This is a genomic window from Xanthomonas sp. NCPPB 2632 (assembly GCF_041228075.2).
Taxonomy (GTDB): domain Bacteria; phylum Pseudomonadota; class Gammaproteobacteria; order Xanthomonadales; family Rhodanobacteraceae; genus Luteibacter.
This window is the reverse complement of sequence record NZ_CM192979.1, coordinates 2,979,775-3,034,635: the sequence shown is the minus strand read 5'-3', so window position 1 is coordinate 3,034,635 and position 54,861 is coordinate 2,979,775. Positions and strand designations below refer to the sequence as shown.

58 protein-coding genes and 1 tRNA gene (1 of these 59 only partly in view) are annotated in these 54,861 nt (G+C 63.9%); 25 read left to right on the top strand and 34 right to left on the bottom strand.

Features of this window, described 5'->3' with window-relative positions; all coding sequences use genetic code 11:
• Window positions 1–710, top strand: the 3' portion of a protein-coding gene (locus AB8808_RS12855; RefSeq protein WP_369929936.1) for a copper homeostasis protein CutC. The gene continues 7 nt to the left of window position 1, outside the view; 710 of the gene's 717 nt are visible here — the last part of the coding sequence; the start codon falls outside the window, past its left edge; it ends in the stop codon at window positions 708–710.
• 98 nt (window positions 711–808) lie between these two features.
• Here AB8808_RS12855 and pdeM read toward each other — a convergent pair whose 3' ends face one another.
• The 10 genes from pdeM to AB8808_RS12805 all read right to left on the bottom strand — a co-directional run bounded on the left by pdeM (window position 809) and on the right by AB8808_RS12805 (window position 12,295).
• Window positions 809–1,456, bottom strand: a complete 648-nt coding sequence (gene pdeM, locus AB8808_RS12850; RefSeq protein WP_369929934.1) for a ligase-associated DNA damage response endonuclease PdeM — start codon at window positions 1,454–1,456, stop codon at window positions 809–811.
• On the bottom strand, window positions 1,453–3,891 hold the full coding sequence (locus AB8808_RS12845) for a ligase-associated DNA damage response DEXH box helicase (RefSeq protein WP_369929932.1): 2,439 nt from the start codon (window positions 3,889–3,891) through the stop codon (window positions 1,453–1,455). Before AB8808_RS12845 ends, pdeM begins: the two co-directional genes overlap by 4 nt.
• Window positions 3,848–5,443, bottom strand: a complete 1,596-nt coding sequence (locus AB8808_RS12840; RefSeq protein ID WP_369929929.1) for an ATP-dependent DNA ligase — start codon at window positions 5,441–5,443, stop codon at window positions 3,848–3,850. The genes AB8808_RS12845 and AB8808_RS12840 overlap by 44 nt, the downstream gene beginning before the upstream one ends.
• Window positions 5,443–6,465, bottom strand: a complete 1,023-nt coding sequence (locus AB8808_RS12835; RefSeq protein WP_369929927.1) for a ligase-associated DNA damage response exonuclease — start codon at window positions 6,463–6,465, stop codon at window positions 5,443–5,445. The genes AB8808_RS12840 and AB8808_RS12835 overlap by 1 nt, the downstream gene beginning before the upstream one ends.
• A 59-nt stretch (window positions 6,466–6,524) precedes the next feature.
• The gene (locus AB8808_RS12830; RefSeq protein WP_369929925.1) at window positions 6,525–8,288 is read right to left on the bottom strand and encodes an ABC transporter transmembrane domain-containing protein; all 1,764 of its coding nucleotides are present in this window, start codon (window positions 8,286–8,288) and stop codon (window positions 6,525–6,527) included.
• 73 nt (window positions 8,289–8,361) lie between these two features.
• Entirely contained in the window at window positions 8,362–8,958 is a 597-nt protein-coding gene (locus tag AB8808_RS12825; protein WP_369929923.1) for an IMPACT family protein, read from the bottom strand.
• Complete coding sequence (locus tag AB8808_RS12820; RefSeq protein WP_369929921.1) at window positions 8,955–9,101, bottom strand: hypothetical protein; 147 nt, start codon at window positions 9,099–9,101, stop codon at window positions 8,955–8,957. Before AB8808_RS12820 ends, AB8808_RS12825 begins: the two co-directional genes overlap by 4 nt.
• 333 nt (window positions 9,102–9,434) lie before the next feature.
• Window positions 9,435–10,925: a GGDEF domain-containing protein gene (locus tag AB8808_RS12815; RefSeq protein WP_036140874.1), complete on the bottom strand. Its 1,491-nt coding sequence runs from the start codon at window positions 10,923–10,925 to the stop codon at window positions 9,435–9,437.
• A gap of 75 nt (window positions 10,926–11,000) precedes the next feature.
• Window positions 11,001–11,738 (bottom strand): anti-sigma factor, encoded by a 738-nt coding sequence (locus tag AB8808_RS12810; RefSeq protein WP_369929918.1) that lies wholly within the window; start codon window positions 11,736–11,738, stop codon window positions 11,001–11,003.
• Entirely contained in the window at window positions 11,735–12,295 is a 561-nt protein-coding gene (locus tag AB8808_RS12805) for a sigma-70 family RNA polymerase sigma factor (protein WP_036140876.1), read from the bottom strand. The genes AB8808_RS12810 and AB8808_RS12805 overlap by 4 nt, the downstream gene beginning before the upstream one ends.
• Before the next feature lie 151 nt (window positions 12,296–12,446).
• Between AB8808_RS12805 and AB8808_RS12800 the strand changes: the two genes are divergently transcribed.
• Genes AB8808_RS12800 through AB8808_RS12775 form a run of 6 tightly spaced genes read left to right on the top strand, consistent with a single transcriptional unit; the run spans window position 12,447 to window position 18,525 of the window.
• A complete protein-coding gene (locus AB8808_RS12800; protein ID WP_369929915.1) occupies window positions 12,447–13,397 on the top strand; it encodes an acyl-CoA desaturase in 951 nt (316 codons plus the stop codon).
• 2 nt (window positions 13,398–13,399) lie between these two features.
• The gene (locus tag AB8808_RS12795) at window positions 13,400–14,665 is read left to right on the top strand and encodes an NAD(P)/FAD-dependent oxidoreductase (RefSeq protein ID WP_369929914.1); all 1,266 of its coding nucleotides are present in this window, start codon (window positions 13,400–13,402) and stop codon (window positions 14,663–14,665) included.
• Window positions 14,662–15,432, top strand: a complete 771-nt coding sequence (locus AB8808_RS12790) for a DUF1365 domain-containing protein (RefSeq protein ID WP_369929911.1) — start codon at window positions 14,662–14,664, stop codon at window positions 15,430–15,432. The genes AB8808_RS12795 and AB8808_RS12790 overlap by 4 nt, the downstream gene beginning before the upstream one ends.
• Entirely contained in the window at window positions 15,429–16,664 is a 1,236-nt protein-coding gene (locus AB8808_RS12785) for a class I SAM-dependent methyltransferase (protein ID WP_369929909.1), read from the top strand. Before AB8808_RS12790 ends, AB8808_RS12785 begins: the two co-directional genes overlap by 4 nt.
• Complete coding sequence (locus tag AB8808_RS12780) at window positions 16,661–17,449, top strand: DUF1295 domain-containing protein (protein ID WP_369929906.1); 789 nt, start codon at window positions 16,661–16,663, stop codon at window positions 17,447–17,449. Before AB8808_RS12785 ends, AB8808_RS12780 begins: the two co-directional genes overlap by 4 nt.
• Window positions 17,446–18,525, top strand: coding sequence for an SAM-dependent methyltransferase (locus AB8808_RS12775; protein WP_369929904.1), 1,080 nt, complete (start codon window positions 17,446–17,448; stop codon window positions 18,523–18,525). Before AB8808_RS12780 ends, AB8808_RS12775 begins: the two co-directional genes overlap by 4 nt.
• On the opposite strand, the gene AB8808_RS12770 is transcribed toward AB8808_RS12775, so the two are convergent.
• From AB8808_RS12770 to AB8808_RS12760, 3 genes are all read right to left on the bottom strand, one after another.
• A complete protein-coding gene (locus tag AB8808_RS12770) occupies window positions 18,522–19,007 on the bottom strand; it encodes a low molecular weight protein-tyrosine-phosphatase (RefSeq protein ID WP_354512669.1) in 486 nt (161 codons plus the stop codon). The two genes, AB8808_RS12775 and AB8808_RS12770, sit on opposite strands and share 4 nt — an antisense overlap.
• 9 nt (window positions 19,008–19,016) lie before the next feature.
• Window positions 19,017–20,429, bottom strand: coding sequence for a chloride channel protein (locus AB8808_RS12765; protein ID WP_354512671.1), 1,413 nt, complete (start codon window positions 20,427–20,429; stop codon window positions 19,017–19,019).
• 133 nt (window positions 20,430–20,562) lie between these two features.
• A tRNA-Ala gene (locus tag AB8808_RS12760) sits at window positions 20,563–20,638 on the bottom strand.
• Between the two features lie 217 nt (window positions 20,639–20,855).
• Between AB8808_RS12760 and AB8808_RS12755 the strand changes: the two genes are divergently transcribed.
• The 3 genes from AB8808_RS12755 to AB8808_RS12745 all read left to right on the top strand — a co-directional run bounded on the left by AB8808_RS12755 (window position 20,856) and on the right by AB8808_RS12745 (window position 23,395).
• Window positions 20,856–22,133 carry a tyrosine-type recombinase/integrase gene (locus AB8808_RS12755; RefSeq protein WP_369929901.1) on the top strand — a complete coding sequence of 426 codons (1,278 nt, stop codon included), beginning with the start codon at window positions 20,856–20,858 and terminating at the stop codon, window positions 22,131–22,133.
• A gap of 138 nt (window positions 22,134–22,271) precedes the next feature.
• Window positions 22,272–22,673: a BRCT domain-containing protein gene (locus AB8808_RS12750; RefSeq protein ID WP_369929899.1), complete on the top strand. Its 402-nt coding sequence runs from the start codon at window positions 22,272–22,274 to the stop codon at window positions 22,671–22,673.
• 287 nt (window positions 22,674–22,960) lie between these two features.
• Window positions 22,961–23,395, top strand: coding sequence for a hypothetical protein (locus AB8808_RS12745; protein WP_369929897.1), 435 nt, complete (start codon window positions 22,961–22,963; stop codon window positions 23,393–23,395).
• 14 nt (window positions 23,396–23,409) lie between these two features.
• On the opposite strand, the gene AB8808_RS12740 is transcribed toward AB8808_RS12745, so the two are convergent.
• From AB8808_RS12740 to AB8808_RS12730, 3 genes are all read right to left on the bottom strand, one after another.
• Entirely contained in the window at window positions 23,410–23,757 is a 348-nt protein-coding gene (locus AB8808_RS12740; protein WP_369929895.1) for a hypothetical protein, read from the bottom strand.
• A 346-nt stretch (window positions 23,758–24,103) separates the two neighbouring features.
• Window positions 24,104–24,715, bottom strand: a complete 612-nt coding sequence (locus AB8808_RS12735) for a hypothetical protein (protein ID WP_369929893.1) — start codon at window positions 24,713–24,715, stop codon at window positions 24,104–24,106.
• A 703-nt stretch (window positions 24,716–25,418) separates the two neighbouring features.
• Window positions 25,419–26,063 carry a HEPN domain-containing protein gene (locus tag AB8808_RS12730; RefSeq protein ID WP_369929891.1) on the bottom strand — a complete coding sequence of 215 codons (645 nt, stop codon included), beginning with the start codon at window positions 26,061–26,063 and terminating at the stop codon, window positions 25,419–25,421.
• Between the two features lie 488 nt (window positions 26,064–26,551).
• On the opposite strand from AB8808_RS12730, the gene AB8808_RS12725 reads away from it, so the two are divergent.
• From AB8808_RS12725 to AB8808_RS12715, 3 genes are all read left to right on the top strand, one after another.
• Window positions 26,552–27,660 (top strand): IS3 family transposase gene (locus AB8808_RS12725; RefSeq protein WP_369928456.1). Its coding sequence is split into 2 segments (ribosomal slippage): window positions 26,552–26,813 and window positions 26,813–27,660, totalling 1,110 coding nucleotides; the frame shifts between segments, so codons are not numbered across the junction.
• Between the two features lie 170 nt (window positions 27,661–27,830).
• Window positions 27,831–28,100: a hypothetical protein gene (locus tag AB8808_RS12720; RefSeq protein WP_369929889.1), complete on the top strand. Its 270-nt coding sequence runs from the start codon at window positions 27,831–27,833 to the stop codon at window positions 28,098–28,100.
• 89 nt (window positions 28,101–28,189) lie between these two features.
• A complete protein-coding gene (locus tag AB8808_RS12715; protein ID WP_369929887.1) occupies window positions 28,190–28,759 on the top strand; it encodes a suppressor of fused domain protein in 570 nt (189 codons plus the stop codon).
• Between the two features lie 98 nt (window positions 28,760–28,857).
• On the opposite strand, the gene AB8808_RS12710 is transcribed toward AB8808_RS12715, so the two are convergent.
• Window positions 28,858–29,121 (bottom strand): hypothetical protein, encoded by a 264-nt coding sequence (locus tag AB8808_RS12710; RefSeq protein WP_369929885.1) that lies wholly within the window; start codon window positions 29,119–29,121, stop codon window positions 28,858–28,860.
• Window positions 29,122–29,246: 125 nt separating this feature from the next.
• Between AB8808_RS12710 and AB8808_RS12705 the strand changes: the two genes are divergently transcribed.
• Window positions 29,247–29,681, top strand: coding sequence for a hypothetical protein (locus tag AB8808_RS12705; protein WP_369929884.1), 435 nt, complete (start codon window positions 29,247–29,249; stop codon window positions 29,679–29,681).
• 45 nt (window positions 29,682–29,726) lie between these two features.
• Here AB8808_RS12705 and AB8808_RS12700 read toward each other — a convergent pair whose 3' ends face one another.
• The 3 genes from AB8808_RS12700 to AB8808_RS12690 all read right to left on the bottom strand — a co-directional run bounded on the left by AB8808_RS12700 (window position 29,727) and on the right by AB8808_RS12690 (window position 32,135).
• On the bottom strand, window positions 29,727–30,662 hold the full coding sequence (locus AB8808_RS12700) for an MASE1 domain-containing protein (protein ID WP_369929882.1): 936 nt from the start codon (window positions 30,660–30,662) through the stop codon (window positions 29,727–29,729).
• 144 nt (window positions 30,663–30,806) lie between these two features.
• Entirely contained in the window at window positions 30,807–31,379 is a 573-nt protein-coding gene (locus AB8808_RS12695; RefSeq protein WP_369929879.1) for a hypothetical protein, read from the bottom strand.
• Window positions 31,380–31,421: 42 nt separating this feature from the next.
• Window positions 31,422–32,135 (bottom strand): hypothetical protein, encoded by a 714-nt coding sequence (locus AB8808_RS12690; protein ID WP_369929877.1) that lies wholly within the window; start codon window positions 32,133–32,135, stop codon window positions 31,422–31,424.
• Window positions 32,136–32,307: 172 nt separating this feature from the next.
• Here AB8808_RS12690 and AB8808_RS12685 point away from each other — a divergent pair, with 172 nt between their 5' ends.
• A complete protein-coding gene (locus AB8808_RS12685; RefSeq protein WP_036140915.1) occupies window positions 32,308–32,580 on the top strand; it encodes a helix-turn-helix domain-containing protein in 273 nt (90 codons plus the stop codon).
• Between the two features lie 7 nt (window positions 32,581–32,587).
• Here AB8808_RS12685 and AB8808_RS12680 read toward each other — a convergent pair whose 3' ends face one another.
• Window positions 32,588–32,950 carry a hypothetical protein gene (locus tag AB8808_RS12680; protein WP_369929875.1) on the bottom strand — a complete coding sequence of 121 codons (363 nt, stop codon included), beginning with the start codon at window positions 32,948–32,950 and terminating at the stop codon, window positions 32,588–32,590.
• Between the two features lie 116 nt (window positions 32,951–33,066).
• Between AB8808_RS12680 and AB8808_RS12675 the strand changes: the two genes are divergently transcribed.
• From AB8808_RS12675 to AB8808_RS12655, 5 genes are all read left to right on the top strand, one after another.
• Window positions 33,067–34,215, top strand: a complete 1,149-nt coding sequence (locus AB8808_RS12675) for a helix-turn-helix transcriptional regulator (protein WP_369929873.1) — start codon at window positions 33,067–33,069, stop codon at window positions 34,213–34,215.
• A 119-nt stretch (window positions 34,216–34,334) separates the two neighbouring features.
• The gene (locus AB8808_RS12670; protein WP_369929871.1) at window positions 34,335–34,940 is read left to right on the top strand and encodes a hypothetical protein; all 606 of its coding nucleotides are present in this window, start codon (window positions 34,335–34,337) and stop codon (window positions 34,938–34,940) included.
• A gap of 519 nt (window positions 34,941–35,459) precedes the next feature.
• A complete protein-coding gene (locus AB8808_RS12665; RefSeq protein ID WP_369929869.1) occupies window positions 35,460–35,816 on the top strand; it encodes a hypothetical protein in 357 nt (118 codons plus the stop codon).
• A gap of 25 nt (window positions 35,817–35,841) precedes the next feature.
• The gene (locus AB8808_RS12660; protein ID WP_369929867.1) at window positions 35,842–36,318 is read left to right on the top strand and encodes a hypothetical protein; all 477 of its coding nucleotides are present in this window, start codon (window positions 35,842–35,844) and stop codon (window positions 36,316–36,318) included.
• A gap of 286 nt (window positions 36,319–36,604) precedes the next feature.
• Entirely contained in the window at window positions 36,605–37,636 is a 1,032-nt protein-coding gene (locus AB8808_RS12655; protein ID WP_369929865.1) for a patatin-like phospholipase family protein, read from the top strand.
• On the opposite strand, the gene AB8808_RS12650 is transcribed toward AB8808_RS12655, so the two are convergent.
• Window positions 37,590–38,698, bottom strand: a protein-coding gene (locus AB8808_RS12650) for an IS3 family transposase (RefSeq protein WP_369928456.1) whose coding sequence is annotated in 2 segments (ribosomal slippage) — window positions 37,590–38,437 and window positions 38,437–38,698 — 1,110 coding nt in all. Because the reading frame shifts where the segments join, the coding sequence is not laid out codon by codon here. The two genes, AB8808_RS12655 and AB8808_RS12650, sit on opposite strands and share 47 nt — an antisense overlap.
• Before the next feature lie 188 nt (window positions 38,699–38,886).
• Here AB8808_RS12650 and AB8808_RS12645 point away from each other — a divergent pair.
• Window positions 38,887–39,720: a phospholipase D-like domain-containing protein gene (locus AB8808_RS12645; protein WP_369929862.1), complete on the top strand. Its 834-nt coding sequence runs from the start codon at window positions 38,887–38,889 to the stop codon at window positions 39,718–39,720.
• A 61-nt stretch (window positions 39,721–39,781) separates the two neighbouring features.
• On the opposite strand, the gene AB8808_RS12640 is transcribed toward AB8808_RS12645, so the two are convergent.
• The 4 genes from AB8808_RS12640 to AB8808_RS12625 all read right to left on the bottom strand — a co-directional run bounded on the left by AB8808_RS12640 (window position 39,782) and on the right by AB8808_RS12625 (window position 43,961).
• On the bottom strand, window positions 39,782–40,438 hold the full coding sequence (locus AB8808_RS12640) for a hypothetical protein (protein WP_369929860.1): 657 nt from the start codon (window positions 40,436–40,438) through the stop codon (window positions 39,782–39,784).
• A gap of 413 nt (window positions 40,439–40,851) precedes the next feature.
• On the bottom strand, window positions 40,852–41,253 hold the full coding sequence (locus AB8808_RS12635; RefSeq protein ID WP_369929858.1) for a hypothetical protein: 402 nt from the start codon (window positions 41,251–41,253) through the stop codon (window positions 40,852–40,854).
• Window positions 41,240–41,653: a hypothetical protein gene (locus AB8808_RS12630; protein ID WP_369929855.1), complete on the bottom strand. Its 414-nt coding sequence runs from the start codon at window positions 41,651–41,653 to the stop codon at window positions 41,240–41,242. The genes AB8808_RS12635 and AB8808_RS12630 overlap by 14 nt, the downstream gene beginning before the upstream one ends.
• A 115-nt stretch (window positions 41,654–41,768) precedes the next feature.
• On the bottom strand, window positions 41,769–43,961 hold the full coding sequence (locus AB8808_RS12625; protein ID WP_369929853.1) for a TonB-dependent siderophore receptor: 2,193 nt from the start codon (window positions 43,959–43,961) through the stop codon (window positions 41,769–41,771).
• 559 nt (window positions 43,962–44,520) lie between these two features.
• Between AB8808_RS12625 and AB8808_RS12620 the strand changes: the two genes are divergently transcribed.
• Window positions 44,521–44,919: a transcriptional repressor gene (locus AB8808_RS12620; protein WP_506193218.1), complete on the top strand. Its 399-nt coding sequence runs from the start codon at window positions 44,521–44,523 to the stop codon at window positions 44,917–44,919.
• A gap of 24 nt (window positions 44,920–44,943) precedes the next feature.
• Here the strand turns inward: AB8808_RS12620 and AB8808_RS12615 are convergent, their stop codons facing one another.
• From AB8808_RS12615 to AB8808_RS12605, 3 genes are all read right to left on the bottom strand, one after another.
• Window positions 44,944–45,789, bottom strand: coding sequence for an AraC family transcriptional regulator (locus AB8808_RS12615; RefSeq protein ID WP_369929851.1), 846 nt, complete (start codon window positions 45,787–45,789; stop codon window positions 44,944–44,946).
• A gap of 95 nt (window positions 45,790–45,884) precedes the next feature.
• Entirely contained in the window at window positions 45,885–46,538 is a 654-nt protein-coding gene (locus tag AB8808_RS12610) for an ankyrin repeat domain-containing protein (RefSeq protein WP_369929849.1), read from the bottom strand.
• Window positions 46,539–46,606: 68 nt separating this feature from the next.
• On the bottom strand, window positions 46,607–47,083 hold the full coding sequence (locus tag AB8808_RS12605) for a hypothetical protein (RefSeq protein ID WP_354512685.1): 477 nt from the start codon (window positions 47,081–47,083) through the stop codon (window positions 46,607–46,609).
• A gap of 148 nt (window positions 47,084–47,231) precedes the next feature.
• Between AB8808_RS12605 and AB8808_RS12600 the strand changes: the two genes are divergently transcribed.
• Window positions 47,232–47,423, top strand: coding sequence for a hypothetical protein (locus tag AB8808_RS12600; RefSeq protein ID WP_369929847.1), 192 nt, complete (start codon window positions 47,232–47,234; stop codon window positions 47,421–47,423).
• Between the two features lie 151 nt (window positions 47,424–47,574).
• Here AB8808_RS12600 and rnd read toward each other — a convergent pair whose 3' ends face one another.
• Complete coding sequence (rnd, locus tag AB8808_RS12595) at window positions 47,575–48,702, bottom strand: ribonuclease D (RefSeq protein WP_369929845.1); 1,128 nt, start codon at window positions 48,700–48,702, stop codon at window positions 47,575–47,577.
• Window positions 48,703–48,814: 112 nt separating this feature from the next.
• Between rnd and AB8808_RS12590 the strand changes: the two genes are divergently transcribed.
• Both AB8808_RS12590 and AB8808_RS12585 read left to right on the top strand, forming a co-directional pair.
• Window positions 48,815–50,770, top strand: a complete 1,956-nt coding sequence (locus AB8808_RS12590) for a formylglycine-generating enzyme family protein (RefSeq protein WP_285401512.1) — start codon at window positions 48,815–48,817, stop codon at window positions 50,768–50,770.
• A 101-nt stretch (window positions 50,771–50,871) separates the two neighbouring features.
• A complete protein-coding gene (locus tag AB8808_RS12585) occupies window positions 50,872–51,234 on the top strand; it encodes a hypothetical protein (protein ID WP_285401514.1) in 363 nt (120 codons plus the stop codon).
• Between the two features lie 3 nt (window positions 51,235–51,237).
• Here AB8808_RS12585 and AB8808_RS12580 read toward each other — a convergent pair whose 3' ends face one another.
• The 4 genes from AB8808_RS12580 to AB8808_RS12565 form a co-directional block, all read right to left on the bottom strand.
• Complete coding sequence (locus tag AB8808_RS12580) at window positions 51,238–52,554, bottom strand: methyl-accepting chemotaxis protein (RefSeq protein ID WP_369929842.1); 1,317 nt, start codon at window positions 52,552–52,554, stop codon at window positions 51,238–51,240.
• 97 nt (window positions 52,555–52,651) lie between these two features.
• The gene (locus AB8808_RS12575; protein WP_285401518.1) at window positions 52,652–53,860 is read right to left on the bottom strand and encodes a GAF domain-containing sensor histidine kinase; all 1,209 of its coding nucleotides are present in this window, start codon (window positions 53,858–53,860) and stop codon (window positions 52,652–52,654) included.
• Between the two features lie 38 nt (window positions 53,861–53,898).
• Window positions 53,899–54,522 (bottom strand): dTMP kinase, encoded by a 624-nt coding sequence (tmk, locus tag AB8808_RS12570; RefSeq protein WP_369929840.1) that lies wholly within the window; start codon window positions 54,520–54,522, stop codon window positions 53,899–53,901.
• Between the two features lie 32 nt (window positions 54,523–54,554).
• Entirely contained in the window at window positions 54,555–54,788 is a 234-nt protein-coding gene (locus tag AB8808_RS12565) for a hypothetical protein (protein WP_285401519.1), read from the bottom strand.
• Window positions 54,789–54,861: the final 73 nt, after the last annotated feature.

Genomic DNA, 54,861 nt, shown 5'->3' with positions numbered 1-54,861 from the left:
TGCTCGAAGTGGCCGCCAACTCCGTTGCCTCGGCGTTCGCCGCACAGGAAGGCGGCGCCGGGCGCATCGAACTGTGCGCCAGTCTGGACGAGGGTGGCGTAACGCCCTCGCACGGTACGATCGTGCTGGCGCGTGAGGGGCTGACTATCCCGCTCTATGTCCTCGTTCGTCCGCGCGGGGGCGACTTCCTCTACGAGAACATCGAGATCGAGTGCATGCTCGACGACATCGAACACTGCCGCGACCTGGGCTGCGACGGCGTCGTCGTCGGCGCGCTTACGGCGGAGGGCGACGTGGATACCGAGGCGTGCGCCTTGTTCGTGCGTGCGGCCGGCAGGATGGGTGTCACCTTCCATCGTGCTTTCGACCTGGTGCCCGATCGCCGTGAAGCCCTGGAAACCGTCATCGATCTCGGCTTCGAGCGGGTGCTCACATCGGGCGGCATGCAGAGTGCCGTGGCGGGCGCGGCCTCGATCGCGCAGCTGGTCGCGCAGGCCGGCGATCGCATGGTGGTGATGCCCGGCGCCGGCATCGAGCCGGGTAACGCCGCCAACCTGCGGGCCGCGACGCGTGCGCGCGAGTTTCATGCGTCGGCGAAGCGGCGGCTGCCCTCGGGCATGCGGTCGCCGGCCGATGCACTGGGCATGGGCGCAGGCGAGACGCGTACCGACGTGGACACGGTAAGGGCCATCGTCGCCGCGCTGGCGTAGAAGCCCACGATGTGGGCTGGCGTAGGAGCCCACGATGTGGGCGAACCCTCAGCCCACCTACAGCGAACGAGGCCATGCGCAATATCCAGGCGAGCGCTCTAAACCTTGACCGGCAACAGCCCCCCCGGTGTCACCGCGACAATGCGGCGGCCGGGCGCGGGCGGCGTCTCGTGCAGGCCGGTGAGGGTGCCGAAGGCCGGCAGCATGCCGACGTGGCGGTCGAAGACGAAGGCGGGCAGGCGATGCTTGCGCCAGCCGTCGCGCACCACGACGCCCGGGTGCACGTGGCCCGATAGCGTGTAGCCGTCGGCATGCGGCTCGGGATGATGGGCCAGCACGAACGGTGGCGCATGCATGCGATCCGGCCGCACCTCCACGCCCAGCGTGCCCACGTCGAAGTGCCGGTCGTGGTTGCCGGCGACAAGGATCATCGCCACCCCGGCATGTGCCTCGCGCCAGGCGCGCACACGCGAAACCCACGCGCTGCGTTCCGTCGCGGCGCCGTGCACCATGTCGCCCAACACGACCAGCTTCTCCGGCTGGAACGTGGCGATCAGCGCGTCCAGGCGTGCCAGGTCGTCGTCCGTATCGCCGCTGGGCACCGCGATGCCGGCACGGCGGAACACGGCGCCCTTGCCGAAGTGCACGTCGGTGACCATGAGCATGCGTCGGGCCGACCAGTGGATCGCACGTTCGCCATGCAATGTGAGCCGTTCGCCGGCCACCTCGATGTCCAGTGTGTTCATGGTCCGGCGCCTGCTTCCAGCTTGGCCAGCATGCGTTCGACACGGCTCTTCCAGTCGTCGGCGGCGATGCCGCCACGCAGTCGCTCCACCCATAGTGGAAACGCCAGCGGGCTGAGCCGCTTGGGCTCGTTCCACAGCAGCTGCGAACGCGCGATGCGCACCAGGCAATGGCGCAGGCGCGTGTAGTCGAGCTGTTGGTCGAGCACTTCGCGTTCGGCCTGCCACAGCAGGGGATGCTCGGGATCGTGACGACGCAGCACGTCGTACAGCAAGCCACTGGATGCCTGCAGCTGCCGCATCGTCTTGTTGTGCGCCGGGTAGCCGTTGAAGACCAGTCCGGCGACACGCGCGATCTCACGGAACTGGCGCTTGGCCAGCTCCGACAGGTTGACGCTGGCACGGATGTCGCTGCGCAGGCCTTGCGGATGCAGCAGGACGCGCATCGCTTCCGCGTCCAGTGCGGGCATGCGCGCGGCCGTGATCGTGAGCCCGTAGTCGTTGACGGCGTAGCCGTAATCGCCCGGCTGGATGCGCGCGAGGCGCAGCGCGAGCACGGCGGCCAGGCCCTCGTGTGCCAGCCGGCCCGCGAACGGGTAGACGAACAGGTAATCGCCCTCGCGAGTGCGTGTTCGCTCGCACAGCGTGGCATCCATGGACGGCACGCTGGATTGCCGGCGCTGGATATCCAGCAAGGGCGCGAGGGCGCGCATCTCGGCTTCGCGGCCTTCGCCGGCCAGCGTGCGACGCAGTTCGTCCGAGAGCTCGCCCGACAGAGGCAGCCGACCGCCCATCCAGCGCGGCACGCCACCGCGGCGGTTGGGTGCGGGGCGCACGTAGGCGGTCATGTCGCGCACGCGCACCAGTTCGAGGTGGCGACCGGCGAAGAGGAAGCGATCGCCCGGCCGCAGGCGGGAAAGAAAGCTCTCTTCCACCGTGCCCAGCCGCGCACCCTTCATGTAACGCACGGCCAGGCTGCCGTCCGAGGTGATCGTGCCGATGGACAGCCGGTGCATGCGGGCGACGCGACCGCTCTCGACATGGAAGCGGCCTTCCGTATTGGCCAGCTTGCGATACTCCGGATAACTGGCCAGCGCGGAGCCACCGGTGCGCAGGTAGGCCAGCACGGCGTCGAAACGCTCGCGCGGTAGCGAGGCGTAGGCCAGCGACGAGGTGATCTCCGCGTAGGCCTCATCGGCCGTGAAGCCGCCGCCCAGCGCCATCGTCAGCAGGTGCTGGGCCAGCACGTCCAGGCAGCCGCGCATCGGATGCCGCGGCTCCAGGTGGCCTTCGGCCAGCGCGCGTCGGGCGGCGGCGATCTCGGCCAGTTCGAGCAGGTGGGTGGGCACGCACAGGATCTTCGACGGCAGCCCGGGCCGGTGGCCGCTGCGTCCGGCGCGCTGGAGCAGGCGGGCGACGCTTTTCGGGCTACCGATCTGGATCACGCGCTCCACGCTGGAAAAATCCACGCCCAGGTCGAGGCTGGAGGTGGCGACCACGCAACGCAGTGTGCCCTGGCGCAGTTTTTCCTCGGTGGCCAGGCGCAGCTTCGGGTCGATCGAGCCGTGATGAAGCGCCAGCGATTCGGGTGCCTCCGGCCATACCGAGGCCAGCGCTTCGTGCCACAGCTCCGCCTGCGAGCGCGTGTTGGCGAAGACCAGGCTGCTGCGGGCGTCCAGCACGGCTTTCAACACACGTGGCAGTTGTGACAGGCCGAGGTGTCCAGCCCACGGGAAGCGCTCGCCGCCTTCCGGCAGGGCAGTCTCGATCACGGTCTTCTTGCGGCCACCGCCCCCGATCAGCACGCCGTCGCCGGATAGCGCGTGCAGGGCTTCGTCCAGGTTGCCCAGCGTGGCCGACAGGCCCCAGGTGCGCAGTTGCGGCAGCCAGTGGCGCAGGCGCGTGAGCCCCAGTTGCAGCAGGATGCCGCGCTTGTTGCCGAGCAGCTCGTGCCATTCGTCCACCACGATGCCGCGCAGCGAGGCGAAACGCTCGCGCGCATCGGGGTAGCTGAGCAGCAGCGCGAGGCTTTCCGGCGTGGTCACCAGCAGTTCGCAGGCACCCCGGCGCAGGCGGGCGCGCTCGGCGCTGCCGCTGTCGCCGGTGCGGCGGAGCACGCGCCACGGTAGCTCCATCGCCTCGACGGCGGCGGTGAGATGCTGCGCGGTGTCGGTGGCCAGGGAGCGCAACGGCGTGATCCAGAGCAACTGCAAACCCGTCTGCGGACGCAGCACCGCGTCGATCAGCGGACCGCCGGCCGCGGCCAGGGTCTTGCCGGTGCCGGTGGGCGCGTGGATCAGGCCGTTACGACCTTCGGCCCATGCGCGCCACGCCGCGCGCTGGAACGCGGCGGGTTTTCGTTCCTGCGTGGCGAACCACGCGACGAGGCGTGCCTCAGCCCGCCGCCAGGCGGCGGAGGTCGTCGAGTTTGTCGGCATCGCGGATCGCCAGGTCGGTGCGCCAGCGGAGGATGCGCGGGAAGCGCACGGCCACGCCGGCCTTGTGACGGCCGGAGGCCTGGATCGCCTCGAAGGCGAGTTCGAAGACATGCGTGGGTTCGACCGAGCGGACTGGGCCGAAGCGGTCGATGGTGTGTGCGCGGATCCAGCGATCGAGCCGGCCGATCTCGGCGTCGTCCAGGCCGGAATAAGCCTTGGCGACAGGGACCAGCGTCTCACCGTCCCAGACGCCGAAGGTGTAGTCGGTGAACAGACCGGAGCGCCGGCCATGGCCGGGCTGCGCATAGAGCAGCACGGCGTCCACCGTGTATGGTTCCACCTTCCACTTCCACCAGTCGCCTCGTTTGCGGCCGACGCGATAGGGCGAGTCGCGCCGCTTCAGCATCAACCCCTCCGTGCGCCGCTCGCGCGATTCGGTGCGCCACTGAGCCAGGGTCGTCCAGTCGCTTGCGCGCACTTGGGGCGACAGCGCCAGCGTGGGACCATGCGATGCGATGAGGCGTTCGAGCAGCAAACGTCGCTCCGCCAGCGAACGCTCTCGCAGGTCCTGCCCGTCGAGTTCCAGCAGGTCGTAGGCCATCAGGCGCACCGGCGTATCCGCCAGCAGCTTCGGACCGGGCTTGAGCTTGCCGATACGTTTCTGCAGTGCGGCGAACAGCAATGGATGATCCTCGCCTGGCGACCAGGCCAGGATCTCGCCATCGATGACGCAGCCGTCGGGCAGGGCGGCCGCGGCCAGCTCCAGTTCCGGAAAGCGGCCGTCCATGCGCTCCTCGCCGCGCGACCAGATCAGCGCACCTTCGGCACGGCGCATGAGCTGCGCGCGGATGCCGTCCCACTTCCATTCGGCCAGCCAGTCGTCGATCGCACCGAGCGCATCGATGTCCTGTTCGAGCGGCGAGGCCAGGAAAAAGGGGTAGGGGCGTTCACCCGCGTGCTCGTCGTCGCGCTCGGGTCCGGCCAGTGCACGAAACGCCTCCGCACTGGGTTTCCACGTGCCGCTCATGCGATGGGCGATGAGGTCGGTGGCAAGCGCCGACCACTGGGCCAGTGCCTGTACCACCAGCCGTTGCGACACGCCGACGCGCAGCGACCCGGTGAGCAGCTTGTTGACGAGGAAGATCTGTTCCTTCGGGGTGGACCGCCACCACTCGCGCAGCATGGCGATCCGCTCGCCGGCCTCCAGCTTGCCCAGCGAGGGCAGGCGCGCCTCCATCCATACGTGCAGGGCGGTGTCCTCGTTCTCGTCGTCGGTACCGGGCAACATCAGCGCGATGGTCTCGGCCAGGTCGCCGACGTGCTGGTAGCTGTCGTCGATCAGCCAGTCGGCATACCCGGTTTCGATGGCCAGCGCGGTGCGCATCTCGGTCGAGCTGGCGGTGCGCTTCAGCTTTCCGCCGCCCAGCACGTATACCGCCCACGCCGCGTCTTCCGCCGGTGCATCGGCGAAGTACGCCGCCATCGCCTCGCGCTTGGCGGTGGTGGACGCCGTCCGGTCCAGCGCCTCGAACAACCGGGAGAAGCGGCGCATCAGTCGCCTTCCTCGCTGCTGCGCTCGTCGGGCATGCTGCCGCCCAGCGAACGCAGCGCACGGGCGTCGTGGCCCTTGTCGCGCAGGTAATGGATCAACGCCTCGCCGTCGCCGTGGGTTACGTAGATACGCTTTGCGCCGCAGTCCTCGACACTGCGGATGAGGCCGGGCCAGTCGGCGTGATCGGACACGATGAAACCGCGATCGTAGCCGCGACGACGACGCGCCCCACGCACCTGCATCCACCCCGAGGCGAACCCCGTGGATGCCTTGCCGAAGCGTTTCATCCAGGGCGCACCGGCCGCGGAGGGTGGCGCCATGACCAGTTCACCCGCGAAGTCGCGACCCTTGGCCGAGTCGCTCACGGGTTGGGTAGGCACCATGCTGACACCCGCATCGCGATACGCCTCGACCAGTCGTACCATGGCGCCGTGCAGGTGCACCGTGCGATCGGTGCGCAGCGCCAGTTCGGCCAGGATGCGCTGGGCCTTGCCCAGGGCATAGCAGAACAGCACCGCGGGCACGCCGCGTGCCGCGCACTCGTCCAGCCAGGCCAGCATCTCGTCGATGACGCGGGACATCGGTGGCCAGCGGTAGATCGGCAGACCGAAGGTGGATTCGGTGACGAACACATCGCACGGCACCGGCTCGAACGGCACGCAGGTCGGGTCGGGATCGCGCTTGTAGTCGCCGGAGACCACCGCGACCAGGTCGGGTGTCTCGATGCGGATCTGTGCGGCGCCCAGCACGTGGCCCGACGGATGCAGCGAAATCACGGTGTTGCCGAGCGTGAAACGCTCACCGTAGGCATATTCCTGGATGACCGCCGCCGTACCGAGCCGTTCGCGCATCAGTCCGCCACCGGCTCTCGCCACGTGGTAAAGGCCGCTGCCGGAGCGCGCATGGTCGCCGTGGGCATGCGTCACCACTGCCCGCGGCACCGGCTGCATCGGATCGATGTAGAAGTCGCCGGCGGGGCAATAGAGGCCCTGGGGGCGGGGTAGCAGCACGTCGCTGTCCATCCGCCGACGTTAGGCAGCCGCACGTCAACGCGACGTGCGCACAGCGGGAACGCGGCGGGTCAGGCGACGAACTGCAACCGTGCCAGTTCCGCGTAGAGGCCACCCTCGCGCAGCAACGATTCATGCGTGCCTTGCGCGATGATCCGGCCGCCGTCCATCACCACGATGCGATCGGCGCGCTGCACGGTGGCCAGGCGATGCGCGATCACCAGCGTGGTGCGGCCCTTTTCGAGGCGTTCCAGCGCCTGCTGGATAGCCGCTTCCGACTGTGCGTCCAGGGCGGATGTGGCCTCGTCCAGCAGCAGCAACGGCGCATCGCGCAGGATCGCCCGCGCGATGGCGATGCGCTGCTTCTGTCCACCGGACAGCCGCACCCCGCGCTCACCCAGCGCCGCGTCGTAGCCGTCGGGCAGGGCGGAGAGGAAGCCGTCGGCTTCGGCAAGGCGTGCGGCCTCGCGCACTTCGTCGGCGGTCGCGTCCTCGCGGCCGAAGCGGATGTTGTCGGCGGCGCTGCCGCCGAAGATCACGGTCTCCTGCGGCACCAGGGCGATGACGCCGCGCAGTTCCGGCAAGGCCAGTGCGCGCAGGTCGACGCCATCCAGGCGGATCGACCCGGCCACCGGATCGTGGAAGCGCAACAACAGGCTCAGCACGGTGCTCTTGCCCGCACCCGACGGCCCCACCAGCGCCACGGTTTCGCCCGGCGCAATGCTCAGGTCGAAATCCGACAGCGCGGCCACGTCGGGACGTGACGGATAGCGGAACTGCACATGGTCGAAACGCAAGGCGCCGGTGACGGGCGTGGGCAGCGGTTCCGGCGCGGCGGGCGTGGCGATGGTGGCGGTTTCGGCGAACAGCTCACCGATGCGCTCCATCGCGCCGGCGGCGCGCAGCACGTCGCCCCACACTTCGGAAAGCCCGGCCACGGACCCGGCGGCGAAGATCGCATACAGCACGAACTGGCTGAGCACGCCTGGGGCAAGCTCCCCCGCGATGACATCGCGCGCGCCGGCCCAGAGCACCAGCGTGATCGCGCCGAAGATCAGCACGATCACCGCCGCCGTGAGCAACGAGCGCATGCCGATACGGCGACGCGCCGTGGCGAGGGCCAGGTCGATCGCCTCCGAGTAGCGCCGGCTTTCGGTGGGTTCGCGCGCATAGGCCTTGACCGCCTGTGCCGCGTTGAGGGTTTCGTTGGCGACGGCTGCCGCATCCGCGATGCGATCCTGGCTGGAGCGGGACAGCTTCTGCACGCGACGACCGAACACCAGGATGGGCAGCATCACGGCGGGGATGACCAGGGCGGTGAGCCCGGCCAGGCGTGGGCTGGTCCAGGCCATGGCCACGGCGGCGCCGATCAGCATGACCGCACTGCGCAGCGCCACGGAAATGCCCGAGCCGATCAGGGTCTGCACCACCTCGGTGTCCGTACCCAGGCGCGAGGTGAGTTCGCCCACGCGGGTGCTTTCGAAGAAACCCACGTCCAGGCCGATGACGTGGCGGTACAGGGAACTGCGCAGTTCGGCCAGCGAACGCTCGCCCAGCAACGCGATGCAGTAGTAGCGGGCCGCCGTGGCGATGGCCAGCACGATGGCGACGCCGAACAGGCCCAGGAAGGTGCCGTTGATGGAGGCCAGGTTGGAGGCGAGGAAGCCGTGGTCGATGATGTGTCGCACGGCGACCGGCAGGGTGAGCGACGCACCGGAGGAGATGCCCAGGAACACCAGCCAGCCGATGGCCAGTGACTTGTGCGGCCGGAGGAACGGCCAGAGGTTGCGGAGCACGCCGACCTTCTTCGACTTTTCCCTGCGCTCGACGGTCATGCGTGGTCCATTCTTTGGGTCATCCGCCACCGGATGGGGCCGGGGGAGGGCGTATTCAACATGCGGGGGCGGCTCAGTCGACGCGCCTGGGCGCGATCCGGCCGCGCGAGAGGTCCACGATACGCGCCGCAAGCGCTTCCAGGCGGTCCAGCGGCGCACTCACGACCAGGTCGGCACCGTCGGCGACGAAGGTTTCGTCCTCCACCGTTCCATCCATGTCGCGTATCCGTGCCGTCACCAGGGCCAGCTCGGCAAAGTCGCAGTGCAGGCCCAGCCGGCCGACCTGGACGATGATCGTGCGCGGCGCCAGTCGCAGGCACTCGGCGGCGCTGCCGCCGTAGGCACGGGCGAGGCCACCCGCGCCCAGCTTGATGCCGCCGTACCAGCGCGTCACCAGCACTGCCACGCGGTCGCAGCCCTGGCCGTCGATCGCCTGCAGGATGGGGCGTCCGGCCGTGCCGCCGGGTTCGCCGTCGTCATGGAACCGGTAGGCATCGCCCACCCGGTAGGCCCAGCAGTTGTGCGTGGCGTTCGGGTCACCGACCGTCCCGAACCAGGCGAGGGCATCCTCCGCCGACGCCACCGGCGCTGCCTGGGCGAGGAAACGGCTTTTCCTGATGTCTTCCTCGTGCCGCCACGGTGCGGCGAGGGTATCCAACGGCACACTCATGGGTGGAGATCGAGCAGGTCCTGGGGCAGGTCGTAACGGGGATGCCGGCGGCGAAGGTCGCGCAGCTGGCGCAACGCCTCGGCGCGTTCGCCGCGCCCGAGCAGCCGGCGGATCTCGCCGACGGCATCGTCCGGTGGCAGCACGGGTGTCGCAGGATACCGCGCTTCATCCCGCCACGTGCCATCGACCGCCGGGGCCTTCCGGAGGTTAGAGCGGGTCGACGACGCCACAGGACCGGGCGATGCCGGCGTCGCGGCGGCGGATCCTGTGCTGGCGGGGGGGCGCGGCTCGATGTCACCGGGCGACCGTGGCGGAAGGCGACCGGCGGGCGAGACGGCCAGAGGCGCTGACGTGGGGCTCTCGGGACGCAGCGCCAGCGGCCGGGTATCGCGCGCCCGCCACGCGATGGCCCACACCAGTGTCAGCACGAGCACAATGCCCGCTCCGACGATCCAGGGCCCGCGGCGGGACATCCGTCAGGCCCGCGAGGTTTCGGGACGCGGTTCGACGGCAGCGCCCACACGGTTGCGTCCGGCATCCTTGGCCCGGTAGAGGGCGCGATCCGCGGCATTGAGCAGGTCGAGCGGTCCGCTGTTGGCGGTGGGATGCATAGCCGCCGCGCCGATCGTGATGGTCAGCACCCCGAACGGGCTGGTCGGGTGCAGGATCGCGTGGGCCTCCACCTGGGAACGAAGATCCTCGGCGAGCGCCAGCGCGTCGTCCAGCCGCGTGCCGGGGGCCACTACCGCGAACTCCTCGCCGCCGAAGCGGGCGATGAAGTCGCTGGGACGCAGGCCGCGCGCCGTCAGCGCTTCCGCCAGCGCACGCAAGCAGTCGTCACCGGCGAGATGACCGTATCGGTCGTTGTATTCCTTGAAGTAGTCGACGTCGATCATCAGCAGGGCGATGGGTTCGCGCTGGCCCGGGCGGTGCCATTCGCGCAGCAGGCGTTCGTCCAGGGCGCGCCGGTTGGCCAGGCCGGTAAGGCTGTCGACGAACACCAGCCCCTGCAATTCCTCGCGGCTGCGCGAGAGCCGGAACTCTTCTTCCACCAGGTCCACCTGCGCCAGGGTGCCACGCAGGCCGATGCCGATGACCGCGGCGATCGCCCCGGCGATACCCAGCGACGGATAGCCGGGTATGACCATGAGGCCGAAGCCCAGCACGCTCATGGCCAGGAAAGTGGGGCTGGCGCTCTGCACGAAGCGCACGAGATAGACCGGCGCGTGCCAGTGCCTTTGCGGCAGGCGCGCCGCCATCGTGACCATGAGGGCCAGGAAGGGGACGTCGAGCAGGACATCCCACAAGGATGTGCCGAAATCCGGGTTGCCGCCGAGCGCGACGAAATGGTTGTAGAAAAAGCCCGCCAGCGCGTAGGTGACGAAGAAGGCGGTGACCGAACGGAAGAAGGCGTGGTCGTCGGCGCGGTCGGTGGCCAGGAAGCGCAGCGATGCCGCCACCGCCAGGCACGCGTTCTCGAAGTCGAGCATGTAGGCCACGTCCACGGCCTGTTGCGGCCCCATGGCACCCTGGAGCGACACGATCGAGAAGGTACGCACGTAGAACAGCACGCCCAGCAGCGCCGCCAGCACCAGGTCGATGCCCAGCGCCCAGTGCTTGCGCGCCGCGACCGGCGCGGACGAGACTGCCACCAGCACGGGCAGCACGTAGAGGATGTAGAAGAACATGCTGTCGCCGGGCGCCAGGTTGGCATTGTCCAGCGAGTAGTTCTGCCGCGCCGACAGCCCCATGCCGATGGCCCACAGCACCAGGCTGGCGGTCAGCAGCCACCAGCGGCGGTCGCCGGGCGTGCCCGAGCGGCGGAACGCGCGCACCGTGCCGGCCATGGCCAGCAGCGCCACGGCGAAAAAGAACACGTAGGACACGGCCATGCCGCGCGACGGCATCAGCGCAAGGCCGGCAACGTGTGCCGCGACGATGAGGCCCGCGGCGATGAGCGCTTTCATTGGCGTGCTTCTCCCGGCCTGCGACGCAGTAGTCGTATCGGCAGGCTCAAGGGAAGATTGAGCGCCTGCGGGCGGCTACGCCGCGCGAATGGCGCCCTTGGCGATGACCGGACCCGTGGGCTGGCCCGTCGGCGAGCCGCCGGACGGTTCCAGCGATACGGCCAGGGCGGCGGTGGGGCCGAGTCGGTCGAGCAACGATTTGTCCAGGTGGATGCGCTTGGGATCGGAAGGCACGAACACGCCTACCGATATGGGTTTGCCGCCTTCGGGGATCAGCCAGAGCTCGGTGCTGCGATCGGCGGCGATGGCCTCGGGTGACGCGGGTACGAGCAGCAGCTCGCTACGCTCGATGTCCATGGTGGCTGTCCACCCGGCCACGCCGCGGTCGGTGGCGATGGTGGCGACCATCAGCGTGGCGGGTGCCGGTGCCGTCGTCGCCAGCGGTGGTGCCGTCGGCGCGCCGGGACGGGTGAGGGTCAGCACCAGCAGGCACGCGGCCACCGCCGTGGCGCCGATGCCCAGCCAGCGCCACAGCGCCACGCTGTCCCAGGCGCGATCGGGCTTGCGCGCTGGCGCGGCGTCCAGGCCCAGGCGCCGGCGGATCGCGGCCCACACATGGGCCGGCGGTGCCTCGTCGGCGATCTCCAGCGCAAGCGGCGTGAGATGTCGCTGCCAGAGGCCCACGGCGACGGCGGCCTCCGGGCTGGTTTCCATCTCCCTGGCGACCGCGGCGCGCGCGTCCGCATCCAGCAGGCCGAGTACGTACTCGGCATACCGCAGGTTGTCCTTGTCCGATTCGAAAGTACTGTTCATGGATTGAGGCAAGCCCTGAGCTGCAGGAGACCACGGCGGACCCAGCTTTTCATGGTGCCAAGGGGCACCTTTGCGCGTTCCGCCAGCTCGTTATACGTAGCGCCACCGAAAAAGGCTTCACGGATCGAGCGACGCTGCTGTTGTTCGAGCTCGGACAGGCAGGCGCGCAGGCGGCGGTACTCCTGGTCGCTTTCCGCGTCATGGGCGGGGCCGGGGCGATCGTCGACCAGGGCATCGAAGTCGACGTCGTGCGCCTGGCGCAGGTCCGGGCGTTGGCGCAAACGGTCGATCGCCTTGTTGCGGGCCACGGTCAGCAGCCAGGTGACCGCGCTGGCCAGGGCCGGATCGAAGCTCGCGGAGCGCTTCCATACGGTGACGAAGGCTTCCTGGAGGACTTCCTCCGCTTCGTCGCGATCGTTCATCACGCGCAGGCAGACGCCGAACAGGCGCGGCGACGTACGGCGGTAGAGCTCGGCGAAGGCGCGTTCGTCCCCTTCGGCGGTGCGTTGCAGCAATCGGTTCAGCTCGTCGCGCTCGGCGGGGCTGGTGGCGGGCATGCGTCGGGTTTCCTTGGTCGGACGGGGCCGGTCAACGGTGCACCACGATCTATAGCATGAACAGGGTGTCGGGGGCAGGGTAGCCGGGCATGTGCATCCATTCGCGGCATCATCCCGTATATATAGAAGACCCCACGGAGCCTCTATCGTCATGCCCATCGATGCCACCCGCAACGTCCCCCTGCCGCGTCGCAAGGCAGCGTGGCGCCGCTGGTTCGACACCTCGGTCGCCGATGCCGGCGACGATGCCCGTGCCGATCGCATCGACTGGCTGCGGGCTTCGCCGTTCGTCGTCATGCACCTGGCGTGCCTGGGGGCGATCTGGACCGGGGTATCGACGGTAGCGGTGCTGGTCGCAGTGGCCCTCTATGCCGTGCGGATGTTCGCGCTGACCGGCTTCTATCACCGCTATTTCTCGCATCGCACTTTCCGTACATCCCGGGCGGTGCAGTTCGTCTTCGCCCTGATCGGTGCCAGTTGCGTGCAGCGCGGCCCCTTGTGGTGGGCCGCTCACCACCGCAACCATCACCGGCATACCGACACGACGCTGGACCCGCATTCGCCGTCCGTGCATGGTTTCCTCTGGAGCCACGCGGGCTGGTTCCTGACGCCGCGCGGCTTTCGCACCGAGATCGAGCGCGTGCCCGACCTGGCCGTGTACCCGGAGCTGCGCTGGCTGGACCGCTTCGATACCGCCATTCCCGTCGTGCTGGCCATCGCCCTGTTCGGGCTGGGCAAGCTGCTGCAGCATGTGGCGCCGGGGCTGGGTACGGACGGCTGGCAGATGCTGGTGTGGGGGTTCTTCATCTCCACCACCGTGCTGTTCCACGCCACGGTGACCATCAATTCGCTGGCCCACCGGTACGGCAAGCGGCGTTTCGATACTCGCGACGACAGCCGCAACAACGTGTGGCTGGCGCTCATCACGTTCGGCGAGGGCTGGCACAACAACCATCACTTCTTCCCGGGCACCGTTCGCCAGGGCTTTCGCTGGTGGGAGATCGACATGACCTACTACGGCCTGGTGCTGATGTCGTGGCTGGGGCTGGTGCATGACCTCAAGCCGATCCCCGGGTGGGTGTCCGCCAAGGCGAGGGGCTGAGCATGCGCATCGCTGTCGTCGGCTCGGGCATCGCCGGTCTTGCCTCCGCGTGGCTGCTGTCGAGGCACCACGACGTCACCCTGTTCGAAGCCAACGATTATCCCGGCGGGCACACGCATACCCACCGCGTCGTGCAGGGCGGGCGCGAGTACGCCGTGGATACCGGGTTCATCGTGCACAACCGGGCGCATTACCCGCTGCTGTCGGCGTTTTTCGATGAGCTGGGCGTAGCAACCCAGCCGACTACCATGAGCTTTTCGGTGCGCAGCGAGGCCAGCGGCCTGGAATACAACGCGGCCACGCTGGACACATTGTTTTGCCAGCGACGCAACCTGGTCTCGCCGCGTTTCCTTGGCATGCTGCGCGACCTGTTCCGTTTCTATCGCGAGGCACCGGCGTTGCTGGACATCGACGGGCAGGGGCCGTCGCTGGGCGACTACCTCCAGGTCCACGGCTACGGTGAGGCTTTCCGCGACGAACATCTCGTGCCCATGGCATGCGCGTTGTGGTCGTCGCCGTCGTCGTCGATCCTCGGCTTTCCGGCGAAGTACCTGGTTCGCTTCATGGCCAACCACCATATGCTGCGTATTGCGGGCCGCCCCGAATGGCGCGTGGTGGAGGGTGGATCGCGCACCTACGTGGATGCGCTGCGCGCCCGCTGGAACGTCACCGAGCGGCTGAACACACCGGTGGTGGGCGTGCGGCGTCACGCGGACTCCGTGGAGGTGATAACGCACGGTGGCACCCACGCGTTCGACGAGCTGGTGCTGGCATGCCACAGCGACCAGGCGCTGGCGCTGCTCGGGGACGCCGATGGCGCGGAGCGCGCCGTGCTGGGCGCCATGACCTACCAGCCCAACGAGACCGTGCTGCATACCGATGCCTCGCTGCTGCCACGCGCGCGCAAGGCGTGGGCCGCATGGAATGCCTTCATTCCGGCCCGCCCGGGCGCGGCCTGCACGGTCAGCTATTGCATGAATTTGCTGCAGGGCATCCAGGCGCCCGAACCGTTCGTGGTGACGCTTAACCGTACCGAGGCCATCGATCCGGCGCGCATCCTGCGCCGCATGACCTACCACCATCCGGTGTACACGCATGCCTCGGTGGCGGCCCAGGCTCGCCGCCACGAGATCCAGGGCCGGCGGCGCACGTGGTTCGCCGGCGCCTACTGGGGCTGGGGATTCCACGAAGACGGCATGCGCAGCGCCGTCGAACTGGCGCACGACTTCGATGCCGTGGTCGCCTGTCGTGCCGAGGTCGTGGCGTGACCACGTCACTTGCCAGTGCGGTGTACGAGGGCGTGGTGACGCACCATCGCCACGCGCCGCATGAGCATGCGTTCCGTTATCGCATGGCCCAGCTGTTCCTGGACCTGGACGAAGTGGACCGGGTGTTCGCCGGTCGCTGGCTGTGGTCGACGAACCGGCGCAATGTGGCCGAGTTTCGTCGGTCGGATTACTACGGCGACCCGGCCACGTCGCTCGCCGACGCGGTACGCGACCGCGCCGGCGAGGTGACCGGCCGCCGTCCCGCCGGTCCCGTGCGCGTGCTGACCCACCTGCGCTATGCCGGCATCGTCTTCAACCCGGTCACGTTCTACTACTGCTATGCGGTGGACGGCACCACGCTGGAATGCGTGGTCGCCGAGATCACCAACACGCCGTGGCGCGAGCGTCATACCTATGTGCTGCCGGTCACGGCATCCGGTGGCCACGCCATCGACGCCGACTTCGACAAGGTCTTCCACGTCTCTCCGTTCATGCCGATGGACCGCACCTACCGCTGGCGCTTTACCGCGCCGGATGTGCGGTTGAGCGTCCACATGGATGTACTGCGGAATGGCGAGCGCGAATTCGACGCACACCTGTCACTGCATCGCCGGACGCTTTGTGCCGCCTCGCTGGCTCGCGTGCTCTGGCGCTACCCGCTGATGACTGCACAGGTGGTCGGTGCCATCCACTACCAGGCCCTGCGCCTGTGGCTCAAGCGCAACCCCGTTCACGACCACCCGATGAAGCAAGGCTCACGATCATGAACCGCATCGCCCGCACGGAAGAATTCATCGCCGACTCGCGTAGCCACCGCTTTCTGCGGCGCATGCTGCTTTCTCGCATGGCCGGGCTGCGCCACGGTCGCCTCACCATCCTCGATGCGCTGGGTGGCACCACACTGGGCGAGTTCGTCGACGGCGCGCCCGATGTCCGCCTGGACGTGAAGGACATGGCTTTCTACCGCGCCGTGGCAGCCAACGGCAGTGTCGGTGCCGGCGAAGCCTTCATGGATGGCCAATGGACCTGCGACGACCTGGTCGGCCTGATCCGGTTGCTCGTGCGCAACCGCGACCGCCTCGACGGCATGGAAACCGGCCTGGCACGCGTGGGCGGCCTGGCGATGAAGGCCTGGCACGCGCTGCGCGCGAACACGCGCGTCGGCAGCCGGCGCAACATCGCCGCCCACTACGACCTCGGCAACGATTTCTTCCGCCTGTTCCTGTCCGCCGACCTGATGTATTCCTCAGCGCTGTGGGAGGGTGAAGACGACGACCTGGAAACGGCGTCCACCCGCAAGCTGGATCGCATCTGCCAGTGGCTGGACCTGAAGCCTGGTGACCGGGTGCTGGAGATCGGCACGGGCTGGGGCGGCTTCGCCCTCCATGCCGCCCGTCACTACGGCTGCCACGTGACCACCACGACCATCTCGCGCGAGCAGTTTGCCCTGGCCGGCAAGCGCGTCGCGGAAGCCGGACTGGGCGATCGTGTGACCCTGCTGCTGGAGGACTACCGCGACCTGGCCGGCAGCTACGACAAGGTGGTGTCGATCGAGATGATCGAGGCCATCGGCGCGGCTTACCAGGAAACCTATTTCGCCAAGATCGCCAGCTTGCTGCGTCCCGGCGGGCGTGTGCTGCTCCAGGCCATCACCATCGAGGATCACCGTTACGCGCAGGCCCTGCGCTCGGTGGACTTCATCAAGCGATTCATCTTCCCGGGCAGTTTCATTCCCTCGGTGCAGGGCATGCTCGAAGCGAAGACACGCGCATGCGACCTCGCGCTGGTGCGGCTGGAGGACTTCGGCGACTCCTACGCGCGCACGCTGCACGCCTGGCGCGTGCGGTTCATGGCGCGCCTGGCCGACGTGCGCGAACAGGGCTTCGACACGCGATTCATGCGCATGTGGGAGTTCTACCTCGCGTACTGCGAAGGTGGTTTCATCGAGCGATCCATCGGCGTGTCGCACCTGCTCCTCGAAAAGCCGAGGCTCGCATGAGCGTCTGGCATACGTTCCTTGTGATCTGGCTGGTGGCCGCCTGGGTGATGACCGCGGGCTGGGCATGGCAGTGGCGGAAGGAAAACGCCGGCATCGTCGATGTGCTGTGGTCGGTCGGCGTGGGCGGTTCTGCCGTGTGGGCAGCCCTGGCCGGCCCGGGCGCACCGCTTACCCGTGCGGTGCTGGCCGTGCTTGGCGGCGTCTGGGGTGCCCGCCTGGCATGGCACCTGTGGAAACGTGTCCGTGGCGAGCCGGAGGACGGCCGCTATCGCGCCCTGCGCGAACACTGGCAGGGGCACCAGGGCAAGTTCTTCGGGTTCTTCCAGTTCCAGGCATTCCTGGTGGCGATGTTCGCCGTGCCCTTCACGGCCGTGGCCGCCAACCCGGAGGCCAGCCTGCCGATGATCGCCGTGGCGATCGCGATATGGGTGATCGGCGTCGCGGGCGAGTCGCTGGCCGATCGTCAGCTGGCCCGCTTCCGTGCCGACCCGGCGCACCGGGGCAAGACCTGTCGCGATGGCCTCTGGCGCTATTCGCGGCATCCGAATTATTTCTTCGAGTGGCTGCACTGGTTCGCCTACGTGGTGCTGGCGGTCGGCTCGCCCGTGTGGTGGCTTGCCCTCAGTGGTCCGGTGGTGATGTTCCTGTTCCTGCGTTTCGTCAGCGGCGTGCCGTACACGGAAACCCAGGCGCTGCGTTCGCGCGGCGAGGAGTACCGCCGCTACCAGCGCGACACGCCGATGTTCTTCCCCTGGTTTCCTTCCCGAAAGAGCGACGACGCATGAACACGACAGCCGAAGCCAACGGTTATTCCCGCGAGGATCGCGCTGCCGGTGGCCTTCTCGGTCTTGCCGAGCGGGGCGTGCTGCCCGATGCCCTCATTCGCCGGGGTATCCGCCGCCTCTGCGCGGAGCGCCTGCGCGAGGAGGGCGAGGGCGGCCTGTCCGCCGTCGCCGCGCGCTACCAAAAGCGCATCGACGCGCTGCGGCAGAGCGCGGTGGCCGTGCATACCGACGCGGCCAACGGCCAGCACTACGAGCTTCCCGCACGTTTCTTCGAGCTGTGCCTTGGGCCGCGGCTGAAGTATTCCGGCTGCCTGTACCCGTCCGGTACGGAAAGCCTGGCGCAGGCGGAGGAGGCGATGCTGGAGGTGTACGGGCGCCGCGCGGAACTGGCCGACGGCCAGTCGATCCTGGAGCTGGGCTGCGGCTGGGGCTCGCTCACGCTGTGGATGGCGCGGCGCTATCCGAACGCGCGCATCACCGCGGTATCCAACTCCAGCGGCCAGCGCCGGCATATCGAGGCACGTTGTGCGGAGCTGGGCCTGGACAACGTCAAGGTCATCACCAACGACGTGAACACGCTGGAGCTGGACGCGAACGGCTACGACCGTTGCGTGTCGGTAGAGATGTTCGAGCACATGCGCAATTACGAGACGCTGCTCTCGCGCGTAGCCACGTGGCTACGTCCGGGCGGCAAGCTGTTCGTGCACATCTTCGCCCACCGCCAGTTCATGTACCCGTTCGAGACGGATGGTGACAATGACTGGATGGGTCGGCACTTCTTCACGGGTGGACTGATGCCCGCGTCGGACACGCTGTTGTGGTTCCAGCGCGACCTGCGCATCGAGGACCGCTGGCACGTGGACGGCACCCACTACGAGCGCACGGCCAACCACTGGCTGGCCAACCAGGATGCCGCGCGCGACGAGGTGATGACCGTGTTGCGCGAGGCGTATGGTGATGCGGCCGGGTTGTGGTTCCAGCGCTGGCGGATCTTCTGGATGTCGTGCGCCGAACTGTTCGGTTACGACCGCGGGCAGGAATGGCTGGTGGCTCACTACCGGTTCGTGAGGGGCTAGTCGACCGTTGCGCCTGCAGCGCGAAGCTGGCGAATGACGCCGTCTACGCCGCGTTCGATCATGTCGAACGCGTGCGTGAAATCCTTCGCCGAGCCGTACCACGGGTCTGGCACATCGATACCGTCCGCGTTGCCGGCAAAATCCATCAGCAGGCCGATCCTGTCCTCGGCGGCGTCCGGTGCCAGGCGACGCAGGGCCTGCACGTGACCCGCAGTCATGCCCAGAACCAGGTCGTAGTCGGTGAAATCCCTGGGTGTGACACGTCGGGCGCGGTGCGGCGGCATGGCGACGCCACGGCGCTTCAGTTCGGTCAGGGCGCGCGGGTCCGGTGGATTGCCGATTTCCTCGCCGGTGACGGCGGCGCTGTCCACGCGGACATCCCAGGACAACGCGGCGGCCTTGTGCACCAGCAGCGCATGGGCCGTGGGTGAGCGGCAGATGTTGCCCGTGCAGACGAACAGGACGGCAGGTGTATTTTTCATCGGGCGACCTTAATGCAAAGGGCGGTCGGGCACGAGGTCGGTCGGCACGTGCACGCCACGCCGTGCGATCTTCTCGGTCATGATCGTGTGCTGCATCAGCAGGCCGGAGACGAGATAGGCCGCCACGCTCGCCGCGAGCAGTGGCAGCAACGCGTGGGGCTGCATGGTGGTCTCGAACACGAACACCGCAGCGGTCAACATGGCGCGTGCCGCCCCGGCGAAAAGCGCCGCCATGCCCACGAGCGCCGCCATGCGCGGATCGACCTGGGCGATGGGCCAGTGGGCGAGGGCGATGCCGAGCAATCCGCCGAGTGCGCCACCGATGGTGAACAAGGGTGCGAGCGTGCCGCCCGATGTACCGCTGCCCAGCGCGATCGACCACGACACCAGCTTGGCGAAGGCGAGCAGGGCCAACGCGCCGAGACCGAGGTGACCGCCGATCACGGCGACGATGTTCTCGTAGCCCACGCCCAGCGTGGAGGGCACCAGGTAACCCACCACACCCACGGCGATACCGCCGATGGCCGGCCACCACATCCAGTGAATCGGCAGGCGCTCGAAGAGGTCTTCCAGACCGTATACCAGCCGGGTCACGCCGACGCCGATCACGCCGAACAGCAGGCCCAGCAGGGTGTAGACCGCCAGCGCCGTGACCGAGGCGGGCAGCAGCGCCGCCATCGGGAACACGGGGCCCGGGCCTTCGAGTGCGAAGCGGACGGCGGTGCCGGTCGCCGCAGCCATGGCGACCGGTACCAGCGAGCGCGCGCGACGCTCGAACAGCAGCATCTCGATGCTGAGCAGCACGGCGGCGAGGGGCGCGGCGAAGATGGCAGCCATACCCGCCGCGGCACCGGCCGCAAGCAGCGTCTTGCGTTCATCCGCGGTCACCGGCAGCAACTGCCCGATGAAGGAACCGAGGGCACCACCGGTGGCGATGATCGGGCCCTCCGCACCGAACGGGCCGCCGGTACCGATGGCGATGGCCGAGGACACCGGCTTCAGCCAGATCATGCGGGCGGGAATCCGGCTTTCGTTGGTCAGCACCTGCTCCATGGCTTCGGGGATACCGTGCCCGCGGATGGCTCGCGAGCCCCAGCGCGCCATGGCGCCGACGAGCAAGCCACCGATGACGGGAATCAGGATGACCCACACGCCGCGGTGGTTGTGCGCCGGGCTCACCCAGGTCGTGCTCCAGTCGCCGAAGAACGCCACATGCGTGACCAGTGCGATCAGCCGCGTCAGCGCATGGGCGATGAGCGCGACGAAGGCAGCCAGGGCCATGGCGATCAGCGTGGTGGCGACCAGGCGTCGGCGGACGCGCGGCAGCCGGCTGCGCATGTGTTCCTGCGCGAGCGTGGGGTCGAGCGAGGGCGCAAGTGGGATGGCCGCCCGGTCATGGGGCGGATGCAGGGGATCGGTCATGGTGGGTAGCCGAACAGGGATGCGACAAGGCTACGCGTTACCGCGCTTTGTAGCTGGCTGGCAGATGAACGACCTGTCTGAAATGAAAAAAGCACGCGGTGAAGGACACCGCGTGCTTTTGTCTGGAATGACATGGTGGAGCGGAGGAGGATCGAACTCCCGACCTTCGCATTGCGAACGCGACGCTCTCCCGGCTGAGCTACCGCCCCACTTGGAACGAATGATATCAGCCATCTGCTTGACTGCCAACCGGCGGCTGGAAAGACCTTGGACGCCGCAAAAGCCCGTCATATCAGGGTTGTGCTTACGACGGTGGGGACTGGCCCAGGATGGTGATTTCCTTCCGTCGACTGACTGCACTGGCTTGAACCAATTGATTGTTTAGGGCCGGCGGGGGCAATCTGGGGACGACTAGCGGAGACGGGCATGGCAGCGACCAAACGTGGCATGGGACTCGGCAAAGGACTTGAGGACCGCAAGGATCGTCAGTCGATTCGAGCGCGCACCCGACGCGCCGACGCAAGAGGCGAACTGCGTGACATCAGCCAGACGTTCCCCTATGACCCGGCGCTACCAGCCGGTCACCGGATGAGTCGTTTCAGTGCGATTGAAGCAGCCCGGGCCTGGATCACCGAGCAGCAGCGGGCGCTTCGACATGACAAGGCGCCGGTAGGCGAACGCGTCGTCGACCTGACCTTGGGCGATCTGCTCGACCGGTATGCCCAAGAGATCCAGGCGGGCGCCCCGGCGGGCGCCCATCATGTCCGCAAGAAGGGTGCAAAAAAGGAACTCTCGGTTCTTCGCGGATGGACTTCGACGTTTCCCGAGTTGATGGCGAAACCGTGCGATGCCGTCATCGAGGCCGATATCCGGCGAGCCATGCGGGTGCTCCAGTTCGAACTCGTCGCCGAAGACGGTACCCCGAACACGCTGATGCCGAGCACGATCAACCGCTGGGTCGCCGTGCTGTCGGCCGTGTTCAGCGCGGCCATCACGGAGTGGGACTTGCAACTGCGTAACCCGGTGCGTGGCCTCCGTGCCGCCCGGCCGGACAACGCGAAGCAGATGGACCGCGTCGGTCGCCTGATCACAGCAGATGAACTCGAAAAAGTGCTGGCCCATGTGCCGACCGCCTCGCCCGAAACGAAGGCTTGTTTGCGGTTCCTCCGGTGGTCGGGGTGCCGGCGGTCCGAAGCCGTCCGGCTGGAGTGGTCCGACCTCGATTGGTCCAAGGCCATTCCCGAAGTCACGTTCCGGGAGACGAAGGACCCCAGGGGCCGAATCCGGCATCGCACCATCCCCCTGGACGAGAGGGCCGTCGAGGCGTTGCTGACGCTAGTGGATGAGGGTAGGGGCCCGCCGACCGTGGGGCGAATCTTTCCGATGGCGGTGGACACGCCCACCCAAGCGTTTGAGCGGGGTTGCGCCAGGGCGGGTATCAAGGATGCGCGGCTCCATGATCTTCGCCATACCCGGGTGACGGAGATCGCCAGCGCGCTACCGATCCATGATGCAATGAAGATCAGTGGTCATCTGGATACCCGCACCCTAGATCGTTACTACCACCCGGACCCCCAGGATTTGGGGCGTCGGTTGAACCAGGCTCGGGGCGACGGGCCGAGTGAGCAGGCCAAGCTGATGGATGAACTGCGGAGGTTGGTGGCTGGGGCGACGGCGGGAGGGGTGCCTCCGGCGACCGATTAGCCTGGACTGCCGTGCTGTTAGAAAACGGATAGGATCAACTCTTGGACCGTTGTCAGCAATTCCCGGCGCTGAGCTTAGGCTTCAGGGGAGTCTGACCTCCAGTCGATACACGGATTGAAACATGAAAGGAGAGGGACAGTGCCGTCGGAAAAAGTCACTAGGATTTTGCGCAAACGTGGCGTCGCCGATGCCGACATCCTCGCCATGTTGGAATCGCAAGCGTGGGACCATGTTTATGCCACCAAGCCACCGAAACGCGAGAAGGGCCTGGAGATATGCTTTACGGGGTTCACTGACTCTGAAAAATCAGAGCTAGCCGACCTAGCCAAGCGAGGCGGGTTAACGGTGGTGACTAAGGTGACCAAGGCGTGCTTCATCTTGTGTGCCGGTGCCACGGCCGGCGCTAAGAAGATGAAGGAAGCAACCGATCAAGGCGTTCGGATCATCACGCGCGCTGAGTTGGAGAATTTCTTGTTGACCGGCGAATTGCTCAGTGATCCACAGACATCGACGGCTATCGAACCCGTCACTACCTATTGAGCAACTGGTCAAGGGCCTCCGACGGCCGCCCGTAAGCGGTCCCGATGCTAGTGCCGGGTTGTCCCGACGTTGAACCAATCGCTGCTCAAGGTCATCTGCCAACTTGGCAAGGTCGGTCAGATCCTGCCACGCACGTATGCGGTCCGAAAACGCGCATATGTTGGGCAGTATTTCGGCAAGACTTTGGCGATCCAGATTGGTGGAAAGTCGTCGTGCATAGGTTTCGAAAACTACTAAGCCCAGCTTCAACGGCATTCGAGCTCTTCGTAGCGGTTGTCGAAACAACGGTGGACGACGAAGGCGTTGAGACTGAACCTCCTAGGTATCTTGTCCTGTTAGGCGATCACGTAGTCAAATCTCACGATAGCGAGGGCGCCGCCTTGGCTAGCACGGTCGATTTGAATCGTCGCTATCGGGATGCCAGATTGCCTGCCCTAATCCGAAGGAAGCGAAAGTTCATCCAGCTAATATCCGTGACACTCGGTGCTTGGCTTACCGAAGTCACCGAATATTTGCGGGAACAGGATGAAACTGTTTCCATTCGAACAGTTTTTGAAGTCGCCATCCCGGGAACTGACACGACGACCCGTGCCACGCTGGAGGAGGCGATGGCAGTCATTGCTGCTTATGAAGAATGGTTGATGCGATTGCCAGCGCCGGAACCTCCGGAAGTAGGGCCGAACGGGCCGCGCGGGCGTCGTCCTCATCAAAGCCGGCAGTGAAGAGCCTATTGAGCTTAGTAAACGAAGATCATTCTTCCGTCTTCTTCCAATGAAGCAGAAGATGGTCGTCTGGCGTTTCCGGCTGAACTGTAAAGAACAGGCCAATCTTTGTAGGGAGGAAGTCCACCTGGACCAGTGGCTTGTTCATCGCCAGCATTCGCTTCGTTGAAAGAAAACGATTGCGCATTTTGCGTCGGTGCCCGAGCCCCTCCCCATCGAGCCTCATGAAGAGATAATGCGCGTTCGGCGCCCTTGGCGGCCTCATCAGGGTTATGACGAGCCAGAAGGGTTGTAAACGCAGCGGTCCAGACACGCTCACGGGCAGATAGGGAAGGGTTGGAAGGAATGGAGGTGGATTGCATAGCGAGTCTCCTAGGGTAGCCGCAACCTAGCGGAACCGGATGACCTGTCAAATTGGCCCGGACAAGGCCGCATCAATCCCGCGCTAGCCCCGTTCTACAACCTCTCCATTGTCATATCCGCTGTCAGCCACGCCAGAAAGTGCCTCGGGGATAATGAGCTTACGCGTCGGTCTGTGGTGTAGGAGAGCGAAGGTCGGGCTGAGCTCCCAGAAGCACGTTGACATGGGATGGTGGGCCTAGCTTGCCGGTTGCCCAGTTCACATGACACCCATTACGGGGACGCTGAGTAACGTCAGATGGTGCGCCGTGGTGGGTCCGTGGCGCGTCCGCCCCCTTTGCCGCTCGGCTAGCGCTGCTCCGTCGCATCCTCCCAGATGCGCAACGCCTCCCGCATCACCGCAACCAGCGGCTCCATGGCTGCCTTGCCCTCGTGCCAATGTCGGCCTTCATCCCAGATGGTTCGTAGCGCAATCCTCAACGGTTCGAAGCACTCGGCCAGGATGCTGGTGCGGGCGGGCGTTGAAAAATGCGTCACTCCTTCGGCGATGCCCAAGCCATCGAGGTGGCCGGTCAGATAAGCGGCCGTGAGCAACGGCTTGGTGGCCACCCTTACTCTGCGGATAAAGTCCGGCGCTGCCGCTGGAACGTCCCAGCGGATTCGTTTGGTGCGTCGAACAGGTGCAGGAAAATCAGCGATGTCCCGAGCGATACAGTTCTGAAAGTTGAAAAGCACGCCTGCGTAATCCCCGGCCCAGGCGCTCAACCGACACGCGGCATACTCATCCCAGATCGGATAGGCGAGATTCAACCAGGTGCGGCGCTGCCAAGCACGTCGCGGGGTGTCGAACAGGTCGAGCCACTCGCGATTCGATCGATAGCGGGCGAACACGACATGGGCCAGTTCGTGAACCAAGATGTTGTGCGCGAGATCCGGCTCTGAAGGGCGCAGCAAGGTCATGAGAAAGGCAGCGTCGAGGACTACGTAGCGATCGGGCCGATCGCCCCCGATGGTCAACACGCATCCCGCTGCCGTCCTTATCCACCCCTTGGAGGCTCGTAAGCCGACGGTGAGCGGTGATTTCGGACCCGATCAATTTGGGTGACGGTCGCTTCCAGATCGAACGTGACCGTCATCCCGTCCATCGCGGTCAGATCCCACTGCGCCGCGCGGCTCTCCACGATGACGCGGACGGCCCGCAGGAGCGCCCGGATCTCGCACGGGTTACGACCTCTACCCGAAAAGGTCAGGAGGCAGCGGCGCCTGGAGTAAGGGCGAAGGGACAGGGACAGGGGCCGGATGCGACATTTTGATGGCCTAGTTCTGGGCTCCCTGTAAGGCTCCGCATTTGGCCGCATTTGGCCGCAGGTCGGTCCAGGCGTCTTCTGGGACATAATCCGAAGGCTCCGGGAGATGAGTAATCTCAGCGTCATGGCGCGGCTGGCACAAGAGGCAGAGGTGTGCGTCCGGTAGGCCAGAAAGCATGCGTTACCTCATCGCGAGCCGCCTGAGCCATGCGCTTCGACCCCAACGCGAAGGCAAGGTCGTTGATGTGCAAGGATCGTAAACGGGCCTCATTACAATTCGAGACGAGGCTGCGTCGCCGAGGGCTTAGGCTTCCAAGTGAGATCTGCAACATTCAGAACGTAGATCTCGTTGGAAATCAAGATTTAACCTCACCGACCACTTGCTCGATTGCACCAATGAGCGATTCAACCCAGGTGACGTGATCTGTAACCATCGCATGATTGATATCGTTGTATTTCAGGCTTCGCGGCCGGGACGCGCGAGCGATGTCGCCTTCATGAACAATTTGATTGCGACGATGGACCAACGAATTTAGACGCGACTTGATGTCATCAGTTGAGGTGTTTAACTTCTCTGCTACGCGCGACCAAGGTTTCTCGATTCCAGCCCAGGAAAACGCACCTGCAACTTGTTCAAAAGACTGGAAGGTCTCCTTGAGTAAACGCTTCTGCATGGCGTTTTTTACTTTGACCCATGGGCGGGTATCTTTGCCAATTTTTCGTCCTTGAACTATCGCGTCCGCAAGAGACGCCACTTCGGTGAAAGGAAGATCGAGCTTTGCAAGAGCCTTCGGAAGGTCACCCTCCCTCCTTACATCAGATATACGTCTGTAAACGAGCCAGTGCATGTGAGAGTCTATCGCAGTCACTGCCATAACCAGTGCCGAACGTCGCAAATCGTTTTTAACCTTACTGTCCGGAATGTCGTGTTCTGCAAGATCAAGCAACCGCCGACTGCGGCGAATACAAGCAGTGGACGCGTTGATGGGGTGGAATGGCATAGTTAACCAGTCTCCGTTAAATAACTGCGCTTCTGCCGGGCGGCGATACCGGAAGGATAGCGATCATTGACCATGCAATGATCCGCATAAGCGGCAGGCTGACCCTACAACGAAAGGTGCTGGTCAATATCAGAATCGATAGCGTGCCTCCCGGTTGTCGAACCGAAAAGGCGCCCATGGAGAATGCTGCGAGCTTGGTAAAAGTGCGAGATAGCGGATATTCAGCATCGCGATGGCTCTTCAAGCCGCCATCGAAACCCCGAGCAAGATGAGTTGAAAGTTCGTTGGGCTGGGATGCCACGGCCTCCGGAATTCAACCCGACGGCTTGCCCGTGTAAGCCGCATTAGAGGCCAGCGGGCTCTGCTTCATATTTCGCCGAAACGGCGCGATTCGGTCCACTGAATGGCATTGCCCTGTCGACTCCCCGTAAACTTACTCCAGACATAAACCGAGGTCTCCGGGCAAAATATCCCCAAGGAGACCCACGATGCGCAAGAGCAAATTCACCGAGAGCCAGATCGTTGCGACGCTGAAGCAGGTCGAAGGCGGCAGGCAGGTCAAGGACATGTGCCGGGATCTCGGCATTTCCGAGGCGACCTACTACACCTGGAAATCGAAGTACGGTGGCATGGAGGCGTCGGACGTTCATCGCCTGCGTGACCTGGAAGCGGAGCACAACAAGCTCAAGCGCATGTATGCGGATCTGGCGATGGAGAACCACGGGCTTAAGGATCTCATCGCAAAAAAGCTGTAGACCCGGCGCATATGCGCCCGCTCATCACCTGGCTGGTCGAGCAGCACGGATGGAGCGAGCGCCGGGCCTGTGAGGCACTAGGCTTCTCGCGATCTACGCTGCGCTACAAGGCTCGCCCTGATCGCGACGAGCCCGTCATCGGGCTATTAGCGGAGCTGGCTGAGCGATTCCCCGAGCGCGGCTTCGACAAGCTATTTCAGATCATCCGCCGGCGCGGTCTGCCGTGGAACCACAAGAGGGTGTGGCGCGTGTATTGCCAGATGCAGTTGAATCGCCGCCGACGCGGCAAGAAGCGTGTCCCGACGCGTCACCCGCTACCACTGGTGGCCGGCGAGGCGATCAACGGAAGCTGGTCCATCGACTTCATGTCCGACGCGCTCTGGGACGGCCGCCGGTTCCGAACGTTCAACGTCATCGACGACTTCAGTCGCGAGGCACTCGCCGTGGAAATCGATTTGAATTTGCCTGCGTCGCGTGTGATTCGCACGCTCGAGCGTGTCGCTGCATGGCGCGGTTATCCGTCAAAGCTTCGTCTGGACAATGGTCCGGAATTCGTCGCTCTGGCGCTGGCGGAATGGGCAGAACGCAAAGGCATCAAGCTCGACTTCATCGAGCCGGGAAGGCCGATGCAGAACGGCTTCATCGAGCGCTTCAACGGCAGCTTCCGGCGTGGTGTCCTCGACATGCACGTGTTTCGGAACCTGACCGAAGTACGCGAGCAGGCAGAGCTTTGGCTAGCCGACTACAACCGCGAGATACCGCACGACAGCTTAGGCGGGCTGACGCCCGCAGAATTCAGGCAGCAAAATGATCCGGCGACCTTGGGTTATGGTTGGCACTAACTAACGGGGGGTCGACACAGGAAAGCCTTTTAATTCGTGACCTATGGCGCGAAAAAAATGAAAGACTGCATCCGACCTGGGATCGCTAACCTAGCCGGCTGTCGGCTACAGTATTTCATCTGGCCGCCACGACGGCCCGACTCGATATTGGCTCTGGAAGGGACGTCCCCATGCAACTCTTTTTAATGATGATCGCCGCATTGGCCTGTGGCACAGGTCTGAAGGCAGCCTATTTGTGGTGGCGCGCCAGCAGGATTCCAGTGATGCCATCGTGGGTGGTTGAGCCAGGTGAAACGGTGGCTTCGCTACAAGGATGGATGGCTGCGACGCTTGACGCCACCCATAACGCCAATTCCAAGAACGCGTGTGCTGCGATCTGGACCGCCGCGTCTGTGGGACTGTCGGGCATCGCCACAATTATCAGCGTCAGCATCTCCTGAAGCTGCCAGACTTCTCAAACTTGCTCGCCCTCAAAGAACGCAGCACGAAGTATTTTACCTGGCTGGTGAGATGACGGACCTTTTGTAACATGACGACGGTTTTTGACCACCTTGAAGCTTACGCCTGCGAAATAGTTCGCGGCGCCTCAGTTGATCCGGACGGCAATAAAATGTCGTTCCAAATCGTTGAGACGGCTGGCGGACCTTATTGTGGAACCACGACATTCTCGACGTTAGGCCTTGGGAAGTTTCCTTTGCCCAACGGCAGCTGTTGTGATAAGGCGAGGTTGATTCGACATGAACTGGTCATGGTCGTTCCGTCGGACGCGGTGCCCCCCAACATCATCGCGATTTTATACCTGGTTGGTATGGAGACAATTTCGCGTAACGCGGCGCTTTTGCGTGGCGAGATGCTTGGTCCACGAGGTGTTCTCTTCGATGGCTACGAACCCAAGGCACTTTACGCTTCCAATCCCGTGTGCTTCCCCGATGGTTTCGGAAGTGTTTTCGAGGAAGGGCTTGGGGACATCGCAATGGCGTGGTTGATCCCGATGCTTGATAGCGAAGTCAGCTACCTCCAAGCGCATGGATGGCCAGCTCTTGAAGATAAATGGGTGGCGGATGATCCCGATCTGGTGGATTACCGTAGAAAGGCGTAGAGCCAGGCTTTGATCAAGGATGGTGGTCGACCTCGGCTGCCTGAGCATGCCATTCACTTGTCTGTATAGTCGGCTCACTTCGTGGGGCGGATCAGCCGCTATTCCAGTGTCGCATCCAGCACCCGCGACAGCCGCTCCGCAGCGTCCACATAGGTCGACGCCGGCACGCTTCCTGAACCACCGAGTTCGTCCACCAACTGATTGGCGGCTTGGTGAACGGCGGTCATGCCGTAGATTGCCGACAGCGTAATGATGAGGCGAGCCCGGTAACGGGCCTCTTCAAAGTTGTTCGCCAGCAGCGCTTCATGGAGCACGACCGCCTCCTTCAGCAGATCGGCCAAATCGTCGGGGTTCCATTTCATGAATCGCCCCAAGCGTTGCGAGCAGGCCGACCCGAAAATGCGCAGCGGTCTGGAGCATGGACGAACGGGCGAGCCGCTAACCTAACGCAGGCGCTCTTTCGCGTCCTGAGTCCTGGAGTCTTCACATGCGTTTGAAGCGTTATCTCGCCTTGGCGGCCGTCCTCATGGTCGCGTGTGGCACAGCGTTCGCCACCACTGCGCCCGTTACCGGCTTGGGGCAGTCCTGGCCCAATGCGCCCGATCAAAGTGCCTCGCCTCAGTTTCATGTGTATACCTTTGACCGGAAGGGCGTTCGCTACATTCAAATCAATGACACGAACGGCAAGGTGCGTGGCGCCATCGCGGTAATAGGTGACGAAGTCATGGCCCTTCCCATGGGCACGGATGCGGCACGCTGGAGCGCCAGCACGCCCAACGCGTCCCGTGCTGCTGGGCCGTCGGTCTACCAAGATGCGGCCGTCAGGGTGAGCGCCATGCCATTGCCGGACGGTTCGCTGCGTCTATTGCTGGCACCAAGCCAGTGCGATGACCCGGCCAAGTGCTCCATCAAAGGCCCCTAGGGCAGTTGCCCACGGCGGACCGATCGTCGGCTACCCGGCGGTCGGTCATGGCTTCTTAGCCGGCGTTGGAGACGGTTGTCCAAAGCGCGCGGGCGCGCGAGCACCGATCAGAAATGCACCGGACAGCCCGAGCGCCAAGATGACCTCGACACGTAGCGCATTCGGGTCCAGGTTGCCCTCGGTGGTGAGTGCCAGGGCGATGCTGGCACCCATGCCGCCGAAGGCACTCCCGTGCCAGCCATGGCGCCAGGCGAGCCCGAAAACCGGCCAGAGCAAGGCCAGGCGACTTGCTTCTCGTATCGAGTCGTCGGCGGTGCCAAGGGCCAGCCAGGTCAACGCGAGCAGCAATGGAATGACCCAGCAGAGCATCTCCTGGAACAGCGAACTCTGCCAGATCATCTGAAGGGTCAACGGACGCCCTTGGAGGGCGAGGAACCGCTCTCGTAGGGCCAGGATCACTGGCGTGAGTGTCAACGAGCCGAGGTAGGCGCCAAGCAGGTAGGCCCAGAAGTAGTTGGAGGCCGAGATCGCTGGCCATTTTCCCGGGGGCGCGCTCCACAGGGCGGTGAGTAATGTCAGCGTGGTCGACGCGGCGGTGATCAGCGCGCACCCCAGGGTCGCGGCGAGGATCAACGGCAAGCGCAGCTGGCCGCGGTGGTCGTAGAGCGTCCAGCGCTGGCGCAGTGGCTTCATCAGACCCATCCACAAGGCCACCAGGGGCACCGAGGCCGACAGTGCCCAGGCGGGCCCGAAGGTCGGCGCGCAGAAGATCGCGTTCTCAATGAGCGGCAGGCCTTCGCCCAAGGCCAAGGCCGGCCAGTAGCGCATGGGCAGCAGAAGGAGGCAGGCCAGCCGAAGACCCGCGGTGAGTAGCCACTGGGGCAGGGAGACATAGCGCGTGAGTTCGTAGCCGGCCGCATACGCTGCAGCAATGGCCAGATGTGCTCCCCAACGATGAAGTCTCTGCGTGCGTCCGTTCACGTTGCCTCCCTGAGGGCCAAAGGGTGACACGGGGGTCAGGACGGTGGAATGGCCAGAACCCCTGTCACGGAGCACTTTGAATACCTTTGCCGATTACCGGTAACGATCGACCGCACCGCCGCAGGATGCGCGAGTTCTTGCGGCCTACGGATCCCCGCGCAGCCGTCGTCCGACTTCGTGATACAGCGCCATCGACGGCACATCGGCCATGTTCTCAGCGAGCACGTAGGTCACCCCGTCCACATCAAGGCTGACGTAGTGCGCGTAGGCCGCCGGTTGGCCATACGCGGCGGCGTTGCGCCGGTTGAGCACATACTGACCCGTGATCGCCACCGTAGCGCCGTTGGGCAACACGACGCCGCCATGGCCGACCGAGAACGTCACGCCTCCGGACTTAGCCACGGCACGGCGGCGCGCTGGTCCCAAGCACAGTGCCGTGCCGGCAAGCCAGGCGGCAAAAAAGGGCACGCCGCTACGGTCCAGGTCGTGGCCCAGCGCCAGCCAGAAGGCGGTGACCACGATGGCGACGAGGGCACCCGGCAGCATCGCCATCAGGATGCTCGGGACCGCGAATCCCGTGGGACGAACGGTAAACGCCCAACGGCCGTCTTCCTGTCGAACCTCGAAATGCCGCACCGGCTCGGGATGTGTCGATCCCTTTTTACGTAGGAACACGAAGCAGCCGATCGCGGCCGCGAGAACGACGAGCACGAGCATGGAGACCTCCGGAGAGCAATGCCGCTAGGCGGGCATGGGTTGTCAGCGGGCGCGCTGATCGCGATTGCCATCTGGCGCAAAGCCGCCGACCCAGAAGAGGGGCTCTTGCGGACTGGTCGCATACCCCGAAATCACCATGGCGCGCACGACGATGTCCTGATACTGCCCTCGCAGTTCCGGGTTTGGCGCGCTGCCGAAGTCCATCAAGAAGGGAAGGCGGGGCGGGTTGGGCCCCACGGTGCGATCGGCCGTGACGGGGATACCGGGCGCAAACGTCTCCCGGGACAGCTTCCCCAGATACGTGGTCGTGGGGTCGCTCAGCGTCGTGGTGGCGCCGAGATCATCTTTCGTCTCCACCGGTGCGTTGCACAGGTCGAAGGTTTCTTCGTAGTGCCCGCTTTCCGTGGTCCAGATCGTCGCGCGGGTGCGCCAGCACGGCGCCGACGCGCCGAACGATTCGAAGAACAGGCTGACGCGCGGGAACTTGCCCGGGTTGTTCATCGGACTCCAGCCGCGGAAGAGACCCGGAAAGGTGCCGCCCGAGGCCGGTGAAACGGGTCGGTAGACCGGACCGTCCGTGACGGACGGCCCGTTGCCGGCCTTGGCCTGGCCGTTTCCGCTGGTCTGTCCAAGGACGGCGCCGGCCGTGCGCTGAAGAAACCCCTTGAACCCCCCGGAGGTCTGCGCCGAGGCAATACTGGAGACGAACAGGACCACCAGCGCCGACAGCCTGGCACTGCGATAGGAATAGGCCATTTCAAAGTTCCCTGTTGATACGGGCGATCGACAATCCCGAGGCATGCCCGATGAGTGCCTTGGTGAGGCGAGACTACGATCGATCTCCCGAATGAAGTCTAAACAAAAACACAGTGTCGGTGTATCAGGGTTGGCGCCATAGCTTAGGAGCCCGGTTCCAAGGGCGGGCGACATGGCGGCGAAACAATCCGGGGACGACGCGTCCCTGAAATCGATTTACCGGCCCGAAAATCAGGCCTTCCTCGCCGTGCTCCGCGGCTTGCGCACCCGCGCAAACCTGACCCAGGCGGATCTGGCCCAGCGGCTGGGGCGTTCCCAAAATTTCGTGACCGCGGCCGAGCGCGGGGTCACCCGCTTGGACGGTCTCCAGTTGCGCGATTGGTGTGCCGCGTGCAACTCCGACCTGGTCGCCTGGGCCAAGGCCGTCGAGAAAGCCTTGAAGTGAGGGCTGGCTAGGGCAGGGCGTCCTCCCGTTGGCGCAGGCCGGCGCGGCGGGCTTGGCCCAGGTAGAGCACGCTCTGTCGGCACACATTCCAGTCGGTGATGGTCAACGGCCCGCGGTCCGCATAGGTCACGCGCAGGGTCACGAGGCAGACCCCGCTGGGGAAGCTCACTGTCGCTTGGCCAGCACGACCGCCCTGGAGCGCTCCGGCCGTATCCAGCCGCTGCGCCGTGCTAGATCCTTGCGGTGTGGCTTCGATGGCCAAAGCCGAGACCGCATCATCGTTGACCAACGTGAGGTAGTGGGTAGCCGCACGCGTCGGCGACATAACGGCGAGCAGCAGCACGGCGAGAACGAACGGATGGATGCGCATGGAAAGCCTCCCTGTGGGCCAAGTGAACACACTTGACCAGCGTAGGGACGACGATTACCGTCCGCCTCCACAGTTTTGGGGAGGCGCGTTGGGATGCCGTTTGCTACGGATAGCACATGACCACTTGGCACACCCACCCCGATCGCGACTTGGCCTTGCTGGGCGACCTTTACGAATCGGTGCTCGCACCCGAACGCGTCCCCGACATTCTTCGTGCGATCAACCAGCACTTCGACTGCGATGGCATCCACCTCGTTGGGTGGCAAGAATCCACCGGCCAGCCGATCGTTTCGTTGGTGACCAGTCCCCATATCGCGGTAGCCGAGCAGGCGTATCTGGAACACTACGCACACATCGATCCGCGCAAAGACATGGGCACACGCCGGCCGCTAGGCGAGGGCGGGGCATGCCACGATTTCTTTGACAACAAGTTCGTGGCCCAAGATGAGTTTTACCAGGACTTCCTGATTCCACTTGGCCCCCGCTACATCTATGGCGGAAATGTCCTGCGCCAGGACGACCACCTGGTCCATCTGGTGTTCAATCATGTGGTCGGCCGACCGCAGTTTGAAGGGACAAAGCGTGCCGAACTCGATCGATGGTTTCCGCACCTGGCGCGCTGGGCGAATCAACTGGTGCGGGCAGAGGGCTTGCGCCGCGCAGCGGCACTGGGCGAGCAGGTCGTCGAAACACTGGATCAGGGCCTGGTCTTTTTCGACCTGCGCGGTCGGCTGCTCCACGCCAACCGCCAGGCGGTCCGATTGTTGGGCGATCGGTTGCGCCGACCCCATCTGGGTCAGGAGGGAGCCTCCCCGTTTGCCTCCAGCCTGGAACCGCTGATTCGCTCGGTCACGTTGAGCCGACAGGCGCTGCGGTTTCGCATGCTCGGCGTGCGCCGCACGGAGTTGACGGTCAGCGTGCTCCCGCTGGTGCGTCACCCCGGGGAGGGCTCAACCGCCTGGCTGGGCCGACTGGCCTCGGGGACCGCCACCCGCGGGCTGCCGCTCGGTGCGGATGTCGTCGTGACCCTTGAACCGGCTCCGCCCGCGGCGGCGCCGACGGTGGCCCAGCGCGCCCGGGAGTGGGGCCTGACGCCAGCGGAAACGCGCTTGCTCCAATCCATCATGGCCGGCAGGAGCGTGGCCGAGCACGCCGCATGGGACGGAGTGCGGGAGAGCACGGCGCGCACCCATGTCCGGGGATTGCTGGAGAAATCCGGCGCCAAGACTCTCCGGCATTTGGTCGTAACACTGGGGCGTTCCTGAAACGGCCACGGCCCGAACTTGACTCTGCGTTGAATGATGCAAGAACGGCCCGGTTTAAGGAAACTGGCGCGCAGCCGAAACACCCCCCATCCCGGGATTGCAGCCGACGAGACTTCCCCATGGTGGACAAGGTTCAACAGTTTGTCGTGGCGCTTCAGATCGTTGGAGCCGCCCTGTTCTCAGCCGCCTACGGTGTCACCGCCTGGACGATGAAGCGGCAACCACGGCGACGTTGGCTCATTTGGAAAGCACAGCAGCGGACAGAGTTTGGTAAGCGCAGTCTGATCCTCGGCTTCTTGATTGCGGTGGCCTGTCAGTTAACGTGGACTTTCGTGGCGTTCTGGGTAGCGCAATCGTTTGATGATGCCTGTAACTACGCTACGTTTGCGGCACCCTGCCTGGCGGCGTTGCTTGCCGGACGAACGCTCGTCGCACAACTGGTCGTCCCCGATCGACCCATGCGGACCGCAGAGTTCCGTAACTTTTTCTTTTCGGTGCTGCTGTTGCTCGCCGGATATGCGGCCTACCTGGTTCACAACGCCAGTAAAGCGGTGGTGGGGGTGGCTCTGATGGGCGTCCTCGCCAGCGCCCTCGTTCCCCTGGTTCGCCGACGCGTATGGCGATCCTCGCCCAGTCCGCTAGCGGATGGGCTGATCCGAGCGGCGCTCGCATTCAACGGACTCGGAATGCTCATCTACGCGGCTCACGAGTTCGGCGCATCCTAGTAGAGCCCGACGACGTGCCCCAGCAGCGAAAGCAGGAAGACCGCAACGATCGCCGCAAAAGTTTTATCAAACCATTGGTCGATCGAGGGCGGTGGTTTCGGCCGGGCGAGACCGCGCGAGGCAACCAACCGGCCGGTGACTGGAGACGCGGAGGATGGATACCGGCGATGTGGCATGCCCCACGTTAGGGGAGTTCGCCCAGGTGTCAATCTACGCGAGGGTATCTTCCATCGCTTGGAAAACCGCCTGAGCCAACATGGCTGGGACACGTATGGTGGGGCGTTTTCCATGCTTCGCTGGCGCGAGGATCCCTCCGCCACCCCGGCATGTTTCCGTGGCGCCCGAGCGATCTTGAGAAGGCTAAGGCTGCCGGCCGTGCGGGCTGGCGCTGCGACCGAAGCACGCATCGCCTGTGGGTGCGGATACTTTGTCTCCGATGTGGCATGTCGTGCCGACTTGGCGGCGGCCCGAGCATGGGGCACCATCGGACCGTTGGATTTTCCACTCAAGGACCATGTCATGCCCTCACGCCCCCACGGGACCGCTTGGCTCTTCCTGATCGGTCTGGCGTTGTCCGGCTCGGCTTGCGCGGCCGAACCGCCGGCCGTGACCATCCACACTGAGGCCTATCCGCGTCCGCCGTATTCGGAAGCCACGTATTACGTTTACGAGCGAGACGGCACCGTCATCTGCACGAAACTGGCGGTCTGTGACAAATACGACCAGTGCGACACCGGCTACCATGCGGGCGCTTTCGTGGACCCCGAGGATCAAAAAACGGGCAAGCCCTACCATGTGACCGCGGCGGTGCCCGTTCCCCCGAGCAAGCGCGCCAAGCATCAATGCCTGGCGAAGTTCGTGCCCGACGCCCTCTAAGTTTCATGCCACAAAGGACGGACCCATGACCACTCAGCGCGAAGCCGACTTCCTTGCCGCCGCCTATGCCTCCGGTATTACTTCGCCGAAGGAGCTGGCCAACCTGATGGGGCAGGTGAGCCATGAGTCGGGTGGATTGACCCGCATGGAGGAGAGTTTTCGCTACCCCGGCGGACTAAAGGATGTGCCGGTCGCCTCCGCGAGAAACAGCCCCGATGGCGAGTCCGCTCACCAGGCAGCGTTGGACGGCGATCCCAAGCCGCTTGCGGAGCTGATGTATGGCGGGAAGATGGGCAATGCGCCAGGGGAGGGCTACACCTACCGCGGCCGCGGCTACATCCAGCTGACCGGCCACGACAACTACGAGGCGATGGGCAATGCCCTGGGCCTGAATTTGCGCAGACGGACCCCGTCCAGGATGTCCACGGGGGCAATCTCGCCAGGATGCTGGTGGTTAATGCACGGGCCGACGGTCTTCAGCGTATCGATTAGGTCGCATTGAGCACGGACGGCCAGCGGCTTTGGGTCGTCGATACTCTGCCCGGATGGACCGACCACCTGTTTGGCCTGAGGACGAGCGTGCCGACGGACGCGGCGATAACCTCGATCGCTCAGAGCAGCGCACAGTGGGCACAGGCTATGGAGCCACGTCGTGCGAAGGAGGCTCAACATTTAAATATTGCGCAAAAACCGTCGGCGCCAGAAAATTAAAGCGTTTACAAATAATTGGTCGGCCAAATAATCAATTTCACCAGTGCGATCAGACATATTCCAGGTAGGGAGGGGCAGTGAAAGAGGAAAGGATCTTATCTTACTTGGCATTTCAGGGCGGCGGGGCGAAAGGCGTCTCACATATTGGTAGCCTCGCTGCGGTCAATGAACTTAATCTGGAAATCGGAGGCGTTGCCGGAACGTCGGCCGGTGCGCTGATTGCTGCACTTGTTTCCGCCGGCTACTCAGCCAAAGAGATATTCGACTGTGACTCTGGTGACCACATTCTAAAAGACCTTTGTGATGGAAATTACGCCGACCCGACTAAATTATTTTCAGAAAGGGGCTGGAAATCAATCAAGTCGATAATAAAATGGAAAAATCGGCTAGCTAGATACTTCAGGTTGTGGAGATCCGAAAAGGGCTATCTTAGTTTCTTTGCTAAGGGGAGCGCGGTCGTCGCAATTTTATTCATGATTATTTTTGCAGCGATTTTTCCTCTTGTCTTTCTGGTCATTGTTGCGTGCGTAAGTGGTTATCTAGCTGCGTTCTTATTTCGGGCTTATAAGGGTTTATGTTCTCTTTCAAATGTTCGCAGAGTCTTCGATGAGGCCATCTGCAAGAAATTGCTCGTTGATACAAGCGATGTTACGTTCAGACAAATGAAGGGTGCCGGTGCGCTTCCTTTAAAATTGGTAGCAACGAATACCACCGACAGCAAGTTGGAGTTGTTTAGTTACGAAACGACTCCTGATGTTGCTGTGGTTGATGCCGTGTGTGCTTCGATATGCATTCCGTTTGTGTTCGAGCGATGGTCCTTTCTTTGCAAAAGAAAAGGGGAAGACATCGCTGTTAAGAAAGTCTTCATCGACGGTGGATTAATGTCGAACCTTCCCTCGTGGTCTTTTGATGAAGAGAGATCCCTTAACAAAGAAGCAGTGACTATCGCTTTCGGTCTTGAAGGCGAAAATGGCAGCTCCTTTTGGCTCATGTCGGCGCTGGATGCGGTTATTGCTGGTCCGCCTCAAATTCATCGGCGTGGAATTGTCGACCCCCCGTTAGTTAGTGCCAACCATAACCCAAGGTCGCCGGATCATTTTGCTGCCTGAATTCTGCGGGCGTCAGCCCGCCTAAGCTGTCGTGCGGTATCTCGCGGTTGTAGTCGGCTAGCCAAAGCTCTGCCTGCTCGCGTACTTCGGTCAGGTTCCGAAACACGTGCATGTCGAGGACACCACGCCGGAAGCTGCCGTTGAAGCGCTCGATGAAGCCGTTCTGCATCGGCCTTCCCGGCTCGATGAAGTCGAGCTTGATGCCTTTGCGTTCTGCCCATTCCGCGAGCGCCAGGGCGACAAATTCCGGGCCGTTGTCCAGACGAAGCTTTGATGGATATCCGCGCCATGCAGCGACACGCTCGAGCGTGCGAATCACACGCGACGCAGGCAAATTCAAATCGATTTCCACGGCGAGTGCCTCGCGACTGAAGTCATCAATGACATTAAAGGTGCGGAAGCGGCGGCCGTCCCACAGCGCGTCGGACATGAAGTCGATGGACCAGCTTCCGTTGATCGCCTCGCCGGCCACCAGTGGTAGCGGGTGACGCGTCGGGACACGCTTCTTGCCGCGTCGGCGGCGATTCAACTGCATTTGGCAATACACGCGCCACACCCTCTTGTGGTTCCACGGCAGACCGCGCCGGCGGATGATCTGAAATAGCTTGTCGAAGCCGCGCTCGGGGAATCGCTCAGCCAGCTCCGCTAATAGCCCGATGACGGGCTCGTCGCGATCAGGGCGAGCCTTGTAGCGCAGCGTAGATCGCGAGAAGCCTAGTGCCTCACAGGCCCGGCGCTCGCTCCATCCGTGCTGCTCGACCAGCCAGGTGATGAGCGGGCGCATATGCGCCGGGTCTACAGCTTTTTTGCGATGAGATCCTTAAGCCCGTGGTTCTCCATCGCCAGATCCGCATACATGCGCTTGAGCTTGTTGTGCTCCGCTTCCAGGTCACGCAGGCGATGAACGTCCGACGCCTCCATGCCACCGTACTTCGATTTCCAGGTGTAGTAGGTCGCCTCGGAAATGCCGAGATCCCGGCACATGTCCTTGACCTGCCTGCCGCCTTCGACCTGCTTCAGCGTCGCAACGATCTGGCTCTCGGTGAATTTGCTCTTGCGCATCGTGGGTCTCCTTGGGGATATTTTGCCCGGAGACCTCGGTTTATGTCTGGAGTAAGTTTACGGGGAGTCGACAACAGGACCTGGCGAAATGGGTCAAGAACTCTTCGGGCCCGCTCGACCTGGCCGTCGCGTTCTGGGGAAAGGGCGCCGTCAAAGAACTGGGGCTTGAAAAGCCAAGGCCCATCCGGGTGTTGCTGGAACTCCGATCCGGAGGGACAAATCCTGCAGAGGTGCGTCGCTTGATAGACCTGCCCCATGTTGAAGTGAAACAGTTCACGCGCCTGCATGCGAAGGCCTACATCGCAAAAGAGGGTGTGGTGATTGGCAGCACCAACGCGTCGGCCAATGGCTTGGGATCTGAGGGTTCACAAAGCACTTCTTGGCATGAGTTGGCGGTGCGCACCACCGACGCTTCTGTAGTGCAGGACACCAAGCGGTGGTTTAAGAATAAATGGTCTGCAGGTCAACCGATTAAGTCGCGCGATTTGACTCAGGCGGAGCTTAAATGGAAGGAGAGACAGAAGATCCGGCCGAAGGGTGTCAACAAAGCCAAGGACATTCTGGCCGCAGCCCTTGATGATCCAAACAACTATCGAAATCGTGATCTGTTTGTCGTCGTGACGACAATCCCTTGGGACAGCGAAGGCGATGCTGACGCCAAAGACTATAAGGAGAAGACTGGCCATCAGGCTCTGGGATGGCAGGAATGGCCAGCCATTCCCAAGAATGCCAAGCTGATTTGCTTCACCGATTACAACGGCGAAGACTTTCAATGGGACAAGCCCAAAGTTTGTTATTCACCAGGCAAACTATTTCGTCACAGAAGTTTGGTCTTGGTATCGGCTGACACGTTGGACGATAGCCTGAAGCCGGGCGATATCCGACAATGGACTAAAGCGCTGACGGCGGTGAAGGCCACGATCCCGAAGAAACGCTGGAGTGCAGACAGTGGGATGTGTATGGACTTGGGAGACTTTGCAGATCGAGTCCTTGGTAATCCTCGACGCGAGCGGGGGTCATGATCGCGCAACAGCGTTGCGGTTGTCCCGATGACGACCTGGACAAGTTGCAGTGCTGGAATGCTCAGACGTGTCGACGCCCCGCACCTGGACGACTCGGGCGCTCGGCGAGATCGGCAAGACGCTGCTGGGCTCGGGTCGTTCGGTCCAGCAAGTCAACGAACTCTGCGAGTGCCTCCCAGGCGTATTGGGACCGGGTTCGTGCCAGCCGGTTCTTGGCGGTTGCTACCGATTCCGGGTCGTAGCTGATCAAGAATTCTGGCGTCAAGTTGGTCATGTTCCAGCACCAGCTCCGCTCTTGCTCTCCTTCAGCATCAATGACCCACCCCTCCATTGCCACGAATCCCAAGGCGCTTCGCCTGGGACGGCCACCGCGCCGTGGGGCCACCTTCGCTGCGGCGTCGCGCTTGGCAAGGGCTGTTAGACGAATGGATTCTGGAATCGGCTCGGTGGTGCCGAGAAAGCCATCGGCGAGACCGGCTGCCAAAGCAGGGAGGGGGAAGAGCCAGGTGGCAGCTGGGCTTTTGCGAAGCCCGGGGATGAGTCGGCCACTTTTGGCGTAAACCCGGGCCATCTCTGTGCTCGTCGGCACTCCTACGTGCTCGGTCAGAAACCGGGCTGCATCTTGGAGGTTGATCGTCAGTCGGCCGGGAAACGTCTGGTCCAAGAGGGCCAGAAACCGGCGATAGGTTTCATCACGTGCCGACTGGTGCGCATCCATACAGACCCCTCACCCTGACAAAAATGTGGGAGACACTTCGGGGGCAGTGTAGCGCTGATTTGGTTCCTATTGCCCCCAGATCGGCTGAGGTCGGCTCATTCCACGGACACAAAAAAGCCCCGAAAACCAAGGGTTTCGAGGCTTATTAGGCATGGTGGCCCGCAGGGAAGGGAGATCGATGATCACCTTGCGAACGCGACGCTCTCCCGGCTGAGCTACCGCCCCACGTCCGGCGAATGATATCAGCCATCTCCGTGACTGCCAACAGTCGATTTGAAAGGGCGTGGGAGGCTCAAAATGCCCAACGCAGCCGAACACGGCAGCGACCCAGTGCCCCGTACAGGGACACGCCGGTCAGTTCCTCGGTCCGCAGCACCAGGATTTCATGGGAGCACGGACGCCAGCAGGATCCATCATTGAGATGGCTTTCCGCTCTTTGGAAGCAGTTCTCTCGCCATGTCCATCGCCTGCTCGTGTGAAGCAGCAAGCAGTAGAGGGTAGCCCCAGAACTTGGCAAAGACGACCGAAAAGGCCTTGAAACCCAGGCGCTTCGCCGGGTTGGCTTCGATCAGGATCATTGCCAGGACGAGCCTTCGCAATTCGACCTTGTTCTTTTTCATCCAGAGTGCGGTGCGTTTCTTTTCTTCCGGCGAGTGCTCATGGTCTTCGGCCGGTGTGGAATCGGTCAAGAGCACGAAGGGCTCTCCACGCTGCAAATTGGCCTCGAATTCGGTGAAGTCCTTCTCGTGGTCGTGTCCCGCCTCGTCCGTGAGCTTCATCCAGACCAAAGGGAAGTTGGAGCTATCGATCGACATGGCCGGTTCCTTTGCTTTTCATGCGAAGCCAGGTGGCTACCACGGCGAAAACGCCGGGCAGCGTGATGAAGAGCACTGCCGAGAATCCAACGTACCAGCCGTCGCGCAACCCGTCGGAGATACCGCCAAGGGTATTCAGGACAACAAGCAGGCTACCGAGGACCAGGGCTATCCGCTGAGCCGTTCGGGTTCCGATCAGCGTGAGAAGCACCGTGACGATCCAGCAACCGTAGTACGCGGAAAACATCCACAGGATGCCTGGCTCAAACGTGATCGCCGGCGTCGCTCCATGCGCCCTCACGAAGCCGTTGACGTAGAAGAACAACTGGAAGGCTACAAAAAGCACGGCGCCCATGGCCGTCGTCAACCAGAACAAGGTCACCTTGTTCTGATCGACCATGGGCAGGTCTTGAGCGGTGCGTAAGCGGGACTGAAGGAGCATATCGGCTTTCTCTGTGATCGATGGTGGTATGTCTGCGAATGTGCAATCGGTGCAGCGTTCGAGTGCGTGAACATCAATACCTGTAGTCGAACGTAACCATGACGTTGCGTGGCGCGCCGTAACTTACGGTGTCGAAATCGCCCTTTTGCAAGGCGTATTTCCTGTCAAGCACGTTGTTGAGGTTGACGGTCACGTTTGTCTTCTGCGACACGGCATAGCGCCCCATGAGCGATACCAGGGCATAAGACTTCTGTTCTCCGCCCAACGAACTCGTGCCGGTGTCGGGCGTCTGGTAGAAGCGGCTTTGCCATTTGACGCCTCCGCCTAGCGTCAACTTGTTCCACTCTCCAGGCATTCGGTAGGTGGTGAAGACCTGGGCTGTAGTACGCGGTATTTGCGAATTCAGACGGACGCCGTCGCCATCCTGGGCCGTGAAGTGGGCGATACCCGCGTAGACGTTCCAGCCATGCGTCAGTTCGCCCTGCAAGTCCAGTTCGATCCCGCGCGACTTGGTTCCATCCGCGCCTTGATAGGCCTGGGCGCCGCCGGGGGTGTACGTTCCGGCGATCATCTGTGCCGCGTTGTCCAACCTGGTGTCGAACAAGGCCACCGACGCATTCAGTCGACCGTCCATGTAGGCGGCTTTGAGGCCGATTTCTTCGGTTTTCCCCTTTGACGGCGTGAGCACGTTGCCCTTGCTGTCCCGATAGTCGGTTTGCGGATTGAAGATGCCCGTGTAGCTGACGTAGGCCGAATACGTCGTGTCGATGTCGTAGATCAAGCCGGCATACGGGGTGAACTCGCCGGTCTTCTTGTAGTGCAACGAAGAGCTACCGACCTGGTCTTCGATGTCGTAGTTGCTGAGGCGGCTACCGATGATGAGTTTCAGAGGTTCGGCCAGGGAAAATCGGGCCGCGGTATAGACGCCGCTCTGCTTGATTCGGGTGCGAGTAGGTATCGAAGCCATGGCATCGAAATCAGGGCGGGGGTAGGACGTGCTCAAGTCATAGACGTTGACCGGCGCAACACCTGCATAGAACGGTGCGATGTCTTCCTGGCTGGCCGTGCGGTGCGAACTCGTCGCCCCGACTACCAGGTCATGCTGGCGACCGAGCAGTTCGAAGGGGCCACCCGCCATAAGGTCAACCGTGTTTTGACGGCTGCGACCGTTGGACGACAGCGCTACCGGGTAAGCCCCATAGGGATAGAAACCCAGTCCCGTGGCACGATCGGGGCGACCGACCAGGCCGAGTAGCTCGGCATCGTATGCCGTGCTGTATTGGTTAGCGATGGCCCGGAGGTTCCAGCCGTTGCCGAAGCGGTGTTCGATCTTGGCAAACGCCGTCTTGAGGGTGTTGTCCCAATGGCTCCAGTTCTGCGCATAGTTCTTTGAGCGAGAGTATTGCGCCTGCGTGCCGTCACTGAACCATAGCGGTAAACCGCCCCACGTAGAGCCCTTCGGCGTGATGTCCTGATAGTCATAGCCCAGGCTCACCGTCGTGTCTGGCGTCAGGTCGGCTTCGATGACTCCGTAGAAGGCTTTCCGATGCGGCTTATAGCCGTCGATATACGAGTTTCCGTCCTGGTAGGTTCCCACCACGCGCGCACGAACGCGGCCGTCCTCGGTCAACGGAGTCGATACGTCAGCCGCGCCCCGCTGCGTATCCCAGCTTCCCGCGCCGAGCGAGGCAGACGCCGAGAAGTCACGGGTCGGTCGTTTGCGCACCAGGTTGATGGCCGCCGACGGATTGCCGGTGCCGGTCAGCAACCCGGATCCGCCGCGCACGACCTCGACACGATCGTAAAACGCGGTGTCGATGGCACCGATACCGCTCCCGTTGACGGGGCTGCCGATGACGGTCGGTATGCCGTCGTATTGAACGTTGTTTATCAGGAAACCACGGGAATAGAAGCTTGTTCGTTCGCTATCGGCCTGGTCCGACGTGACGCCCGTGGTGTTGTCCAGCACGCCCTGAACCGAATTCAGCTGCTGGTCGTCCATGCGCTGACGCGTGACCACCGTCACCGATTGTGGCGTTTCCTGAAGCGACAGCGGAAGGTTCGTGGCCACCGTCGTCTTGCCCGTGGTGTAAGAGCCCGTGCCTTCGGTGGTAGCCGGCTTTATGCGTCCGGTGACGGTGATCGCCGGCAGGGCCGTTTCCTCCTGCGACGCTCCCCCCGTCTTGGTTTGAGTCTGAGCTGACTCGGCGGCGAACGCGCCCGGCGCACCGATGAGTACGGCTGCCGCTACGGCCGAGCCAAACACGGCGCGGCGCCGGAGTCTGCTGGCGGCGCGGCATGGCGCATCCCGTCGAGGATAGGCGACGGCCTCCGTGCGCCTGTCGATTGATCTACGGGGACACCCAGACGTTTTGCGGTCGTACATTAATAATACTCATTTGCATTTAGATGCCTTATTTAACAATGGCGAACAGGGGAAGTGATGGCGAAATCAGGCCAAGTTGTTATTCGATTCGGCCAACGCACGATCGTTTCCCTCGCTTTGGCCGTCTTGCGAAACATGCTGGCCGGATCCAGCAATGCTTAGCTGGTCAGCGTGAGTAGGCTGCGCTCCACTGTGGTTATCCATGTCGGCCCATCGCATGTGGCCGACCGAGCACTTTGTTCTTACGGGAAGAGGCGCCTTTGGGCTGCACCTTGCGTTTGAACCGAGCCCAATGAGCCAGGCTGCCTCCCGTTGTGACGAACAACTGAGGTCAGGCATAGCATAGGAATAAGGACATGGAGCCATGTGATGACTCGCCTCGGATCGTTGACTTGATTGCGTCATTCGGCAGCAAGCGACGATCGTTCGTTCAACTGTATTGAATGCCTTGGAGCAGGCAACACCGAGCTGTCTCGATGCCAGCCAGATTTATCGCGTTCTCAGCAGGAAAATCGACAGCCTCACGCCGGGATCGGTCTACCGAGCCCTGAATGATTTATGGACTGCTGGCTTGTTGATTCGCGCGGAAGGCGCACGTGGGCGGGCATTTTATACAATCAAGCTGGCGGCGCTGAATCGGTACGACACGCTGCGGTGCCACTGTGGCGCGCGACTGGTTTTCCTTGAAGACCCGGTGTTGCTTGGGCGGTTGCGGTCGCTGGCATTGAAGAACGGTTTCGTTTTCGATGAGGAGTCGGTTTTTACGATAACCACGACGTGTTCGAAGTGTCATCATCTTCGCAAAGAAACGAAGCTCGCGGTCGAGGGAAGTCGATAGTGTTCTGCCGATAACTTGGTTCAATCAAGGGGTGATTTCATCAGGGAGCATGATGCCGGGAGTACGTTCGGCACTGCTCGTGCGGTCCGAAAGGTATCGTGCCGGGGGCTTGCCCACAGCCTTGCGGAACATGGTGACGAACCCACTGGCATTTTCATACCCCAGATCCAATGCTACCTTCTGCACCGTTTCACCCTTGGTCAAACGTTGAAGCGCAAGGATCACATGCAGCTGCCGACGCCATCGCCCGAAGCTCATGCCAATTTCATGCAGCAGAAGGCGGCTCATGCTTCGCTCGCTCATGCCAATCCGGGTAGCCCATTCGGCCTTCGACGTCTTATCCGTGGGGTCGGCCAGCATCATTTCGGCGAGGCGCCGCAATCGGGGGTCTCGCGGCATGGGTAGGTGCAAGTCTTCCACCGGTGCCGCTGCCAACTCGTCGAGTAGCGCGGCAATCAGGCGGTCCTCCCGTCCACCCAGCGCATACCGCTCAGGAAAACCGGCCACCTTCAGGAGCAACTCGCGTAGCAATGGCGATACTGAAATCGTGCAACAGGTTTCGGGAAGACCCGGTGCGGCGTCGGGCTCGACGAACAGGCAATAGCATTCCGTGTCACCCGCCCCGCGTGCCGCATGGGGCAAGTCTCCTGGTATCCATATGGCGCACTGAGGCGGCACGATCCAGACGCCGTCTTCGATTTCGCAGTTGAGGATGCCTCTTACGGAGTAGATCAGCTGTGCCTTACGGTGACTGTGCCTCGCATTTTCCCAGCCCTTTGTCACCGACGTGGCACTTAAGGCCACCACGGACCGCATGATGCTATCGACGTCCCTCGACGCGGTTAGATCGGTGATGGCAACGCTTGACATGATCTACCCAGCTTAGACGAAGGCGCGACTTTGGCCTAATTGAGAAATTAGATCCATAAATGTCGCGATAAGTCTAGCCAATACGCTCGGGTCGATCATTGGCATGTCAGCCTCGCCTTTAGTGACGCTGGCCATGCCGCAATCAGGTCGGAGCGGCGGGATAAAAGCACGCTGATGCGCGCGCGCTCACCCGCCTGGCAAACGTCATATCCGTGATCGAGCAGCCATGTCACGGCGTGCGGCTGGCCGCCGACGAGTGCGGCTTCCAATGCCCCTCGTGGAACGTTGTCGGCGTGATCGGGAGTGGAACCGGCTGCAATGTTCGCTCCCTTGGTCAGGAGTGCTGCCATAGCCTCGGTCTGCCCGCATTGAGCCGCCAACACGATGGGCGGCGAAGCAGTTAGTGGCGTGGTTGCGTCAGGATCTACCCGGGCCGAGAGCAGGGCGGATAGCGCGTGCGCGTTGCCGATCCAGGCAGCGCCCGCTAATGCCTGTTTGAGCGCGTTGGTCGACGTCTCATCAGTCCGGTCAACGAGTTCGCCCAAGGCGGAATCAAATGCGGCGTCATTTCTCGAGAGGACTGCCGAGCGAAGCCTGGCCGCGCTGTCTCCATGAGACGCCTGTGAGATCGCGTCTTGCGCGGCGGCCTGTTGGGTCGATAGGCAGGCCGGTGTGAATGCGTGTGCAGTGTTTTCCGCGGCAGCGATAAGTAGGGCACAGATCAGTGGCGTCTTGAAGGTTCTATCCATGACTTGCTCCTTACGTTTTTTACTTAAGGGGGCGACCGACACGGTTCACTCTCTACCTCACCAGCCGCTTAAATGCGATTCGTCATACGTTTGCGCTTTGTCATCCACGACCCGAACAGAAAAAAAGCAAACGAGACAACCCAGCAGTAGAAGCCCAAAAGTGCCTTTGGTTGATTCATGACGTCGTCGATGCCCGAGAACAACACGGGCATGGGGTGGGACAGAGATAACCAGAAAAAAAAGACAGCGATGGCTATAGAAATAGCACTTAGAACCATCGACCGTTCATACCGGGATTCGGCATGGCAAAAGATCGCCGCAATGAAGGTGATGTTCGCTAGCCAACCCATGGCGGCTGGCTTGAGAAATAGCGTACCGATCCATCCGAAGCCGGCAAGGTACCAGCCAGGGTAGGTGACGACATGGCCGATGGCATGATCGGGAGGCACGTGGGTGATGAAAGTCACAGCGGGTAAGAAAAGACTCGTGGCATATAACGCGATGGCAACGGCGATAATCGTCCATCGGCAATTTCTTTCGCTCATGAAGCCGCGTGCTCGGTAGGCTAATGTAGCTCTAAGAATCAGTTACCGTCGCGCCACAAGCAATGGATGACACCTGTCAGATGCTAGCGCCGCACGTGCTGGGGACAATGCATCCGCAGCCAGATAATTGACTAACGGAGCACGTGTAATGAATTCGATCCTCGGCGTAGCGACACTCGCAATGGTCTTCGGCGGGTTCCTGATCTGGGAATGCGCCAGCTGGGTCGGTGCACGCGCGGAACTCGCAAAACAGCAGGCCCGCAAGTTGAGGCTGGAAAACGATCAGCTTGAATCGATGCGGGGCGCGCAAACATCTTCAAGGACGCAAGCCCGGTTCTGATCGGTACGCATGGTGCGTCCTGCACAGCCCTACGGTGGAGCCCCGAACATGCCTGACCGTCCGAAAAGGACGGTTTTCATCAGGCGAACGCGGTGCAGCCACTAAGGCGAACGACTACGACCCACGAATCGTTCGATGCCTGGTTGGATGCCTAGCCGCGATCCGGCAACAGCGCGCAAAGACGATCGTGCAACACCTCGCGGCGCCAGCCCTCCAGGGCCTCGGGCCACACACCACCGCTCATCACCAGTTCTTCCATCGAGCGCCGTGCGCAGAGCAGGCCCGGCGGGACATCCAGCTGCGTGGCCAGGGTGTCGATGGCGCTGCGCATCTCGTTGATCGCGCGTTTGGCGTCACCGACCGGGTGGCCGATGATGGCGGCGGTGCTTTCCACCTCGTCCGCCGTGACCGGCTGGCGCACCAGGTCGAACAGCTCCTGGCGCTGTGCCGAGCGCAGGGCGCGGGTACCGCGTACGCGTTCATCCAGCTCGGCGGGGGTTTTCGGTATCGACGCGACCAGATCGAGGGCGTGGTTGTCTTCCAGCAGCCAGGAGCGGGGTTTGTCCAGCGTACGTGCCGAGGCCTCCCGCCAGCGCAGGATCCGGCGCAGCAAGGCCTGCTGTTCTGGCGCCCATTCGCTGGCCGCCTTGAAGCCACGCTGGGGCTGGGCATCGCCATGGCGCTGGCTGGCGCGCCGCTTCATCCGTGCGCAGTCTTCCGCGTGCCAGTGGGCCCGGCCACGTTCGGCCAGGCGTTCCGAGAGGATCGCGTGGACGGGGTGCAGATGGACGACGTCGAGCGTGGCGTAAAGCTTCTGCGACTCGGTGAGCGGACGCTGCAGCCAGTCGCTGCGCGTTTCGCCCTTGTCCAGTTCTTCGCCGACCAGTTCCGCCACCAGGGCGCGGTAGCTGATGCCCAGGCCCATGCCGACGAAGGCCGCGGCGATCTGCGTGTCGAACAGGGTGTGCGGGCCGTCCGGAAGGAACGGGGCCATCGCTTCCAGGTCTTCCCCGGCGCTGTGCATCACCGTGACGACCGGTTGCGCGGCGAACACCGGCGCCAGGGCGTCGTCCAGCGGCACCGCCAGCGGGTCGATAAGGGCGTATCGGCCTTCGTGCGCGAGCTGGAGCAAGGCCAGCTGCGGGTAGAAGGTGTTGCGACGCATGAACTCGGTATCGAGCCCCACGACGGCGGAGGGTGCGATGGGAGCGAGCCACGCATCGAGCCCCTCGCGATGGTCGATCCAGGGGGCGGGGTGAGCGAGGTCGCTCGTTGTCATGCAAGATCCTTGGGGTCGGTCAGGAGTCGCGGCGACGTATCGTGTTGCCCTGCCGGGCGCGATTCCCTATGGTTGCAGCGCACGATAGCAGGCTCGCACGGAACCGCCCACCATGCCCAACACCGAGACCGTTCGACGACAGCGCGCCATGGGCGGCGCGTTGGGCGTGGCCTTGCTCGGTTTTGCGCTGTTCTACCATTTCTTCCCGCAGGTGCTGCACGTCCAGACCACGCAGAACACGCCGCGTTCGCCCATGCGGGGCCAGCCGACCACGATGGGCTTCGACCAGCGTCCGCAAGCGGCGGCTGGGGCGGTGGTCTCCGAACTCGATGCCGGGCCGCCGATCATGCTGGCGCCGACGGCGGTGATCGCGGCGCGGCGGCGTGAAAAATCCCCGGAACGGGTGTTGCCGGCGCAGAAGAGCCCGGATACGCCCGAATTGACGGCCTTGCTCGATCGCGGCGACAAGGCCCTGGCGGTCGATCGCCTGGTGGGGGGCAGGGACAGCGCGGCCGCGCTCTTCGGCGCCGTGCTCAAGGAGAAGGCGGACAGCCAGCGTGCCCTGGCCGGCATGGACGAGGTTCGCGCGCGCATGGCCGCCGAGATCGAGCAGGACATCGCGCTGGGCGACGCCGATGCGGCGCGCGAATCGCTGGCGGCACTGAAGGCGTTGCCCGCCAGCGCCGCGGATGTCGCGCCGCTGCAACAGAAACTGGGCGTGCTGGAAAAAGTGCGGCCGCTGCTGGGCAAGGCGGCGACGCAGTTGCAGGAAGGCAAGGCCGACCTGCCGCACGGCGACAGCGCGCTGGACACCTATCGCCAGGTGCTACAGATGGACGAGGGCAATGCGGTGGCGGAGCAGGGCATCACGCAGGTGCAGCGCACGGTGCTGGACAAGGCGCTGGCGGCGGTGGCCCAGAACGACTTCGCGGCAGCGGACACGGCCCTGGCCGCCGCCGCGGTCATCCAGCCGGAATCGCAGGCGCTGCAGGATACGCGTGGTCGTATCGAGGGCATGCGCCGGCAGAGTGCCACGGCGATGCTGGCCCAGGCCCGCTCAGCCCTCGACGCCGGCAATCTCGAGCTTGCCCGGCAGCTTGCCGACAAGGCGCAGCAGACCAGCGCCGACCTCGCCGGTCTGGACGACTTCAACGAGCGGCTGACCAATGCCCGCCTGTACGCCAGCTACAAACCCGGCCAGGTCTTCGCCGATCGCTTCGTCGACTCCACCGGTCAGGCCCCCGCCATGGTGGTGGTACCCACGGGGCGCTTCCTGATGGGCTCCCCCGACGGTGAGCGCGGCCACGACGCCAACGAGGCACCCGTGCACGAGGTGCAGGTGGACAAGGGCTTTGCCATGGCGCGCAGCGCGGTCACCATCGGGCAGTTCCGTGACTTCGTCCGCGCCACGGGCTACGTGCCGCAGTCGGTATCGATGCAGGGTGGCAGTGTCTACGACGAGCAGAGCGGCGGCCTGCGGGACGACTCCAACGCGAACTGGCAGGACGACTACGCCGGCAAGCCCGGCCAGGACCGCCTGCCGGTCATCAACGTGTCCTGGAACGACGCCAAGGCCTACGCCGACTGGCTCTCGCAACGCACGGGCAAGAAATACCGCCTGGCCAGCGAAGCCGAATTCGAATACGGCCTGCGTGCCGGCACCACTACACGGTACTGGTGGGGCGACGGCTCGCCCGGTTCCCGCGTGGAGAACCTGACCGGCGGCAACGACCGTTCGGGCTCGGGCCGCCGCTGGAGCAATGCGTTCAACGGCTACAAGGACGGTTTCTGGGGCCCGGCCCCGGTCATGAGTTTCACGCCGAACGCCTTCGGTCTTTACGACATGGGCGGCAACGTGTCCGAGTGGGTGGCCGATTGCTGGCACGACAACTATATCCGGGCACCGCGTTCCGCGGAGGCCTGGGTCAACCCGGGCTGCGGGCGGCGGGTGATCCGCGGTGGTTCGTGGGGCAGCGCGCCGGACATGGTGCGATCGGCTTACCGCCAGGGGGCGACCTCCGACCTGCGTAGCGCGCGCGTGGGTTTTCGGGTCGTCCGCGAGTTGTGAAGCCACTCTCTGCCGGATACGCCTAGCGGATCACTTGACGCTGACGAGCCTCGCGAAACAATCTCCTGAAAAGCCGCGCAACGCATTCAGGGGACTCAATCTTGGCTACTTCCATCATCGTCGGGTATCGCCCCTTTCCCGGCCGCACCGATCTGGTCGTCAGTATCCTTCTGGAGACCTACAAGGTGATGCAGCGCGCCGGGCTGATCACCGCGCGTCGCCCCTGGATCATGCGTAGCGAGGAGGGAAACGTGGTGGCGGCCTTCGACATGACCGACGAATACTCCTTCGCCGCTTCTGAGAAAATCCGTGAGGTGAGCATGCTGCGCGCCCGCCTGATGGGCGTGGCCGAGCGCGTGCCGCTGTCCGGGCTGCGCGAGAGCAACGACCCCTACGCCGAGTTCGAGACCAGCAACGATTACCCGGCGGTCGACACGCCGCGCATCGCCGATGCGCAGGGCTGACGGTCAGATGTTGCCGTAGACCGCTTCCAGTTGCGCCACGGCCGCATTGACCCGCTGGATGCCGGAGGACTGCGCCACGGCGCTTTCGCTGATCGCGCTGGTCACCTGGGTGACGTTGGCGATGGATGCGACGATCTCTTCCATGGTGTGGCCTGCCGTACCCACCAGGCTCGCGCCTTCCTCGACGCGCCCCCGGGCATCGCCGATCAGCTGATGGATCTGCTTGGATGCGCTGGCGCTGCGCACGGCCAACTGGCGCACTTCGTCCGCCACCACGGCGAAGGCCCTGCCGCTCTCGCCGGCACGCGCGGCTTCGATCGACGCATTGAGCGAGAGCAGGTTGGTCTGGAACGACAGCGCATCGATCAGCTCGAGGATGTCCTCGATCGACCGCGTGCCTTCCTGGATGCCGCCCATGGTGCGGACCACGTCGCGCATGACCTCGCCGCCACGCTCGGCGGCCTGCCGGGCGCCGGAAGCCAGTTGCTCGGCGTTGCCGGCCTTGCTGGCGTTGTCGACCACGGCGCCGGACAGTGACACCACCTCGCGTTGCAGCGTCTGCGCGGCCAGGGTCTGCGCGGTGATGTCGGTGGCGTACTTGATGACCTTCATCGGCACGCCGTTGAAGTCGAGGATGGGGTTGTAGGTTGCCTGGATCCACACCACGCGACCGTCGCGGCCGAGCCGCCGGTACAGGGCCGCGGCATGGCGCCCCTCGCGCAGCCGCGCCCAGAAGGCCGCGTAGCCGGGCGACGACGCTTCATCGGATTCGACGAACATGCGGTGATGTCGCCCGACCACCTCGTCACGCGCATAGCCCATGGCGCTAAGGAAGTTCTCGTTGGCGTCGAGGATGGTGCCGTCCAGGTCGAACTCGATAGTGGCCTGGGCCCGGTCGATCGCCTGCAGGCGGCCGTCCATGTCGGCCGCCGCGATGCGCTGCGCCGTGACATCGGTGGCGTACTTGATCACGCTGACGACCTGACCGCCCCGATCGAACAGCGGGTTGTACGACGATTGCAGCCACACGTCGCTGCCATCCTTGCGCCGGCGTCGATACAGCCCTGTATCGCTGCGGCCGGTGCGCAGGGCGGCCCAGAAGGCCGTGTACGCATCCGTGTCGGCTTCGTCACCGGCGACGAACATGCGGTGATGGGCACCGCGGATCTCGTCCAGCCGGTAGCCCATCGTCTCGAGGAAGAGCGCATTGGCGTGACGCACGTGGCCGTCGGGGGTGAATTCGATGACGGCCTGGACCTTGTCCAGTGCGGCGAGCTTGCCCTGGGAGGCGCGATGTCTCTCGAACCAATGGCGAATCATCGAAAAGCCTGAAGTGTGACTTGCGTCACTTATCGGCGGTACATGCACTTACTTAAGAATAAAAGTGATGGAATCGGTAGGTTCGCTACCTTTTCGTTCAGGTTCGGAGCGTCGTCGGCATCCGGAACATGAAGCAGGTGCCCGCCTCCTTCGACGAGGTCACCGTGAGCGTCGCGCCATGGCCGCGGGCGATTTCCGAGGCGATGTACAGGCCCAGACCCAGGCCGGGCCGGGGCTGTGAACTATCCGGCCGGAAGAACGGATGGAACAGGCGATCCAGCGTCTGCGGATCGATCGGGTCACCGAAGTTAGTGACCGCCAGCGTCACCGCGCAACCCTCGTCCTTGCCTTCGACCAGGATGGGCCGACGGGTATCGCCATGGGTGATCGCGTTGTTGACCAGGTTGGCGATGAGCTGCTGCATGCGCTTGAGGTCGAAGCGGAGCGGACGGTTCACGCTCCAGCTCGCGCGGATATCCGCCTCGGGATGCGCCTGGCGAATCTCCGCCAGCACGCGCTCCGCGGCCTCGGCCAAGTCGTCGCGTACCTGCGTCGTCACGGGGATGCCCGCCGCCAGCCGCGCGCGGGCGAAATCCATCACGTCGTCGATGAGGTCCGCCATGCGGCGCGTGCTGGCCGCAATGAGCCCGGCCAGGCGTTGCGCGCGTGGCGGCAGGTTCATCGACTGCAGCGACTCGGCAGCCATGCCTGCGGCCTGCACCGGGCTGCGCAGGTCGTGCCCGACCACGGCAAGGAACTGCTCCCGTAGCACGCCGTCGTCCACCTCTTCCCGCAGCGCCTGTTCCGCGTCATTCACCCGGTCCTCCAGCGCCAGCTGGGCGGCGATCAACTCGCCGAACAGGGTCATCTCGGCGGCAAGACCTTTCTCGTCGAGGGTGACCGGGCGCGAATCGATGGCGCACAGGGTGCCGAAGAACTGGCCATCCACCGTGAAGATCGGCACCGAGGCATAGCTTTCGAGCTTGTAGAAGCGTGGCGTGTGGTGGTCGGCGTAAACCGGATGGGCGCTGGCATGGCCGAACACCACCGGCTCATGGTGCTGGCGGATCTCGTCGCAGATGGTGCTGCCCAGTGCGAGATCGTCGCCGGCGCCGAGGCCGAAACCGAGGTCGTCGCGAACGGCGCAGGCCGTCCAGCGGTTGTCCGTGACCCGTGCCACCGCGGCGAAACGCATGCCCGTGCGGCGGACCACGGCGTCGAGGATACGGGGCACGACCGACAGGCGCGCCACCGCCCCGATCAGGGGATCGTCCAGGGTGGCAAGGGAGGAGCGAACCTGAGGCATGACTCGATTCTACCAGTATGAACAAGCGTTAAGCTCATTCACCCGCCAGCGCGTTTCCTTGCGATGGCTTGCCTTGCCTGGTCCAGCGCATCCGCCGACACCTCGTCGGCGTCACGCGTAGCATCGATGAGGGCCGTATGCGGCAAGGCCATATCGCGGAAGATCGCACGGCAGCGGTCGAGGTTGTCCGCCGTCTCGAAGTGATTCGGCTTATCGCCGCGCAGGCGTATGCGCGCCAGGCCAACCTCCGGAGCAAGGTCGAGCAGAAGCAGAAGGTCGGGGCGGGGTGCGAAGGCGTTGGCCTGCATCAGGTCGTCGATGCCGAGGCCGGCAGCGCCCTGGTAGGCCACGTTAGACGGGAAATAGCGGTCGAGGATGACGATCTCACCGCGGGCCAGCGCGGGGGCGACCAGTTCGTCTACATGTTGCCGGCGATCCAGGATCAGCAGGCGCAGCTCTTCCTCGGGGGTGAGCCGGCCGGTGGATGCCGAGGCGCGCATCTGCATGCCCCAGGGGCCGTTGGTCGGCTCCTTGCTGAGGTTGACCGTGCAACCGTCGACCGAAAGGGTATCGCGAAGGGTATGGGCGAGCGTCGTCTTACCGGCGCCGTCGATACCTTCGATGGCGATCAGCAGACCGCCGGGGATAGGGAGAGGTGCCATGGCCGGGATTTTAGCCGATCGGCCGGCGACTTTCACCGCACGCTAACGGATTTCCCCAGTCGCTCGAACGTCTTCTTGCCCGAGGGTGTGACGCTCCAGTAGCCCAGCTCGTCCTGGACGGCGAGACCGCGGCGCAACAGCGCCACGCACGCGGACTCATTCAGGCTGCTGACTGCCAGGTAGGCGGTGGAGCACAATTGCTGCAGGGCAAAGCGCGTCTGCTCGTCGAGCTGCGCCTCGTGCCGGGTCGTGTCATCCACTGCCATGCCTGATGTCCCCTTCGGTGTCACCGAAGGCGATTCTTGCCTCCGCTCGAGTTAAAACCTCGTGAGGAAATAC

Coding starts and splice junctions, on each gene's coding strand:
- pdeM (WP_369929934.1), bottom strand. CDS start 1,456: ATGAACACACTGGACATCGAGGTGGCCGGCGAACGGCTCACATTGCAT.
- AB8808_RS12845 (WP_369929932.1), bottom strand. CDS start 3,891: ATGCCGACAAACTCGACGACCTCCGCCGCCTGGCGGCGGGCTGAGGCA.
- AB8808_RS12840 (WP_369929929.1), bottom strand. CDS start 5,443: ATGCGCCGCTTCTCCCGGTTGTTCGAGGCGCTGGACCGGACGGCGTCC.
- AB8808_RS12835 (WP_369929927.1), bottom strand. CDS start 6,465: ATGGACAGCGACGTGCTGCTACCCCGCCCCCAGGGCCTCTATTGCCCC.
- AB8808_RS12830 (WP_369929925.1), bottom strand. CDS start 8,288: ATGACCGTCGAGCGCAGGGAAAAGTCGAAGAAGGTCGGCGTGCTCCGC.
- AB8808_RS12825 (WP_369929923.1), bottom strand. CDS start 8,958: ATGAGTGTGCCGTTGGATACCCTCGCCGCACCGTGGCGGCACGAGGAA.
- AB8808_RS12815 (WP_036140874.1), bottom strand. CDS start 10,925: ATGAAAGCGCTCATCGCCGCGGGCCTCATCGTCGCGGCACACGTTGCC.
- AB8808_RS12810 (WP_369929918.1), bottom strand. CDS start 11,738: ATGAACAGTACTTTCGAATCGGACAAGGACAACCTGCGGTATGCCGAG.
- AB8808_RS12805 (WP_036140876.1), bottom strand. CDS start 12,295: ATGCCCGCCACCAGCCCCGCCGAGCGCGACGAGCTGAACCGATTGCTG.
- AB8808_RS12800 (WP_369929915.1), top strand. CDS start 12,447: ATGCCCATCGATGCCACCCGCAACGTCCCCCTGCCGCGTCGCAAGGCA.
- AB8808_RS12795 (WP_369929914.1), top strand. CDS start 13,400: ATGCGCATCGCTGTCGTCGGCTCGGGCATCGCCGGTCTTGCCTCCGCG.
- AB8808_RS12785 (WP_369929909.1), top strand. CDS start 15,429: ATGAACCGCATCGCCCGCACGGAAGAATTCATCGCCGACTCGCGTAGC.
- AB8808_RS12780 (WP_369929906.1), top strand. CDS start 16,661: ATGAGCGTCTGGCATACGTTCCTTGTGATCTGGCTGGTGGCCGCCTGG.
- AB8808_RS12775 (WP_369929904.1), top strand. CDS start 17,446: ATGAACACGACAGCCGAAGCCAACGGTTATTCCCGCGAGGATCGCGCT.
- AB8808_RS12770 (WP_354512669.1), bottom strand. CDS start 19,007: ATGAAAAATACACCTGCCGTCCTGTTCGTCTGCACGGGCAACATCTGC.
- AB8808_RS12765 (WP_354512671.1), bottom strand. CDS start 20,429: ATGACCGATCCCCTGCATCCGCCCCATGACCGGGCGGCCATCCCACTT.
- AB8808_RS12755 (WP_369929901.1), top strand. CDS start 20,856: ATGGCAGCGACCAAACGTGGCATGGGACTCGGCAAAGGACTTGAGGAC.
- AB8808_RS12740 (WP_369929895.1), bottom strand. CDS start 23,757: ATGCAATCCACCTCCATTCCTTCCAACCCTTCCCTATCTGCCCGTGAG.
- AB8808_RS12735 (WP_369929893.1), bottom strand. CDS start 24,715: ATGACCTTGCTGCGCCCTTCAGAGCCGGATCTCGCGCACAACATCTTG.
- AB8808_RS12730 (WP_369929891.1), bottom strand. CDS start 26,063: ATGCCATTCCACCCCATCAACGCGTCCACTGCTTGTATTCGCCGCAGT.
- AB8808_RS12720 (WP_369929889.1), top strand. CDS start 27,831: ATGCAACTCTTTTTAATGATGATCGCCGCATTGGCCTGTGGCACAGGT.
- AB8808_RS12715 (WP_369929887.1), top strand. CDS start 28,190: ATGACGACGGTTTTTGACCACCTTGAAGCTTACGCCTGCGAAATAGTT.
- AB8808_RS12710 (WP_369929885.1), bottom strand. CDS start 29,121: ATGAAATGGAACCCCGACGATTTGGCCGATCTGCTGAAGGAGGCGGTC.
- AB8808_RS12705 (WP_369929884.1), top strand. CDS start 29,247: ATGCGTTTGAAGCGTTATCTCGCCTTGGCGGCCGTCCTCATGGTCGCG.
- AB8808_RS12695 (WP_369929879.1), bottom strand. CDS start 31,379: ATGCTCGTGCTCGTCGTTCTCGCGGCCGCGATCGGCTGCTTCGTGTTC.
- AB8808_RS12690 (WP_369929877.1), bottom strand. CDS start 32,135: ATGGCCTATTCCTATCGCAGTGCCAGGCTGTCGGCGCTGGTGGTCCTG.
- AB8808_RS12685 (WP_036140915.1), top strand. CDS start 32,308: ATGGCGGCGAAACAATCCGGGGACGACGCGTCCCTGAAATCGATTTAC.
- AB8808_RS12680 (WP_369929875.1), bottom strand. CDS start 32,950: ATGCGCATCCATCCGTTCGTTCTCGCCGTGCTGCTGCTCGCCGTTATG.
- AB8808_RS12675 (WP_369929873.1), top strand. CDS start 33,067: ATGACCACTTGGCACACCCACCCCGATCGCGACTTGGCCTTGCTGGGC.
- AB8808_RS12670 (WP_369929871.1), top strand. CDS start 34,335: ATGGTGGACAAGGTTCAACAGTTTGTCGTGGCGCTTCAGATCGTTGGA.
- AB8808_RS12665 (WP_369929869.1), top strand. CDS start 35,460: ATGCCCTCACGCCCCCACGGGACCGCTTGGCTCTTCCTGATCGGTCTG.
- AB8808_RS12660 (WP_369929867.1), top strand. CDS start 35,842: ATGACCACTCAGCGCGAAGCCGACTTCCTTGCCGCCGCCTATGCCTCC.
- AB8808_RS12640 (WP_369929860.1), bottom strand. CDS start 40,438: ATGGATGCGCACCAGTCGGCACGTGATGAAACCTATCGCCGGTTTCTG.
- AB8808_RS12635 (WP_369929858.1), bottom strand. CDS start 41,253: ATGTCGATCGATAGCTCCAACTTCCCTTTGGTCTGGATGAAGCTCACG.
- AB8808_RS12630 (WP_369929855.1), bottom strand. CDS start 41,653: ATGGTCGATCAGAACAAGGTGACCTTGTTCTGGTTGACGACGGCCATG.
- AB8808_RS12615 (WP_369929851.1), bottom strand. CDS start 45,789: ATGTCAAGCGTTGCCATCACCGATCTAACCGCGTCGAGGGACGTCGAT.
- AB8808_RS12610 (WP_369929849.1), bottom strand. CDS start 46,538: ATGGATAGAACCTTCAAGACGCCACTGATCTGTGCCCTACTTATCGCT.
- AB8808_RS12605 (WP_354512685.1), bottom strand. CDS start 47,083: ATGAGCGAAAGAAATTGCCGATGGACGATTATCGCCGTTGCCATCGCG.
- AB8808_RS12600 (WP_369929847.1), top strand. CDS start 47,232: ATGAATTCGATCCTCGGCGTAGCGACACTCGCAATGGTCTTCGGCGGG.
- rnd (WP_369929845.1), bottom strand. CDS start 48,702: ATGACAACGAGCGACCTCGCTCACCCCGCCCCCTGGATCGACCATCGC.
- AB8808_RS12590 (WP_285401512.1), top strand. CDS start 48,815: ATGCCCAACACCGAGACCGTTCGACGACAGCGCGCCATGGGCGGCGCG.
- AB8808_RS12580 (WP_369929842.1), bottom strand. CDS start 52,554: ATGATTCGCCATTGGTTCGAGAGACATCGCGCCTCCCAGGGCAAGCTC.
- AB8808_RS12575 (WP_285401518.1), bottom strand. CDS start 53,860: ATGCCTCAGGTTCGCTCCTCCCTTGCCACCCTGGACGATCCCCTGATC.
- tmk (WP_369929840.1), bottom strand. CDS start 54,522: ATGGCACCTCTCCCTATCCCCGGCGGTCTGCTGATCGCCATCGAAGGT.
- AB8808_RS12565 (WP_285401519.1), bottom strand. CDS start 54,788: ATGGCAGTGGATGACACGACCCGGCACGAGGCGCAGCTCGACGAGCAG.